The 56,820-nt window shown below is 51.2% G+C and carries 60 protein-coding genes and 1 pseudogene (2 of these 61 running past the window's edge); 32 read left to right on the forward strand and 29 right to left on the reverse strand.

Annotated features, from left to right (window positions below):
- From serA to ACJHWR_RS17240, 3 genes are all read right to left on the reverse strand, one after another.
- A protein-coding gene (serA, locus tag ACJHWR_RS17230; RefSeq protein ID WP_001151604.1) for a phosphoglycerate dehydrogenase crosses the window boundary here: on the reverse strand, positions 1–900 show its 5' portion. It extends 333 nt beyond the left edge of the window; the window shows 900 of its 1,233 coding nt (coding positions 1–900); it begins with the start codon at positions 898–900; its stop codon lies off the left edge, out of view.
- 255 nt (positions 901–1,155) lie between these two features.
- Complete coding sequence (rpiA, locus tag ACJHWR_RS17235; protein ID WP_000189743.1) at positions 1,156–1,815, reverse strand: ribose-5-phosphate isomerase RpiA; 660 nt, start codon at positions 1,813–1,815, stop codon at positions 1,156–1,158.
- 55 nt (positions 1,816–1,870) lie between these two features.
- Positions 1,871–2,767 carry a LysR family transcriptional regulator gene (locus ACJHWR_RS17240; RefSeq protein WP_000568123.1) on the reverse strand — a complete coding sequence of 299 codons (897 nt, stop codon included), beginning with the start codon at positions 2,765–2,767 and terminating at the stop codon, positions 1,871–1,873.
- 100 nt (positions 2,768–2,867) lie between these two features.
- Between ACJHWR_RS17240 and ACJHWR_RS17245 the strand changes: the two genes are divergently transcribed.
- From ACJHWR_RS17245 to scpC, 8 genes are all read left to right on the forward strand, one after another.
- The gene (locus ACJHWR_RS17245) at positions 2,868–3,497 is read left to right on the forward strand and encodes an FMN-dependent NADH-azoreductase (RefSeq protein ID WP_000697439.1); all 630 of its coding nucleotides are present in this window, start codon (positions 2,868–2,870) and stop codon (positions 3,495–3,497) included.
- A 16-nt stretch (positions 3,498–3,513) separates the two neighbouring features.
- The gene (locus ACJHWR_RS17250; RefSeq protein ID WP_000023744.1) at positions 3,514–3,774 is read left to right on the forward strand and encodes a DUF1471 domain-containing protein; all 261 of its coding nucleotides are present in this window, start codon (positions 3,514–3,516) and stop codon (positions 3,772–3,774) included.
- A gap of 61 nt (positions 3,775–3,835) precedes the next feature.
- A complete protein-coding gene (locus tag ACJHWR_RS17255) occupies positions 3,836–5,161 on the forward strand; it encodes a ferric reductase-like transmembrane domain-containing protein (RefSeq protein WP_001305829.1) in 1,326 nt (441 codons plus the stop codon).
- A gap of 70 nt (positions 5,162–5,231) precedes the next feature.
- Positions 5,232–6,125, forward strand: a complete 894-nt coding sequence (argP, locus tag ACJHWR_RS17260) for a DNA-binding transcriptional regulator ArgP (RefSeq protein WP_000828351.1) — start codon at positions 5,232–5,234, stop codon at positions 6,123–6,125.
- Between the two features lie 202 nt (positions 6,126–6,327).
- Positions 6,328–8,472 carry a methylmalonyl-CoA mutase gene (scpA, locus tag ACJHWR_RS17265; RefSeq protein ID WP_000073262.1) on the forward strand — a complete coding sequence of 715 codons (2,145 nt, stop codon included), beginning with the start codon at positions 6,328–6,330 and terminating at the stop codon, positions 8,470–8,472.
- Positions 8,465–9,460 (forward strand): methylmalonyl Co-A mutase-associated GTPase MeaB, encoded by a 996-nt coding sequence (meaB, locus tag ACJHWR_RS17270; RefSeq protein ID WP_000606503.1) that lies wholly within the window; start codon positions 8,465–8,467, stop codon positions 9,458–9,460. The genes scpA and meaB overlap by 8 nt, the downstream gene beginning before the upstream one ends.
- Before the next feature lie 10 nt (positions 9,461–9,470).
- On the forward strand, positions 9,471–10,256 hold the full coding sequence (scpB, locus tag ACJHWR_RS17275; RefSeq protein ID WP_000122080.1) for a methylmalonyl-CoA decarboxylase: 786 nt from the start codon (positions 9,471–9,473) through the stop codon (positions 10,254–10,256).
- A gap of 23 nt (positions 10,257–10,279) precedes the next feature.
- On the forward strand, positions 10,280–11,758 hold the full coding sequence (scpC, locus tag ACJHWR_RS17280) for a propionyl-CoA:succinate CoA transferase (protein ID WP_000449952.1): 1,479 nt from the start codon (positions 10,280–10,282) through the stop codon (positions 11,756–11,758).
- Here scpC and srsR read toward each other — a convergent pair.
- The 3 genes and pseudogenes from srsR to argO all read right to left on the reverse strand — a co-directional run bounded on the left by srsR (position 11,755) and on the right by argO (position 14,287).
- A pseudogene (gene srsR / locus ACJHWR_RS17285) lies at positions 11,755–12,651 on the reverse strand (LysR family transcriptional regulator SrsR). The gene scpC and the pseudogene srsR overlap by 4 nt on opposite strands.
- 167 nt (positions 12,652–12,818) lie before the next feature.
- Positions 12,819–13,559, reverse strand: coding sequence for an oxidative stress defense protein (locus ACJHWR_RS17290; RefSeq protein WP_000669834.1), 741 nt, complete (start codon positions 13,557–13,559; stop codon positions 12,819–12,821).
- 92 nt (positions 13,560–13,651) lie between these two features.
- Positions 13,652–14,287 (reverse strand): arginine exporter ArgO, encoded by a 636-nt coding sequence (gene argO, locus ACJHWR_RS17295; protein ID WP_000626874.1) that lies wholly within the window; start codon positions 14,285–14,287, stop codon positions 13,652–13,654.
- A 115-nt stretch (positions 14,288–14,402) separates the two neighbouring features.
- Between argO and ACJHWR_RS17300 the strand changes: the two genes are divergently transcribed.
- Positions 14,403–15,446, forward strand: coding sequence for a C4-dicarboxylate TRAP transporter substrate-binding protein (locus tag ACJHWR_RS17300; RefSeq protein ID WP_000559340.1), 1,044 nt, complete (start codon positions 14,403–14,405; stop codon positions 15,444–15,446).
- Positions 15,447–15,487: 41 nt separating this feature from the next.
- Here ACJHWR_RS17300 and mscS read toward each other — a convergent pair whose 3' ends face one another.
- From mscS to epd, 4 genes are all read right to left on the reverse strand, one after another.
- Positions 15,488–16,363, reverse strand: coding sequence for a small-conductance mechanosensitive channel MscS (mscS, locus tag ACJHWR_RS17305; RefSeq protein WP_000389820.1), 876 nt, complete (start codon positions 16,361–16,363; stop codon positions 15,488–15,490).
- 357 nt (positions 16,364–16,720) lie between these two features.
- Entirely contained in the window at positions 16,721–17,800 is a 1,080-nt protein-coding gene (gene fbaA / locus ACJHWR_RS17310; protein WP_000034372.1) for a class II fructose-bisphosphate aldolase, read from the reverse strand.
- Positions 17,801–18,013: 213 nt separating this feature from the next.
- Positions 18,014–19,177, reverse strand: a complete 1,164-nt coding sequence (gene pgk, locus ACJHWR_RS17315) for a phosphoglycerate kinase (protein ID WP_000111269.1) — start codon at positions 19,175–19,177, stop codon at positions 18,014–18,016.
- A 49-nt stretch (positions 19,178–19,226) separates the two neighbouring features.
- Positions 19,227–20,246: an erythrose-4-phosphate dehydrogenase gene (gene epd, locus ACJHWR_RS17320; RefSeq protein ID WP_000218480.1), complete on the reverse strand. Its 1,020-nt coding sequence runs from the start codon at positions 20,244–20,246 to the stop codon at positions 19,227–19,229.
- Between the two features lie 371 nt (positions 20,247–20,617).
- Between epd and ACJHWR_RS17325 the strand changes: the two genes are divergently transcribed.
- Genes ACJHWR_RS17325 through ACJHWR_RS17345 form a run of 5 tightly spaced genes read left to right on the forward strand, consistent with a single transcriptional unit; the run spans position 20,618 to position 23,694 of the window.
- A complete protein-coding gene (locus ACJHWR_RS17325) occupies positions 20,618–21,049 on the forward strand; it encodes a PPC domain-containing DNA-binding protein (protein ID WP_000988713.1) in 432 nt (143 codons plus the stop codon).
- A gap of 22 nt (positions 21,050–21,071) precedes the next feature.
- A complete protein-coding gene (locus tag ACJHWR_RS17330) occupies positions 21,072–21,650 on the forward strand; it encodes an ECF transporter S component (protein ID WP_000113903.1) in 579 nt (192 codons plus the stop codon).
- Positions 21,651–22,358 (forward strand): energy-coupling factor transporter transmembrane component T, encoded by a 708-nt coding sequence (locus tag ACJHWR_RS17335; protein ID WP_000553244.1) that lies wholly within the window; start codon positions 21,651–21,653, stop codon positions 22,356–22,358.
- Positions 22,346–23,023: an ABC transporter ATP-binding protein gene (locus tag ACJHWR_RS17340; protein ID WP_001305830.1), complete on the forward strand. Its 678-nt coding sequence runs from the start codon at positions 22,346–22,348 to the stop codon at positions 23,021–23,023. Before ACJHWR_RS17335 ends, ACJHWR_RS17340 begins: the two co-directional genes overlap by 13 nt.
- A complete protein-coding gene (locus ACJHWR_RS17345; protein ID WP_000956877.1) occupies positions 23,017–23,694 on the forward strand; it encodes an ABC transporter ATP-binding protein in 678 nt (225 codons plus the stop codon). Before ACJHWR_RS17340 ends, ACJHWR_RS17345 begins: the two co-directional genes overlap by 7 nt.
- Here the strand turns inward: ACJHWR_RS17345 and ACJHWR_RS17350 are convergent.
- Genes ACJHWR_RS17350 through cmtB form a run of 6 tightly spaced genes read right to left on the reverse strand, consistent with a single transcriptional unit; the run spans position 23,666 to position 29,020 of the window.
- Complete coding sequence (locus ACJHWR_RS17350) at positions 23,666–24,379, reverse strand: nucleoside/nucleotide kinase family protein (RefSeq protein ID WP_000687717.1); 714 nt, start codon at positions 24,377–24,379, stop codon at positions 23,666–23,668. The genes ACJHWR_RS17345 and ACJHWR_RS17350 overlap by 29 nt on opposite strands.
- Positions 24,376–24,885 (reverse strand): fumarase E, encoded by a 510-nt coding sequence (fumE, locus tag ACJHWR_RS17355; protein ID WP_000224162.1) that lies wholly within the window; start codon positions 24,883–24,885, stop codon positions 24,376–24,378. The genes ACJHWR_RS17350 and fumE overlap by 4 nt, the downstream gene beginning before the upstream one ends.
- 21 nt (positions 24,886–24,906) lie before the next feature.
- Positions 24,907–25,872: a class II fructose-bisphosphatase gene (gene glpX / locus ACJHWR_RS17360; protein WP_000987297.1), complete on the reverse strand. Its 966-nt coding sequence runs from the start codon at positions 25,870–25,872 to the stop codon at positions 24,907–24,909.
- Complete coding sequence (locus ACJHWR_RS17365; RefSeq protein WP_000853233.1) at positions 25,869–27,146, reverse strand: zinc-binding dehydrogenase; 1,278 nt, start codon at positions 27,144–27,146, stop codon at positions 25,869–25,871. The genes glpX and ACJHWR_RS17365 overlap by 4 nt, the downstream gene beginning before the upstream one ends.
- A 14-nt stretch (positions 27,147–27,160) precedes the next feature.
- Complete coding sequence (cmtA, locus tag ACJHWR_RS17370) at positions 27,161–28,549, reverse strand: PTS mannitol transporter subunit IICB (protein WP_000428807.1); 1,389 nt, start codon at positions 28,547–28,549, stop codon at positions 27,161–27,163.
- Positions 28,550–28,576: 27 nt separating this feature from the next.
- Positions 28,577–29,020 (reverse strand): PTS mannitol transporter subunit IIA, encoded by a 444-nt coding sequence (gene cmtB, locus ACJHWR_RS17375; protein WP_001237038.1) that lies wholly within the window; start codon positions 29,018–29,020, stop codon positions 28,577–28,579.
- Positions 29,021–29,396: 376 nt separating this feature from the next.
- Here cmtB and ACJHWR_RS17380 point away from each other — a divergent pair, with 376 nt between their 5' ends.
- A complete protein-coding gene (locus tag ACJHWR_RS17380) occupies positions 29,397–30,305 on the forward strand; it encodes a prohibitin family protein (RefSeq protein WP_000646927.1) in 909 nt (302 codons plus the stop codon).
- Between the two features lie 219 nt (positions 30,306–30,524).
- Here the strand turns inward: ACJHWR_RS17380 and tkt are convergent, their stop codons facing one another.
- The gene (tkt, locus tag ACJHWR_RS17385; protein ID WP_000098613.1) at positions 30,525–32,516 is read right to left on the reverse strand and encodes a transketolase; all 1,992 of its coding nucleotides are present in this window, start codon (positions 32,514–32,516) and stop codon (positions 30,525–30,527) included.
- Positions 32,517–32,793: 277 nt separating this feature from the next.
- On the opposite strand from tkt, the gene loiP reads away from it, so the two are divergent.
- Positions 32,794–33,552 carry a metalloprotease LoiP gene (gene loiP / locus ACJHWR_RS17390; protein WP_001297457.1) on the forward strand — a complete coding sequence of 253 codons (759 nt, stop codon included), beginning with the start codon at positions 32,794–32,796 and terminating at the stop codon, positions 33,550–33,552.
- Between the two features lie 47 nt (positions 33,553–33,599).
- On the opposite strand, the gene speB is transcribed toward loiP, so the two are convergent.
- The 6 genes from speB to yqgD form a co-directional block, all read right to left on the reverse strand.
- Complete coding sequence (speB, locus tag ACJHWR_RS17395) at positions 33,600–34,520, reverse strand: agmatinase (protein WP_000105566.1); 921 nt, start codon at positions 34,518–34,520, stop codon at positions 33,600–33,602.
- Between the two features lie 135 nt (positions 34,521–34,655).
- On the reverse strand, positions 34,656–35,387 hold the full coding sequence (locus ACJHWR_RS17400) for a hypothetical protein (RefSeq protein WP_000758893.1): 732 nt from the start codon (positions 35,385–35,387) through the stop codon (positions 34,656–34,658).
- A gap of 145 nt (positions 35,388–35,532) precedes the next feature.
- Complete coding sequence (speA, locus tag ACJHWR_RS17405; RefSeq protein ID WP_001295380.1) at positions 35,533–37,509, reverse strand: biosynthetic arginine decarboxylase; 1,977 nt, start codon at positions 37,507–37,509, stop codon at positions 35,533–35,535.
- Between the two features lie 8 nt (positions 37,510–37,517).
- Positions 37,518–37,649: an acid stress response protein YqgB gene (gene yqgB / locus ACJHWR_RS17410; RefSeq protein WP_001297406.1), complete on the reverse strand. Its 132-nt coding sequence runs from the start codon at positions 37,647–37,649 to the stop codon at positions 37,518–37,520.
- Positions 37,650–37,742: 93 nt separating this feature from the next.
- On the reverse strand, positions 37,743–37,886 hold the full coding sequence (gene yqgG / locus ACJHWR_RS17415; RefSeq protein ID WP_001297404.1) for a protein YqgG: 144 nt from the start codon (positions 37,884–37,886) through the stop codon (positions 37,743–37,745).
- 110 nt (positions 37,887–37,996) lie between these two features.
- On the reverse strand, positions 37,997–38,248 hold the full coding sequence (gene yqgD, locus ACJHWR_RS17420) for a protein YqgD (protein ID WP_001303651.1): 252 nt from the start codon (positions 38,246–38,248) through the stop codon (positions 37,997–37,999).
- 55 nt (positions 38,249–38,303) lie between these two features.
- On the opposite strand from yqgD, the gene metK reads away from it, so the two are divergent.
- The 8 genes from metK (at position 38,304) to ruvX (ending at position 45,526) form a co-directional block, all read left to right on the forward strand.
- Positions 38,304–39,458: a methionine adenosyltransferase gene (metK, locus tag ACJHWR_RS17425; protein ID WP_001062128.1), complete on the forward strand. Its 1,155-nt coding sequence runs from the start codon at positions 38,304–38,306 to the stop codon at positions 39,456–39,458.
- A gap of 435 nt (positions 39,459–39,893) precedes the next feature.
- The gene (gene galP, locus ACJHWR_RS17430) at positions 39,894–41,288 is read left to right on the forward strand and encodes a galactose/proton symporter (RefSeq protein ID WP_001112301.1); all 1,395 of its coding nucleotides are present in this window, start codon (positions 39,894–39,896) and stop codon (positions 41,286–41,288) included.
- A 76-nt stretch (positions 41,289–41,364) separates the two neighbouring features.
- Positions 41,365–41,862 carry a SprT family zinc-dependent metalloprotease gene (locus tag ACJHWR_RS17435; protein ID WP_001296359.1) on the forward strand — a complete coding sequence of 166 codons (498 nt, stop codon included), beginning with the start codon at positions 41,365–41,367 and terminating at the stop codon, positions 41,860–41,862.
- A gap of 94 nt (positions 41,863–41,956) precedes the next feature.
- A complete protein-coding gene (endA, locus tag ACJHWR_RS17440; protein ID WP_000286519.1) occupies positions 41,957–42,664 on the forward strand; it encodes a deoxyribonuclease I in 708 nt (235 codons plus the stop codon).
- Between the two features lie 79 nt (positions 42,665–42,743).
- Complete coding sequence (gene rsmE, locus ACJHWR_RS17445; protein WP_001376015.1) at positions 42,744–43,475, forward strand: 16S rRNA (uracil(1498)-N(3))-methyltransferase; 732 nt, start codon at positions 42,744–42,746, stop codon at positions 43,473–43,475.
- Between the two features lie 12 nt (positions 43,476–43,487).
- Entirely contained in the window at positions 43,488–44,438 is a 951-nt protein-coding gene (gshB, locus tag ACJHWR_RS17450; RefSeq protein ID WP_000593273.1) for a glutathione synthase, read from the forward strand.
- Positions 44,439–44,546: 108 nt separating this feature from the next.
- The gene (locus ACJHWR_RS17455) at positions 44,547–45,110 is read left to right on the forward strand and encodes a YqgE/AlgH family protein (protein WP_001355636.1); all 564 of its coding nucleotides are present in this window, start codon (positions 44,547–44,549) and stop codon (positions 45,108–45,110) included.
- Positions 45,110–45,526: a Holliday junction resolvase RuvX gene (gene ruvX, locus ACJHWR_RS17460; RefSeq protein ID WP_000017111.1), complete on the forward strand. Its 417-nt coding sequence runs from the start codon at positions 45,110–45,112 to the stop codon at positions 45,524–45,526. Before ACJHWR_RS17455 ends, ruvX begins: the two co-directional genes overlap by 1 nt.
- A 178-nt stretch (positions 45,527–45,704) precedes the next feature.
- Here ruvX and ACJHWR_RS17465 read toward each other — a convergent pair whose 3' ends face one another.
- Positions 45,705–46,685, reverse strand: a complete 981-nt coding sequence (locus ACJHWR_RS17465) for a PilT/PilU family type 4a pilus ATPase (RefSeq protein ID WP_001546096.1) — start codon at positions 46,683–46,685, stop codon at positions 45,705–45,707.
- Between the two features lie 17 nt (positions 46,686–46,702).
- Between ACJHWR_RS17465 and yggS the strand changes: the two genes are divergently transcribed.
- The 5 genes from yggS to hemW are packed head-to-tail and all read left to right on the forward strand — an operon-like array spanning position 46,703 to position 50,008.
- Positions 46,703–47,407 carry a pyridoxal phosphate homeostasis protein gene (yggS, locus tag ACJHWR_RS17470; RefSeq protein ID WP_000997795.1) on the forward strand — a complete coding sequence of 235 codons (705 nt, stop codon included), beginning with the start codon at positions 46,703–46,705 and terminating at the stop codon, positions 47,405–47,407.
- A gap of 17 nt (positions 47,408–47,424) precedes the next feature.
- Positions 47,425–47,991 carry an osmotic shock tolerance protein YggT gene (gene yggT / locus ACJHWR_RS17475; RefSeq protein ID WP_001094831.1) on the forward strand — a complete coding sequence of 189 codons (567 nt, stop codon included), beginning with the start codon at positions 47,425–47,427 and terminating at the stop codon, positions 47,989–47,991.
- On the forward strand, positions 47,988–48,278 hold the full coding sequence (gene yggU / locus ACJHWR_RS17480; protein WP_001277222.1) for a DUF167 family protein YggU: 291 nt from the start codon (positions 47,988–47,990) through the stop codon (positions 48,276–48,278). Before yggT ends, yggU begins: the two co-directional genes overlap by 4 nt.
- Positions 48,279–48,285: 7 nt before the next feature.
- Entirely contained in the window at positions 48,286–48,879 is a 594-nt protein-coding gene (locus tag ACJHWR_RS17485; protein ID WP_001174747.1) for an XTP/dITP diphosphatase, read from the forward strand.
- Complete coding sequence (gene hemW, locus ACJHWR_RS17490) at positions 48,872–50,008, forward strand: radical SAM family heme chaperone HemW (protein ID WP_000239978.1); 1,137 nt, start codon at positions 48,872–48,874, stop codon at positions 50,006–50,008. The genes ACJHWR_RS17485 and hemW overlap by 8 nt, the downstream gene beginning before the upstream one ends.
- Positions 50,009–50,076: 68 nt before the next feature.
- On the opposite strand, the gene ACJHWR_RS17495 is transcribed toward hemW, so the two are convergent.
- From ACJHWR_RS17495 to trmB, 5 genes are all read right to left on the reverse strand, one after another.
- Positions 50,077–51,084 carry a DUF1202 family protein gene (locus ACJHWR_RS17495; RefSeq protein ID WP_000745201.1) on the reverse strand — a complete coding sequence of 336 codons (1,008 nt, stop codon included), beginning with the start codon at positions 51,082–51,084 and terminating at the stop codon, positions 50,077–50,079.
- 116 nt (positions 51,085–51,200) lie between these two features.
- Positions 51,201–52,247 (reverse strand): L-asparaginase 2, encoded by a 1,047-nt coding sequence (gene ansB, locus ACJHWR_RS17500; protein WP_000394125.1) that lies wholly within the window; start codon positions 52,245–52,247, stop codon positions 51,201–51,203.
- A gap of 175 nt (positions 52,248–52,422) precedes the next feature.
- Positions 52,423–53,142: a DUF2884 domain-containing protein gene (locus ACJHWR_RS17505; RefSeq protein WP_000984796.1), complete on the reverse strand. Its 720-nt coding sequence runs from the start codon at positions 53,140–53,142 to the stop codon at positions 52,423–52,425.
- A 183-nt stretch (positions 53,143–53,325) separates the two neighbouring features.
- Entirely contained in the window at positions 53,326–53,652 is a 327-nt protein-coding gene (locus ACJHWR_RS17510) for a YggL family protein (RefSeq protein ID WP_001107564.1), read from the reverse strand.
- Entirely contained in the window at positions 53,652–54,371 is a 720-nt protein-coding gene (gene trmB, locus ACJHWR_RS17515) for a tRNA (guanosine(46)-N7)-methyltransferase TrmB (RefSeq protein WP_000786911.1), read from the reverse strand. The genes ACJHWR_RS17510 and trmB overlap by 1 nt, the downstream gene beginning before the upstream one ends.
- A 160-nt stretch (positions 54,372–54,531) precedes the next feature.
- Between trmB and mutY the strand changes: the two genes are divergently transcribed.
- The 3 genes from mutY to mltC form a co-directional block, all read left to right on the forward strand.
- Positions 54,532–55,584, forward strand: coding sequence for an A/G-specific adenine glycosylase (gene mutY, locus ACJHWR_RS17520; RefSeq protein ID WP_001376017.1), 1,053 nt, complete (start codon positions 54,532–54,534; stop codon positions 55,582–55,584).
- A 27-nt stretch (positions 55,585–55,611) separates the two neighbouring features.
- Positions 55,612–55,887, forward strand: coding sequence for an oxidative damage protection protein (locus ACJHWR_RS17525; RefSeq protein WP_000091700.1), 276 nt, complete (start codon positions 55,612–55,614; stop codon positions 55,885–55,887).
- Between the two features lie 63 nt (positions 55,888–55,950).
- Positions 55,951–56,820 carry the 5' portion of a membrane-bound lytic murein transglycosylase MltC gene (mltC, locus tag ACJHWR_RS17530; RefSeq protein WP_001618095.1) on the forward strand. It continues 210 nt past the right edge of the window, so 870 of the gene's 1,080 nt are visible here — the first part of the coding sequence; it begins with the start codon at positions 55,951–55,953; the stop codon falls past the right edge of the window.

A 56,820-nucleotide genomic window follows, 5' to 3' on the forward strand; every position in this document is an offset into this window, starting at 1 on the left:
CGCTTCCTGAGTCGAACCGCCAATGTGTGGCGTCAGAAGGACGTTGTCGAATTCACACAGCGGAGAGGTAAATGGATCGCTATTGGTTGCCGGTTCCGTCGGAAATACGTCGATTGCCGCCCCCGCCAGATGTTTGCTCGCCAGCGCGTCACACAGCGCCGGAATATCCACCACAGTACCGCGCGAAGCATTAATCAGCAGCGAGCCGGGCTTCATTAGTGAAATCTCTTTCGCACCCATCATATTTTTGGTGGACGGATTCTCTGGTACATGCAGACTCACCACATCGCTCATATTCAGCAGGTCAGAAAGATGCTGTACCTGAGTGGCGTTGCCCAGCGGCAGTTTGTTTTCAATATCATAAAAGTAAACATACATTCCCAGCGATTCAGCCAGAATGCCCAATTGCGTACCAATATGACCGTAGCCGATGATACCCAGCTTTTTGCCGCGCGCTTCAAAAGAACCCGCCGCCAGTTTGTTCCACACGCCACGGTGCGCTTTAGCATTGGCTTCCGGCACGCCGCGCAATAGCAGCAGCAGTTCGCCAATCACCAGCTCCGCAACAGAGCGCGTATTTGAGAACGGTGCGTTAAATACCGGGATCCCGCGTTTTGCCGCCGCATCCAGATCAACCTGGTTTGTTCCGATACAGAAACAGCCAATAGCGACCAGTTTTTCTGCGGCGTTGATCACGTCTTCAGTCAGATGGGTACGGGATCGCAGGCCGATGAAGTGGGCATCGCGGATGGATTCTTTTAATTGTTCATCATCCAGCGCGCCTTTGTGAAATTCGATGTTGGTGTAACCCGCTGCACGAAGGCTTTCAAGCGCCTTTTGGTGCACGCCTTCTACCAGCAGAAACTTAATCTTGTCTTTCTCCAGCGATACCTTTGCCATTTACCCAATCCTGTCTTTTGAAATGTTGTGTGCGGATTTGCATCCGCCTTTCAACATATCAAAAAATAATATTGCGGCAATATGAACGTTTGCGTCGCAATGTTGAGGAAATATCACGCAAAGGTATTTCTTGGATGAATATGCTGGTTTAGAGGGTTTATTTAGAGCAATCGACAATAGCCAGGTAAAAACGTGACACATGTCACCAAATTTAATGAAGAGAATTTTTTTAACGGGGGAGGTTCCCCCGTCAGATCATTTCACAATGGTTTTGACACCGTCAGGTGTGCCAATCAGCGCAACGTCCGCGCCACGGTTAGCAAACAAGCCAACAGTCACCACGCCAGGAATCGCATTTATGGCGTTTTCCATCGCTATCGGGTCAAGGATTTCCATGCCGTGGACGTCGAGGATCACGTTGCCGTTATCGGTCACCACGCCCTGGCGGTATTCCGGACGACCGCCCAGTTTCACCAGCTGGCGCGCCACTGCACTACGTGCCATCGGGATAACTTCTACTGGCAGCGGGAATTTGCCCAGAATATCAACCTGCTTGGAGGCGTCGGCAATACAGATAAATTTTTCCGCAACCGAAGCAATGATTTTTTCACGGGTCAGCGCCGCACCGCCGCCTTTGATCATTTGCATGTGGCCGTTGATTTCATCTGCGCCATCAACGTAGATGCCAAGGCTGTCGACTTCGTTGAGATCAAAAACGTGAATGCCGAGGCTTTTCAGTTTTTCAGTGGAAGCATCTGAACTGGAAACGGCCCCTTCAATCTGGCCTTTCATCGTGCCGAGCGCGTCAATAAAGTGTGCGGCGGTGGAACCTGTACCTACACCAACAATGGTGCCGGGCTGAACATACTGAAGTGCCGCCCATCCTACTGCTTTTTTCAATTCATCCTGCGTCATGATCGTTTCGCCTGTGGTATGAAATTTCACACGCATTATATACAAAAAAAGCGATTCAGACCCCGTTGGCAAGCCGCGTGGTTAACTCATCCATAAAATATCGCGCAATGGCGGGCATCCCCTTTCGCCCGGCAAATAAAGCATACAACGGTCTGGGTATGCCGCTCCACGGTGCGAACAGGCGCACCAGTTCACCGTTGGCAAGCCCCTGTTTACAGGCAAATTGAGGCAATAACGCCACGCCATTCCCGCCAAGCACTGCCTGCAACATGACGCGAATGTTATTTGTCTGCAAACGCGCCTCGGGATGCAGCGTAATCTCCTGGTCGCCATTCATTAACTGCCACTGGCTCCCGCCATTGTTCGTCAGGCGGAGGATCCCGTCGACGCGGTTAAGATCGTCAATGGCCTTCACCTGCGGATGGCGGGCCAGCCACTGCGAACTGGCAACTAAAATATCAGCCTGGGTATGTAATTTTTTATAATGCAGCGTCGAGTCCGCAAGCGCGCCGGAAGCCGTAACCAGCGCAATATCAATGCCTTCAGCGACCATATCCACCGGGCGATTAATTGCCAGCAGTTGCACCTTCGCCAAGGGCCAGCGGGCGATAAATTCACTGACGAACTCACCAAACCATGTTTCAGCCATAAATACCGGCGCGCTGACGCGCAGCATTCCCTGTGGGCTTTCCTGGGCGGCCATCACCACCGCTCTGGCCCGTTCCCCCTGAGCCACCAGCGCCCGACACTCGACAGCAAACTGTTCCCCTGCCGCCGTCAGGGCCAGACGCCGCGTAGTTCGCTGAATAAGCCTCACGCCGAGGCGCTCTTCCAGCGCTGCCATTCGACGGCTTAATACCGATTTCGACACACCCGCACGCAGCGCCGCCTGGCTGTAGCTGCCTTCATCGGCAATCAGGGCAAAGTAGTAGTAATCATTCCAGTCGATCATGATTGTTCTATTTTCACAACAATGAAGTTCAATTATGTCTATTTAATCACCATATCAACAACAATTAAACTTCTCTCATCGCAGAAATGAGAGCAACCCCATGAAAATTCTCCATATCGATAGCAGTCCAATGCTTAAGCATTCAAGTTCGCGGAAATTAAGCCAGGCGCTGGTAGAAGCGCTTTGCCAACGTTTCGCGCAAGCCACAATTATTCATCGCGACGTTGGCCTGACGCCCCCACCCCATTTGCGTGAAGAAACCTTTCTGGCGCTTTGCGGTAAAGCGGAGTGCGAGAACGCACAAATTCAGCAGGAGGTGAATGATATCCACGCTGCTATTGATGAACTGGCATCGTGCGATGTGCTCATTATTGGCGCGCCGATGATTAATCACAGCGTTTCATCTGGCCTCAAAACCTGGATAGATCAGGTCTGTCAGGCTGGTTTAACGTTTCGTTTTACTTCCGCTGGTGCCGTTGGGTTACTGACGGATAAACCGACGTTTATTGTCTCGACGCGCGGCGGTATCTATTGCGATGAAGCACATCTGGCGCTGGATCATCAGGAAAGTTATCTGCAAGCCACGCTGAAATTAATGGGCATTACCAATACACATATTTTACGTGCGGAAGGTGTCGACAAAACCCAACCGGGACGCGAACTCGCCGAGCAAAATGCATTAGCGCAAATCCCTGATCTCATAACACACGTATTTAATCATTATCTTTAATATAAAAGGAGTTATTATGTCTATTAAGCAAAATTTATTTGCCGCATTATTTCTTTGCACTCTCACAGGACACGCATTTGCAGCAACCGAGATACACAAACCGGACAATAATCTTGAACAGTTATCAAAAGTGAGCATGTCCACACACAATAGCAATCCAGCGGGCGTTGAAAGCCAAATCAAAGAGAAAGCGGAAGAGTTACAAGCCAGCAATTACTACATCAGTTCTTTCTCCGGTAAAAATTATATCCACGCCACTGTGATTTTCTATAAATAATCACTCTGTTTAACGGGAGCATGGAATTATTCCATGCTCCGCTGCCAAAATGAAATAAAAAATGAAAAAAGCTAATCTTACAGGTACGTTGGTTTGCTTTGTCGCATGCCTTATTTTTTTGTCGTCCGGTGATATTTTTCGTGAAAAGCCAATCGCGCTAATATGGTTCCTTCGACAAAACATACTCTTTTTTACGGGAACCCTTGCGTGGTGTCTGATGACGCTGACGATGTGTTTATCGTTGCGTTCATCATGGCTTAACAAAGTGCTGGGCGGTCTGGATAAAGCATGGCGATTACATAAGTGGGCAGGAATATGCGCCATAGCGTTTGCTTTCGCCCACTGGCTGGATGAAAAATTACCCCAGTTATTCGTCGCCTTTGGCTGGCTTACTCACCCTGGTAAAATCGTTGATATTAACCTGACGCCAGTACAAGAAAATTGGCTTCATGCGGGACTGTTGGTGGGTGAATGTGCAATGTTTATTATGATAGCGATGATTTTCGTGTCTCTTAGTAAAAAAGTTCCCTATCATTTATTTCATCTTGTTCACCGTTTGTTCCCCGTCTTTTATCTGGCAATTGCCTTTCATGTGTTTACTGCTTTGTTTAAATCATACTGGTGGGAAACTCCTGCTGCGTATTTATTAATTTTAATTACTATTCCGGGCGTCTTTGCGGCTTTCATTTCGCTGCTGAAATTAAACGGTAGTAAAAACAAGCATCAGGCTACCATTAAAAACATTGTTAACCATCCGGGACAAATTACCGAAGTCACCCTTGAGCTGGAACATGCCATCGACTATTCTCCGGGACAGTTTGCATTCTTAACGTTCGCACACAGTAAAGAATCTCACCCTTTTACTATCGCTTCATATACCAAAGAGAAGAACACGTTGCGCTTTGCGATCAAACATTTAGGGGATTATACCTCGACTCTGGCATCCTCGATAAAAATCGGCCAGTCCGCCTTCGTTGAAGGGCCATGGGGAAAGTTTGATTTTACTCTCCCTTGCTCCCACCAGGTCTGGATAGCAGGAGGCATCGGCATTACCCCCTTTATCGCCCAGCTTGAGTATCGTAAACATCATGGCGCGTCCTTTGTTCCTGTGGATCTCTGGTATTGCGTCAGCCGAAGCGAGGATGCCTGGTATATTGATAAACTGACCTCACTTTGTGCCCAGGCCAGGGTCACACTGCATCTGCTTGATGCGCATAAAGGTGAGCGCCTACAGGTGCACTATCTTACTGATAAAATAGCAAATAAAGGTGACACCCATTTCTGGTTTTGCGGCCCACAGAGTTTTGCCAAAGCGCTCAGCAAAGGGTTATATGAAAATGGGATTGCCAGCCAAAACTTCCATTTCGACCGTTTTTGTATGCGTTAAATGCTCTGTACCCAACGCAAAATTGTGTCATAGTGCAGGAAAAAGCATTTACCAGGAGCAGACAACAGCAATGAAACGCCCGGACTACAGAACATTACAGGCACTGGATGCGGTGATACGTGAACGAGGATTTGAGCGCGCGGCACAAAAGCTGTGCATTACACAATCAGCCGTCTCACAGCGCATTAAGCAACTGGAAAATATGTTCGGGCAGCCGCTGTTGGTGCGTACCGTACCGCCGCGCCCGACAGAACAAGGGCAAAAACTGCTGGCACTGCTACGCCAGGTGGAGTTGCTGGAAGAAGAGTGGCTGGGCGATGAACAAACCGGTTCGACTCCGCTGCTACTTTCACTGGCGGTCAACGCCGACAGTCTGGCGACGTGGTTGCTTCCGGCGCTGGCTCCTGTGTTGGCTGATTCGCCTATCCGCCTCAACTTGCAGGTAGAAGATGAAACCCGCACTCAGGAACGTCTGCGCCGCGGCGAAGTGGTCGGCGCGGTGAGTATTCAACATCAGGCGCTGCCGAGCTGTCTTGTCGATAAGCTCGGTGCGCTCGACTATCTGTTCGTCAGCTCAAAACCGTTTGCCGAAAAATATTTCCCTAACGGCGTAACGCGTTCGGCATTATTGAAAGCACCTGTGGTCGCCTTTGACCATCTTGACGATATGCACCAGGCCTTTTTGCAGCAAAACTTCGATCTGCCTCCTGGCAGCGTACCCTGCCATATCGTTAATTCTTCAGAAGCGTTCGTGCAACTTGCTCGCCAGGGCACCACCTGCTGTATGATCCCGCACCTGCAAATCGAGAAAGAGCTGGCCAGCGGTGAACTGATTGACTTAACGCCTGGGCTATTTCAACGACGGATGCTCTACTGGCACCGCTTTGCTCCTGAAAGCCGCATGATGCGTAAAGTCACTGATGCGTTACTCGATTATGGTCACAAAGTCCTTCGTCAGGATTAATCCATCAAATAATGCCTGATAGCACATATCAGGCATTATCCGCACGTCTTTTTGTATTCCTTGAATCACATCACAAAATAGACAAATCTCAGGCGGCAAAAAACGACGTCTGAATGCATTTTTTTGCTGGCGACAAACCCACGTAAAAAGCTCACCGTAAGCGCAAATACCCTCATTTTGATTGCGTTTTACGGAGCAAATAATGTCTAACGTGCAGGAGTGGCAACAGCTTGCCAACAAGGAATTGAGCCGTCGGGAGAAAACTGTCGACTCGCTGGTTCAGCAAACCGCGGAAGGGATCGCCATCAAGCCGCTGTATACCGAAGCCGATCTCGATAATCTGGAGGTGACAGGTACCCTTCCTGGTTTGCCCCCCTACGTTCGTGGCCCGCGTGCCACTATGTATACCGCCCAACCGTGGACCATCCGTCAGTATGCTGGTTTTTCAACAGCAAAAGAGTCCAACGCTTTTTATCGCCGTAACCTGGCCGCCGGGCAAAAAGGTCTTTCCGTTGCGTTTGACCTTGCCACCCACCGAGGCTACGACTCCGATAACCCGCGCGTGGCGGGCGACGTCGGCAAAGCGGGCGTTGCTATCGACACCGTGGAAGATATGAAAGTCCTGTTCGACCAGATCCCGCTGGATAAAATGTCGGTTTCGATGACCATGAATGGCGCAGTACTACCAGTACTGGCGTTTTATATTGTCGCCGCAGAAGAGCAAGGTGTTACACCCGATAAACTGACCGGCACTATTCAAAACGATATCCTCAAAGAGTATCTTTGCCGCAACACCTATATTTACCCGCCAAAACCGTCAATGCGTATTATCGCAGACATCATCGCCTGGTGTTCCGGCAACATGCCGCGATTTAATACCATCAGTATCAGCGGTTACCATATGGGTGAAGCGGGTGCCAACTGCGTGCAGCAGGTAGCATTTACGCTCGCTGATGGGATTGAGTACATCAAAGCAGCAATCTCCGCCGGGCTGAAAATTGATGACTTCGCTCCTCGCCTGTCGTTCTTCTTCGGCATTGGCATGGATCTGTTTATGAACGTCGCCATGTTGCGTGCGGCACGTTATTTATGGAGCGAAGCGGTCAGTGGATTTGGCGCACAGGATCCGAAATCACTGGCGCTGCGTACCCACTGCCAGACCTCAGGCTGGAGCCTGACTGAACAGGATCCGTATAACAACGTTATCCGCACCACCATTGAAGCCCTGGCTGCAACGCTGGGCGGTACTCAGTCACTGCATACCAACGCCTTTGATGAAGCGCTTGGTTTGCCTACCGATTTCTCAGCACGCATTGCCCGCAATACCCAGATCATCATTCAGGAAGAATCAGAACTCTGCCGCACCGTCGATCCACTGGCCGGATCCTATTACGTTGAATCGCTGACCGATCAAATCGTCAAACAAGCCAGAGCCATTATCCAACAGATCGACGAAGCCGGTGGCATGGCGAAAGCGATCGAAGCAGGCCTGCCAAAACGAATGATCGAAGAGGCCTCAGCGCGCGAGCAGTCGCTGATCGACCAGGGCAAGCGTGTCATCGTTGGTGTCAACAAGTACAAACTGGATCACGAAGACGAAACCGACGTCCTTGAGATCGACAACGTGATGGTGCGTAACGAGCAGATTGCTTCACTGGAACGCATTCGCGCCACCCGTGATGATGCTGCCGTAACCGCCACGTTGAACGCCCTGACTCACGCCGCACAGCATAACGAAAACCTGCTGGCTGCCGCTGTTAATGCCGCTCGCGTTCGCGCAACGCTTGGTGAAATTTCCGATGCGCTGGAAGCGGCATTTGACCGTTATCTGGTGCCAAGCCAGTGTGTTACCGGCGTGATTGCGCAAAGCTATCATCAGTCTGAGAAATCGGCCACCGAGTTCGATGCCATTGTTGCGCAAACGGAGCAGTTCCTTGCCGACAATGGTCGTCGTCCGCGCATTCTGATCGCCAAAATGGGCCAGGATGGGCACGATCGCGGCGCGAAAGTGATCGCCAGCGCCTATTCCGATCTCGGTTTCGACGTAGATTTAAGCCCGATGTTCTCTACACCTGAAGAGATCGCCCGCCTGGCAGTAGAAAACGACGTTCACGTAGTGGGCGCATCTTCACTGGCTGCCGGTCATAAGACGCTGATCCCGGAACTGGTCGAAGCGCTGAAAAAATGGGGACGCGAAGATATCTGCGTGGTCGCGGGTGGCGTCATTCCACCGCAGGATTACGCCTTCCTGCAAGAGCGCGGCGTGGCGGCGATTTATGGTCCAGGTACGCCTATGCTCGACAGCGTGCGCGACGTACTGAATCTAATAAGCCAGCATCATGATTAATGAAGCCACGCTGGCAGAAAGTATTCGCCGCTTACGTCAGGGTGAGCGTGCCACGCTCGCCCAGGCCATGACCCTGGTGGAAAGCCGTCACCCGCGTCATCAGGCGCTAAGTACGCAGCTGCTTGATGCCATTATGCCGTTCTGTGGTAACGCCCTGCGACTGGGCGTTACCGGCACACCCGGCGCGGGGAAAAGTACCTTTCTTGAAGCCTTTGGCATGTTGTTGATTCGTGAGGGACTAAAGGTTGCGGTTATTGCGGTCGATCCCAGCAGCCCGGTCACTGGCGGTAGCATTCTCGGGGATAAAACCCGCATGAATGACCTGGCGCGTGCCGAGGCGGCGTTTATTCGCCCGGTACCATCCTCCGGTCATCTGGGCGGTGCCAGTCAGCGAGCGCGGGAATTAATGCTGTTATGCGAAGCGGCGGGTTATGATGTAGTGATTGTCGAAACGGTTGGCGTCGGGCAGTCGGAAACGGAAGTCGCCCGCATGGTGGACTGTTTTATCTCGTTGCAAATTGCCGGTGGTGGCGATGATCTGCAGGGCATTAAAAAGGGGCTGATGGAAGTGGCAGATCTGATCGTTATCAACAAAGACGATGGCGATAACCATACCAATGTCGCCATTGCCCGGCATATGTACGAGAGTGCCCTGCATATTCTGCGACATAAATACGACGAATGGCAGCCACGAGTTCTGACTTGTAGCGCACTGGAAAAACGTGGAATCAATGAGATCTGGCACGCCATCATCGACTTCAAAACCGCGCTAACTGCCAGTGGTCGTTTGCAACAAGTGCGGCAACAACAATCGGTGGAATGGCTGCGTAAACAAACCGAAGAAGAAGTACTGAATCACCTGTTCGCGAATGAAGATTTCGATCGCTATTACCGCCAGACGCTTTTAGCGGTCAAAAACAATACGCTCTCACCGCGCACCGGCCTGCGGCAGCTCAGTGAATTTATCCAGATGCAATATTTTGATTAAAGGAATTTTTATGTCTTATCAGTATGTGAACGTTGTCACTATCAACAAAGTGGCGGTCATTGAGTTTAACTATGGCCGCAAACTTAATGCCTTAAGTAAAGTCTTTATTGATGATCTTATGCAGGCATTAAGCGATCTCAACCGGCCGGAAATTCGCTGTATCATTTTGCGCGCGCCGAGTGGATCCAAAGTCTTCTCCGCAGGTCACGATATTCACGAACTGCCGTCTGGCGGTCGCGATCCGCTCTCCTATGATGATCCGTTGCGTCAAATCACCCGCATGATCCAAAAATTCCCGAAACCGATCATTTCGATGGTGGAAGGTAGTGTCTGGGGTGGCGCATTTGAAATGATCATGAGTTCCGATCTGATCATCGCCGCCAGTACCTCAACCTTCTCAATGACGCCTGTAAACCTCGGCGTCCCGTATAACCTGGTCGGCATTCACAACCTGACCCGCGACGCGGGCTTCCACATTGTTAAAGAACTGATTTTTACCGCTTCGCCAATCACCGCCCAGCGCGCGTTGGCTGTCGGCATCCTCAACCATGTTGTGGAAGTGGAAGAACTGGAAGATTTCACCTTACAAATGGCGCACCACATCTCTGAGAAAGCGCCGTTAGCCATTGCCGTTATCAAAGAAGAGCTGCGTGTACTGGGCGAAGCGCACACCATGAACTCCGATGAATTTGAACGTATTCAGGGGATGCGCCGCGCGGTTTATGACAGCGAAGATTACCAGGAAGGGATGAACGCTTTCCTCGAAAAACGTAAACCTAATTTCGTTGGTCATTAATCCCTGCGAACGAAGGAGTAAAAATGGAAACTCAGTGGACAAGGATGACCGCCGATGAAGCGGCAGAAATTATCCAGCATAACGACATGGTGGCATTTAGCGGCTTTACCCCAGCGGGTTCGCCGAAAGCCTTACCCACCGCGATTGCCCGCAGAGCTAACGAACAGCATGAGGCCAAAAAGCCGTATCAAATCCGCCTGCTGACGGGGGCGTCAATCAGCGCCGCCGCTGACGATGTACTTTCTGACGCCGATGCTGTTTCCTGGCGTGCGCCATATCAAACATCGTCCGGTTTACGTAAAAAGATCAATCAGGGCGCGGTGAGTTTCGTTGACCTGCATTTGAGCGAAGTGGCGCAAATGGTCAATTACGGTTTCTTCGGCGAAATTGATGTTGCCGTCATTGAAGCATCGGCACTTGCACCGGATGGTCGAGTCTGGTTAACCAGCGGGATCGGTAATGCGCCGACCTGGCTGCTGCGAGCGAAGAAAGTGATCATTGAACTCAATCGCTATCACGATCCGCGCGTTGCAGAACTGGCGGATATTGTGATTCCTGGCGCGCCTCCGCGGCGCAATAGCGTGTCGATCTTCCATGCAATGGATCGCGTCGGTACCCGCTATGTGCAAATCGATCCGAAAAAGATTGTCGCCGTCGTGGAAACCAACTTGCCCGACGCCGGTAATATGCTGGATAAGCAAAATCCCATGTGCCAGCAGATTGCCGATAACGTGGTCACGTTCTTGTTGCAGGAAATGGCGCATGGGCGTATTCCGCCGGAATTTCTGCCGCTGCAAAGTGGCGTGGGCAATATCAATAATGCAGTCATGGCGCGACTAGGGGAAAACCCGGAAATTCCTCCGTTTATGATGTATTCGGAAGTGCTACAGGAATCGGTGGTGCATTTACTGGAAACCGGCAAAATCAGCGGGGCCAGCGCCTCCAGCCTGACAATCTCGGCCGATTCCCTGCGCAAGATTTACGACAATATGGATTACTTTGCCAGCCGCATTGTGTTGCGTCCGCAGGAGATTTCCAATAACCCGGAAATCATCCGTCGTCTGGGCGTCATCGCTCTGAACGTCGGCCTGGAGTTTGATATTTACGGGCATGCCAACTCAACGCACGTAGCCGGGGTCGATCTGATGAACGGCATCGGTGGCAGCGGTGATTTTGAACGCAACGCGTATCTGTCGATCTTTATGGCCCCGTCGATTGCTAAAGAAGGCAAGATCTCAACCGTCGTGCCAATGTGCAGCCATGTTGATCACAGCGAACACAGCGTCAAAGTGATCATCACCGAACAAGGCATCGCCGATCTGCGTGGTCTTTCCCCGCTTCAACGCGCCCGCACTATCATTGATAATTGTGCACATCCTATGTATCGGGATTATCTGCATCGCTATCTGGAAAATGCGCCCGGCGGACATATTCACCACGATCTTAGCCACGTCTTCGATTTACACCGTAATTTAATTGCAACCGGCTCGATGCTGGGTTAATGACTCGTCCCGTCACGATCTTCAGCAATATGCTGAAGCATCGTGGCGGTATAACGATGATTTCTGATTGAATAAAGATATTCCTACATATACATCGGCCTGTGCGGCGCATCAAAATATTTCAGCGTTGCCGGATTCACCAGTCGCCAGGCAAAATGCGGGATCACCGTCAGAAAATGTCCGCGCTCCACGGCGCTGATTTTGGCCATAAAACTGTAGGGACGATAAATAATGGTTGGATTGATCCCACAAGGTCGCATATTCGCATCAATCATTGCTTCGAAGTTGGCCCGGTTCTGAAAGCGCATTTGCAGCCAGGGCAGCTCCTGAAGCAGCTCTTGCTCTTGTCGCTCTTCATAACGGCGAGAAACGAGAAAGCCCAATCGCAGCGGTGGTAGTTCACTGATAGTCAGGTTTTCCAGTTCCTGAACTCGTGCAGATACATGCTGTGGGGAGATAATAAAATCTAACTGACGGTCAAAAAGATTATCGATAACGCCGTTTTCGCTGAACTCAACTGGCTGGGCGGTCACGCCTTCATACTTATCTCCGAGACTAATCAACTGATCGAAAATAATTGTCGGATAAGTATTATCTATGCCAATCACAATTTCTCGTGAACGACGCCCTGAGTTATGGATTTCATTATCAATCGCAGAAAGTCGTTGATAAACCGGGAACAGTTTTTGATACAGTTCCTGTCCGGCTTTATTGAGGCTGATATTATTATCTTTGCGGGTAAATAGCGTATAGCCAATTTGTTCTTCCAGCGCGGCAATGCTTTTACCAAATGGCGAAGCCGTCATATGGATTTTTTCTGCCGCCCGGGCAATATTATTGGTTTGCGCTAATAAAATGAAATTGCGCATCTTTTTCGAAATAAAAATGTCCATACCCCCTCCCCCGCATCCTTGTCCGCTTAACCGTTTCAGTCAGCCTATCCTTGATGAAACCGCGAGCAAAGATAGGTGATTACGTCATGGTTTTACAGAAAATTACAGAAAAAGGAGGCAATATCGGGTAAAGGCATTAGCCCGACGAATACGTCGGGCTACAAATATTATTGTGCTGCAGGTGTTTTAGCGGGTTGTTGATCCACAGGTTCTAACTGGAAGACCACATCGACCTGATCATCAAACTGAATAGCGGCCTGCTCGTAAGTTTCCTGGGCGGACACCGGCGCGGCATCGGCTTTCATCATCCGCACCATTGGGCTGGGCTGATAGTTGGAAACATGGTAGCGCACGCTATATACCGGCCCCAGTTTACGATGAAAGCCGTTCGCCAGTTCCTGCGCCTGATGAATCGCGTTATCAATCGCTGCCTTACGCGCTTTGTCTTTATAGGCATCCGGCTGCGCCACGCCCAGCGACACAGAACGAATTTCGTTAAGACCCGCCTTCAGCGCGCCATCCAGCAAGGAATTCAGTTTGTCTAACTGACGGAGCGTGACTTCCACCGTTCTCACAGCACGGTAGCCTTTCAGGATACTTTTACCATCCTGATAATCATAATCTGGCTGGGTGCGTAAGTTCGCTGAGCTGATATCTTTTTTCGCGATCTGATTGAGTTCAAGGAAGGAAATGTATTGTGCGACGCGCTCATCCGCCTGTTTCTTGGCAGTAGCGGCATCCTTCGCGGCCACGTTGACTTCAATCGCAAGAGTGGCAATGTCTGGCACCGCATCCACGCTTGCCGTACCGGAGGTGACAATATGCGGTCCATCCGGCAATTCGTTAGCCTGCGCTGCCATCCCGCTAATACCCATTAATGCCGCCAGGGCGATAACTTTGAACTTCACGTTAGTCTCTCCGTGTTAATTGACTTGCCTAAAATTCAGGACCTCTGGAGGCAAGCTTAGCGCCTCTGTTTTATTTTTCCATCAGATAGCGCCTAACTGAACAAGGCTTGTGCATGAGCAATACCGTCTCTCGCCAGCTGCAAGGCAATAAACCACATAACACATCCCACAACCAGATTGATAATGCGTTGTGATTTTGCCGTGCGCAGGCGCGGTGCCAGCCAGGCTGCGAGAATAGCCAGACCAAAGAACCACAGGAAAGAGGCGCTAATTGTCCCGAGCGCAAACCAACGTTTTGGTTCCACATCAAGTTGCCCGCCAAGGCTGCCCAGTACAACAAAAGTATCCAGGTAAACATGCGGATTCAGCCAGGTCACTGCCAGCATGGTGGCGATAATTTTCCATCTGCCTTGCTTCAGGACTTCGGCACTGGCTAACTCAATATTACTGCTCATCGCTGTTTTAAAAGCGCCAAAACCATACCACAGCAAGAAGGCTACGCCGCCCCAGGTGACCAGCGCCAGCAACCACGGCGACTGCATCAATAACGCGCTGCCACCAAAAATCCCCGCGCAAATCAGGACCAAATCGCTGATAGCGCAAAGTAAGGCAATCATAATGTGGTACTGACGACGAATGCCCTGATTCATCACAAAAGCATTTTGTGGGCCGAGCGGCAGAATCATAGCTGCCCCAAGAGCAAGACCTTGAAAGTAATAAGATATCACGTAATTAATTCCGGGCTAATTATCTGATGCGCAGACTATAGCGCAGGAATAACATTAGGGATAATTGATAAAATTAATATAGTATAAGTTGAATTAATAAACTGAAGGAACAGATATGCACTACCGACAATTACTCCCCTTTCTTTTATCAGGATTTCTTCTGTTATCTCCCTCGATTTTTGCTGCTGAAAAAATTCTTCGTTATACAGACCATGAACCCTACGGGGGAATGCGTACACAAATAATTAAAGAAATATTTTTTGCAGAAATTGAAAAAGAGTCGCAGGGGCGTTTGAAAATCGAACCACACTGGAACGGTGAAACCGCCATCAGCTATGACGCTCTGACGACAATAAGCGATGGCAGCAAAGCTGATATGGGTATAGTGGTGCCGGAATACACCGCGAAACAATTGCCGCTTCATCAAATCTTCAAGAGCTTTGCTATTGGCCCGGATCATGGAGCCAGTCAGGTAGAATTCTTTCGTCGCGTATATGCGGAAATTCCCGAATTTAACGCTGAACTTGAGCGTAACAATATCGTGAATTTACAGTTTTTCCTTGGCTACCCGGTAGGCTTTTTCTCTACCAGGCCCATTGATAAATTGACTGCGCTTCAGGGAACCACCTGGCGAACAGCCAGTTTCTGGCATCGGGCTTATTTAACTCATACGGGGGCAAAAACCGTAACTTTACCGTGGAATGATCAAATAACTAAAGCACTCATGGATGGAAAACTGGATGGTTTAATGGTCAATCTCGATAGCGGATATGACATCCATGCTGAACGTGCTGCGCCGAATGTGTTGCTCTCACCTTCTCTCTGGCTTGGTCATGTTTATCTGTTGGTAATGAATAAACAATCGTGGGAAAACCTTGATAACAGAGATCGTGAGGCTATTCAACGAGCTGCCATTACAACCGAGAAAGCACTGGGCAAGGCATTAGATAACAACCTGATCAGCATGGTAAAAACGCTTGAGCAGGAAGGTGCACAGGTTCGCTATCTGAAAAAATCAGGGCTGGACGCCTGGCAGAAAGCGATCGGTTATCAGCAAGAACAAGCACAGTGGGTAGAAAAGCAAAATAAGGAAGGCGTGGAGAAAGCCGGGGAAGTCATGCAAAAAGTTGCCAATATACTCGATGAAACAATGCGTTAAATTGGTAGTGCGCCCATGAACTTCATGGGCGCTTTACATGATTAACGAGTTACCGCTTCGTTTTCTTTATTTTCTTTCACCCGCTTAAAGTTCACATCCATTTGCGGGTACGGGAAGCTGATACCGGCGGCATCAAATTCACGTTTAATACGCTCCAGCACATCCCAGTACACGTTTTGCAGATCGCCGCTGTTGCTCCAGACGCGGACCACGAAATTAATCGACGATGCGCCAAGTTCATTCAGGCGCACAGTCATTTCGCGATCTTTCAAAATGCGATCTTCAGACTGGATAATATTGGTCAGGATCTGCTTAACCTGATCGATATCGGAATCATACGCCACGCCAATAATAAATTCGTTACGGCGAACTGGCTCGCGGGAGAAGTTAATAATATTTCCGGCAATAATTTTACCGTTCGGAATAACGATAATTTTACCGTCTGCAGTACGCATGGTGGTGGAGAAAATCTGCACACTCAGCACAGTACCGGCTACGCCGCCGAGGTCAACATATTCTCCGGCACGGAACGGGCGGAACATGACAAGTAACACGCCAGCGGCCAGGTTAGACAGTGACCCCTGCAAAGCCAGACCAACCGCTAAGCCTGCGGCACCGAGTACAGCAATGACTGACGCTGTTTGTACACCCACGCGGCCCAGTGCAGCGATTAGCGTAAAGGCGATAATTCCGTAACGGACTAACGCAGAAAGAAAATCAGCAACAGTGGCATCGATTTTACGGGAGATCATCAGGCGATTCACCGCGTTGGAAATCATCCGCGCGATAATCAAACCAACGATGATGATCGCGAGTGCCGCCACGATGTTTACTGCATAACTTAGCAGCAGCGCCTGGTTAGCCACCAGCCAGCTTCCCGCGCCGTTTATGCTATCGACAACATTCAAATCTTCCATTCAATATTCCTTTTCAACTGACTCAAAATGGAGAAATACACTCCGCCGCCTTATGACGGGCAGTCTGACAAGGGTAAACAATAAAGCATAATTTTGCCAAATAGATCACAGATTTCTCATCTGCATCACCTTGCTTTTGGCGAAAAAATCCCCGCAGAGCGGGGCTCAGACAGATATCAATGTGCGCTTTGTCATGCCGGATGCGGCGTGAACGCCTTATCCGGCCTACAAAAACCTGCGAATTCAATATATTGCAGGATACGTGTAGGCCTGATAAGCGTAGCGCATCAGGCAATTTTTCTTTTAGCAAAAAAAAGACCCGCAGAGCGGGCCTTGAGATAAGCAGAAAGGAATATCTTACAGAACGTCGATCGCGTTCAGTTCCTGGAATGCTTTTTCCAGACGAGCGATCATCGAAGTCTGACCGGCACGCAGCCATACGCGCGGATCGTAGTATTTCTTGTTCGGCTGATCTTCGCCTTTCGGGTTACCCAGCTGACCCTGCAGATAAGCTTCGTTTGCTTTGTAGTAGTTCAGAACGCCTTCCCAGGTTGCCCATTGGGTATCGGTATCGATGTTCATTTTCACTACGCCGTAGCTTACGGAGTCTTTGATTTCCTGAGCAGTAGAACCGGAACCACCGTGGAATACGAAGTTCAGGCTGTTGTGCGGCAGGTTGTGTTTCTTAGAAACATATTCCTGAGAGTCGCGCAGGATGGTCGGAGTCAGAACAACGTTACCCGGCTTGTAAACACCGTGTACGTTACCGAAGGAGGCAGCGATGGTGAAACGCGGGCTGATTTTGCTCAGCTCGGTATACGCATAATCAACGTCTTCCGGCTGGGTGTACAGTGCAGAAGCGTCCATGTGGCTGTTGTCCACGCCGTCTTCTTCACCACCGGTGCAACCCAGTTCGATTTCCAGAGTCATGCCGATTTTGGACATGCGCTCCAGGTATTTAGAGCAGATTTCGATGTTCTCTTGCAGAGATTCTTCAGACAGGTCGATCATGTGAGAAGAGAACAGCGGCTTACCGGTAGCTGCGAAGTGTTTTTCACCCGCGTCCAGCAGACCGTCGATCCACGGCAGCAGTTTCTTCGCGCAGTGGTCAGTGTGCAGGATTACCGGAACACCATAATGTTCAGCCATCTGGTGAACGTGATGCGCACCAGAGATCGCGCCCAGGATAGCAGCCCCCTGCGGAACGTCAGATTTCACGCCTTTACCAGCGATAAAGGAAGCACCACCGTTGGAGAACTGAACGATAACCGGTGCTTTAACTTTAGCAGCGGTTTCCAGTACGGCGTTGATGGAGTCAGTACCGACGCAGTTTACTGCTGGCAGTGCGAAGTTGTTTTCTTTTGCTACCTGGAAAACTTTCTGTACGTCATCACCAGTGATTACGCCAGGTTTTACGAAATCAAAAATCTTAGACATGTCTCTTGTCCTGTATCGTCGGGCCTTATACTCGTCATACTTCAAGTTGATGTGCTGCGTCTGCGTTCGCTCACCCCAGTCACTTACTTATGTAAGCTCCTGGGGATTCACTCTCTTGTCGCCTTCCTGCAACTCGAATTATTTAGAGTATGAAAAAATGCGTGCTCTAAAAGCGCGCTGAAACAAGGGCAGGTTTCCCTGCCCTGTGATTTTTTACTTCTTAGCGCGCTCTTCGAGCATCGCTACTGCAGGCAGTACTTTACCTTCCACGAATTCGAGGAATGCGCCGCCGCCAGTGGAGATGTAGGAGATTTTGTCAGCAATGCCGAACAGGTCGATTGCTGCCAGAGTGTCGCCGCCGCCAGCGATGGAGAACGCTTCGCTGTCTGCGATAGCGTTAGCCACAATTTCGGTACCTTTGCGGAAGTTCGGGAATTCGAACACGCCAACCGGACCGTTCCACAGAATGGTTTTCGCATTCTTCAGGATTTCAGCCAGTTCCTGAGCGGAAGCATCACCGATATCCAGGATCTGCTCGTCAGCTTTCACGTCGTTAACAGATTTCAGAGTAGCCGGAGCGGTTTCAGAGAACTCAGTCGCTACGCGAACGTCAGACGGAACCGGGATGTTGCAGGTGGTCAGCAGACGTTTAGCTTCGTCAACCAGGTCAGCTTCGTACAGGGATTTACCCACATCGTGGCCTTGTGCCGCGATAAAGGTGTTAGCAATACCACCACCAACAATCAGCTGGTCAGCGATTTTAGACAGGGAGTCCAGAACGGTCAGTTTGGTAGATACTTTAGAACCACCAACGATAGCCACCATCGGGCGAGCTGGTTCTTTCAGTGCTTTACCCAGCGCGTCCAGTTCAGCTGCCAGCAGCGGGCCTGCGCACGCAACATCAGCGAATTTACCGATACCGTGAGTAGAAGCCTGCGCGCGGTGAGCAGTACCGAATGCGTCCATTACGAACACGTCACACAGTGCAGCGTATTTTTTGGACAGGGTTTCGTCGTCTTTCTTCTCGCCTTTGTTGAAGCGAACGTTTTCCAGAACAACCAGTTCACCTTCAGCAACGTCAACGCCGTCGAGGTAATCTTTAACCAGACGAACCGGGTTAGACAGTTTGTCTTTCAGGTAGTTAACAACCGGCAGCAGAGAGAATTCTTCGTTGTACTCGCCTTCGGTAGGACGACCCAGGTGGGAAGTTACCATCACTTTTGCGCCTTGTTTCAGGGCCAGTTCGATGGTCGGCAGAGAAGCACGGATACGCGCATCGCTGGTTACTTTCCCGTCTTTTACTGGTACGTTCAGATCCGCACGGATAAATACACGTTTCCCAGCAAGATCCAGATCGGTCATCTTAATTACAGACATGGTGAATCCTCTCGTTGATTCTAAAAGTTTTGCAGACGCTGCTTGCGTCTTACCTGAAAGCAACAGTAGCCATAGCTAACGTCGTGTCGAGCATTCGGTTAGCAAAGCCCCATTCGTTATCGCACCAGACCAACGTTTTGATCAGGTGTGCGCCACTGACCCGGGTTTGGGTGCCATCGACAATGGCACTGTGCGGATCGTGGTTAAAATCTACAGAGACCAACGGCAATTCCGTATAGTCAACTATACCATGAAATGCACCTTGTGCTGCTTTTTGCAGCAACAGGTTGACTTCATTGGCTTTTACAGGTTTCTTCACCGTCACGCTTAAATCGATTGCCGTCACATTTATGGTTGGCACACGTACCGCAATCGCTTCAAAGCGATCGTTAAATTGCGGAAAAAATCGTGTGATACCGGCGGCCAGTTTAGTATCGACCGGAATGATCGACTGGCTGGCTGCCCGGGTGCGACGCAGGTCAGGATGGTATGCATCAATAACCTGTTGATCGTGCATGGCGGAGTGAATTGTGGTCACAGTGCCGGACTCAATACCGTACGCATCATCTAACAATTTGATGACGGGAATTATGCAATTCGTGGTACAGGAAGCGTTAGAAACGATGCGGTGTTCCGCACGAAGTTGATCCTGATTGACGCCGTAAACAACGGTCGCATCGAGATCGTTACTGCCAGGATGTGAAAAGAGCACTTTTTTAGCCCCGGCGGCAATATGTGCTTCGCCATGCTCGCGGGAGCCATATACGCCGGTGCAGTCGAGGACTACATCAACGCCAAGTTCACGCCAGGGGAGCGATTGCAGTGAACGTTCATGCAATACGCGGATGGCGTCATCACCAACAAAAAGTTGATCGCGTTCCTGTCGTACTTCCCATGCAAAACGGCCATGGCTGGTGTCATATTTCAACAAATGCGCCATGCCCGCAGCATCCGCCAGTTCGTTGATTGCCACCACGGTAATTTCCGCCCGGCGTCCGGATTCATACAAAGCACGAACCACATTACGCCCGATGCGACCGAAGCCATTTATCGCTACGCGTACGGTCATAGATCTCCTGCAAGGTTTTCCCTGAGCAAATTTGCCAGACAGAGTAATCCAGCAAATCGTCCGGGGAAACCTTACCTGTCGCAAACTGCGACTGATTGGTTAATTGTCGAACATTTAATCGACTGAAACGCTTCAGCTAGGATAAGCGAAACGTGGAATAAAAGGAATGATTGTCCAGTCAAAGAAGACAATTATCTGACTTACGTCACGTTTTCAGCCCCGCCACTGTGGAATTTATTCCACTTTGCAGAATCACGAATAAGCGTAGCAAAATCTTTTCGTTGTGCCGTCACAAACCCTGACTTATATCAGAATATGACTGATGCAGCGTCGATATTATCCGCAATACGTCCGAGTTTCGGAGTACTCCAATGATGACATTGCCCTACCCATATTCTTCCTCCGCACGCTTTTACGCGCTGCGCCTGCTCCCCGGGCAGGAAGTTCTCTCCCAATTACGCGCCTTCGCGCAGCAACAACAACTCCACGCTGCGTGGATTGCAGGTTGTACCGGCAGTCTGACTGACGTCGCCTTACGCTATGGCGGGCAAGAAAACACGGCCCTACTAAGCGGTAAGTTCGAAGTCATCGCATTGAACGGCACACTGGAACAGAGTGGTGAACATCTTCATCTCTGCGTTTCCGATCCACACGGCACGATGCTTGGCGGTCATATGATGCCCGGCTGTACCGTGCGGACCACGCTTGAACTGGTGATCGGTAGCCTTGAGGAACTGGCGTTTAGCCGCCAACCTTGCGCGCTTTCTGGTTACGACGAATTGCATATTTCCCCCGTTAAATAACTACTTTCAGAGAGGTTTTCTTATGGCGCGTCGCCACTTTTCCAGTCAGGCGTTGGTGTTGATCGTTATCTCTATCGCCATCAATATGATCGGCGGGCAACTGGCCAGCATGGTCAAATTACCTATATTTCTCGACTCCATCGGCACACTTATTAGCGCGGTACTGCTTGGTCCGGTGATCGGGATGCTGACCGGCTTACTGACCAATTTACTCTGGGGTTTGCTGACCGACCCGATCGCCGCCGCATTTGCGCCCGTCGCGATGGTCATCGGTCTGGTCGCCGGTTGGCTGGCGCGAGCGGGTTGGTTTCGCACCCTGCCAAAAGTCGTTGTCAGCGGCGTGATTATTACGCTAGCAGTAACGGTCGTCGCTGTACCGCTGCGTACTGCGCTGTTCGGCGGCGTCACCGGTAGCGGAGCCGATTTGTTCGTTGCCTGGATGCACTCTATGGGGCAAAACCTGGTGGAGTCGGTGGCGATTACGGTGATAGGCGCAAACCTGGTCGATAAAATTCTTACAGCGGTGATTGTCTGGCTTTTACTGCGCCAGCTGCCGATTCGCACCACGCGCCATTTTCCGGCAATGGCTGCCGTGCGCTAAATGCATCCGTTTACATCCTTAACGCTGTGGGCGCTGGCGGCCTGCACCACGCTTATCCTGCCCACACAGACAATACTGCCAGTCTATAGCGCGGCAACCTTTTTCTGCCTTATTGCGCTAAAGGCCACGCGGCGGCGGGCAAAATATGTTGTCTGGCTGATGTTCTCGCTGGGGGCTGGACTGTGGCTGGTACACGGTGGCTGGCTGACAGAATGGCTAAGCGGCACGCCACGCTCGCCAGAACGGTGGACGCATGCTATTACGCTCTGGTTGCGGATTCTGGCGATTGTTTCAACCTCGCAGTTGTGGATGCAATTCGTCCCAGTGCAACGTTTTATCCGCGCTTTGTTTGCTTCTCGCCTGCCGCCGGGCGTCGCTTATCTGTTCGCCGGGCCTTTGTTGGTCGTTGAGCAGTTAAAACGGCAATTAGCGATTATTCATGAAGCGCAGCGCGCCCGCGGCGTGCCGCTGGATGAGGGCTGGTATCAGCGTTTACGTGCTATGCCCGCGCTAATTATTCCGCTAACACACAATGCGCTAAACGATCTGGCTATCCGTGGTGCGGCGCTGGACATGCGGGCATTTCGGATCCACAACCGGCGCACTACGTTATGGGCACCAGCCGATAGCCCCCTACAACGCGTAGCGCGTTACACCATGATCTTGCTGATGCTGACAGAATTCGGAGCGTGGATATGGTTACGTTAGAACAGTTTAGCTATTGCCCGACACACTCAACGCATCCTCCGTTCTGTTATGACTTTCACTATGTCAAATCGGGGATGGTCGCCATCTTTGGTGACAACGGCAGTGGCAAAAGTACGCTGGCACAGCTGATGGCGGGCTGGTATCCGGACTTTCTGCCAGGAGAGATAACCGGCACGGGGACGCTTCTCGGTACGCCCATTGGGCATCTCCCGCTTAATGAACAATCCGCCACCATCCAGCTCGTTCAGCAATCGCCCTATTTGCAGCTCTCCGGCTGTACCTTTAGCGTGGAAGAAGAAGTTGCCTTTGGGCCAGAAAATCTGTGTCTTGCTGAAGAAGAGATTATGGCGCGGATTGATGCCGCCCTGACTCTGACCGAGTGCCAGCCGTTGCGGCATCGTCACCCGGCAACACTCTCCGGTGGAGAGACACAGCGCGTGGTCATCGCCTGCGCCATCGCGATGCAGCCAAAACTATTAATTCTTGATGAAGCCTTTAGTCGCCTGACGCCGCAGGCCAGCGAAATGCTGTTGCAGCGCTTACAACACTGGGCGTTTGAACGTGGTTCGCTGATTATTCTTTTTGAACGTCATCGCACACCTTTCCTGAACTACTGCCAGCAAGCGTGGCAACTGCAAAACGGAGCGCTCCAGCCACTATGCTAACGTTAAATCAGATATCTTATCGCTGGCCTGGCGCGGCAACGGATTGTCTTTGCGACATTTCTCTGCAACTCAAACAAGGCGAATGGCTGGCGCTGACCGGCGACAATGGCGCGGGAAAATCGACGCTGTTACGAGTAATGGCAGGTCTTCTTCCGCCCACAGCCGGTACGGTTATGCTGCAACAACAGGCGATGAAAAACCTGAAAAACCGCCAACGTGCAGCAAAGATTGGCGTACTGTTTCAGGAAGCGGAAAACCAGCTTTTTCACAGCACCGTCGCCGACGAGATCGCATTTGGTTTGAAACTGCAAAAATGCCCGGCGGATGAAATCACTCAACGTACCCATGCTGCCCTGCAATGCTGTCAGTTAGCAGACACTGCCAGCGCGCATCCGTTAGATCTGCATAGTGCGCAGCGACGGATGGTCGCCGTCGCCTGCCTGGAAGCACTCTCTCCGCCGCTATTGCTGCTGGACGAGCCGAGTCGGGATTTTGACGAAAATTGGATGAGCGTGTTTGAAAGCTGGCTGGAAAAGTGCCGTCAGCGAGGCACGAGCGTCATAGCAATCAGTCATGACGCCGCATTTACCCGGCGTCATTTCTCTCGGGTGGTGCGACTGGAAGATGGTGTAATCAGGAACGTTAATCCACCAGATGATATTCACCCGTAGCGGTCATCATTAAGGTCAAATTTGCAGGCAGACTCTCTTCCAGCACCCGGCGAACATTCGGCCCATCGGTACGGTCATAAAAGGCATCTGCGTCTGCCAGCGATAACCCTCCCGCCAGCTTGCGCCCCACCAGTCGTTCCCGCAACGCAGTAGCTGGCGCGTTGATAAAGATCGAGAAATCACAAAATTGCGCAAGCTGGCACCACTTCTCGTCGTCCAGCAACAACCAGTTTCCTTCGACGATGACGAGTGGTGCGGTAACGTGCAACGCATCTTCAACAGGATCATGCTTTTGTCGATCGTACTGTGGCCACGTACAATCCCCTTCCACGACCTGGCGCAGGTTTTCCGCCAGTTTCGCTACATTGAATGTCTCTGGTGCGCCTTTGAAGGGGCGCAATTGATGCGCATCCAGCCAGCTATTGTAATGGTGAAAACCATCCATCGGCAGCGTCTGTATAGCGGGTAGTTCCGGGTCTTGTTGCGCGAGATATTCCCAGAAGGTGGTTAGGGTAGATTTACCCGTCCCCGGCGGAGCGCAAAGAAAAACCACCGTACGCCGCTGCGGATTTACCGTCTGTAAGGCCGCCAACATGCGCAGCAACGGTTTATGTACATTTTCTATCTCATCAACATGGTACTGTGCTTGTACCTTCAGACCATTCACCGTTAATTCAATTTTCACGGCGTTAATTCCTTTAAGGTGGTCGTTACTGCCAGCGTCAGCGCCGTTTTGACCATCCCGCTAAAACGCGCCTCTGACCAGACGGCGAAATCGGCGAACTTCATCGCTTTCAACGCGTCATAGAGCGTCGCATTGCGGGTTATGCTATTGACGTTGCTGATAAAATCCCAGGTCATATCATCGGCAAATCCGGGCATTTCATTCTGTTCGTTCAGGTAATGCCAGAACTGGGAAAAGTGCGTGATATCGGCGTACAGCCATTTATCCATTTTCCCCAGCGCATAAATCAAACGCAGTGCAACATCAATATCGTCAAGCGGGCCGCTTTGGGCGAGTAACGGCTTCACTGCATATTCGACGATCTCTTCATCGTTATCGACAAACAGCGACGGTAGAAACTGGCGTATCCCCTGGAGCAAAATAGAATGCGCCGTTTTCATAAATGAAAATAAATTGTCCTGTGCCTCCAGTTGCTCAAGCACATCATCTTCTGTCAGCGTCGCCATTGGTCTTCCGATAGATCACCATCAATGCAGGGAGTCTATTATATTACACGTTTGGTCCGCGCCGCCGATCAGTAATGTCTGCGTCCGCACCCCATTCGCCGTCTGTTGGATACCGTTCACCAACTCGCCGCCCGTCACGCCCGTAGCGCTAAAGAGGATATCGTTCCCCCTCACCAGTTCATCGAGCGAGTACACACGGTTAACGTCAACGCCCATTTCCTTGCAACGCTTGCGCTCCTGCTCTGCAATCTGCCGATTTTCCGTGTAATCCCCTTTAGCCTGACAAAAGTCAATCAGCTCGGCCTGCATATCCCCGCCTAATGCTTTAACGGCACAGGCAGAAATCACGCCCTCCGGCGCACCGCCGATGGTGTACATCACATCGTAAGGATTATCCTGCCAGCAGGTCAGCACGCTGGCGGCGACATCGCCATCCGGCAGGGCAAAAACCTTCACGCCCAGCTGTGTTGCTTCCTCAATTGCGGTACTCAGGCGCGGTTTATCCAGCGTAACCATGCGCAGTTTGTCCAGCGGTTTGCCTAACGCTTTCGCCACGTTTCGCAAGTTGTCCGCCAGAGGCAAAGACAGATCAATCGCCCCGGCAGCCTGTCGATTAACAACCAGCTTTTTCATATACATATCGGGCGCATGTAACAGGCTATCCCGAGGTGCGAAAGCCATGACCGCCAGCGCATTGCTCTGCCCCATCGCCACCATCCGCGTACCTTCAATGGGATCAACCGCGATATCGACTTCTGGCCCATCGCCTTTGCCCACCTCTTCGCCAATCCACAGCATCGGCGCATGGTCAATCTCTCCCTCGCCGATAACCACTCGCCCACGAAAAGCGACGTCGTTTAATGCCTGGCGCATCGCGGTGACCGCCAGGCCATCAATTTTATTTTTGTCGCCACATCCGGTTTGCGGCCAGGCAGCCAACGCTGCCTGTTCCGTAACGCGAAATAATGGCCACGCCAGGGACATCATTGCGCGGCCTCCCCAATATCAACGCCAAATTGCGCCAGCAGATATTTCTCGGCCTGTTCATTCCAGATACCGTGCGTTTCCTCAACCAGCCGCGCCAGTTCTTTAAACAGCGGATCGGTTTTGCCTTTTTCGGCAAAATCGGCAATGGCAGTCAGCGGCATGGTCACGCCGTTATAAATGAGTTTTTTACCTCCGGGGATATCCGGCAGATTGAGCACGGTTTCTGGCACTGCATCCAGGCCACCGATATGGGTCACCATAAACGACGGCTGTAACTGCCCCGTGGCGCTAAGCGCAATCGCCTCTTTCATGTCGTCCGTTGAACCGCCGGACGTACCGACGACATGCGTGCTGTTGTAATGGACGTTGTAGAAATTAAACGGCACTTTGAAGTTTTTATCCGTCGGCCCGGCAAAGAAGTTCAGGCAGCCATCTTCCGCCAGTAATTCATCAGCCATCTCGACGACTGAAGGCACCGCTGCATAGACAAATACGTCATCAAATCCGGCATCATCCGTCAGCGCCCGCAGCGTCTGGACCGGATCGCTCATCCCTTTGGTATTCACATACACCAGCTCAATGCCTTTACTGGCCGCCAGTTCCACCGGCAGCAGCTTTTGTACCTGCGCCAGGCGTTTGTCGTCGATATCGACCACCACCACCCGCGACGGTTGTATGCCGCCGTTAATAGCATAATCGATAGCGCCAATGCCCATCGGACCTGCACACGCCAGCAGCGCAATATTGCCGCCAGGTTTAACGCCCATGCGATGCTCATAAACATATTGCGTGGTGTGATAATTGGCATGATAAGCGCCAATAATGCAGCACATAGGCTCTGCCAGCGACGCCGCAGCAAAATAAGAGCCGTGGTACGGTAATACGCAGCCCAGGTTAATGGCGATCTCGGGAATAATCATATAGGTGGCGTTACCGCCAAAATATTCGTAGCTGTAGCCCGCTGAATATCCGCTTGGTAACCCCATCGCCGGTTGCAATACAAAACGCTGGCCTTTTTTATATTTGCCGGTGAGATTTTTACCCACTTCAACAATAACCCCGGCACATTCATGCCCGGTAATGACCGGATGATTTTCTAAATCGTCGGGTACGCGTTTATGTTCACTACCGAGTAACGCCGCTTTCCAGGTCGATAAACAGACGCTGTCAGAAATTACACTCACTAACAGTTCATTATCGGTAATTTCTGGCAGTTCAAATTCGCGCAGACGGACATCCCGCTTGCCATAAATAGCAGCAACTTTGGTTTTCATTTTTACCTCGGCAATCAGTTTTTATGTTCGGCGGTTAATTGATTAAATAAAGTGTCGAGTTTTGGATCGCCAATATAGTTATTAATCAGTATCAGCGGTTTATCCGTCACACGTTTCACGCGCCCTTCCAGACTGGCATGAGTAACAACGATATCCGCATCCGCAGGCACGTTTTCTATCGCGTAATGTTTTACTTCAATTGCCAGCCCCGCTTTTTCCAGACGTTTACGGAAGGTGGTTGCGCCCATCGCGCTGGAGCCCATCCCCGCATCGCAAACAAAGGCGATACGCTTAACCCTGCTTAACGAGAATGCACCCTCTTGTTTCATCGCCTTAACCGCATTGGCTGACTGAGCAAACTCATCTTCGCTCTCCGTTTCCACCGTTTTTTCCATCTTCAGTATCAGCGAAGTGATAGCAAAGGACACCAGGGTACCTACCGTAACACCGGCAATTGTCGCCAGGAACGAGCCTTTCGGCGTCAGTGCCAGGTAAGCAAAAATAGAGCCAGGGCTTGGGCCAGCCACCAAACCGCCATCAAGTAAGTTAAACATCCAGGTGCCAGACATACCGCCCGCAATCATGGCAATAATGGTCAGTGGCTTCATCAGCACATATGGGAAATACAGTTCGTGGATCCCACCGAGGAAGTGAATAATCATCGCGCCAGGCGCAGAACGCTTACTCATCCCTTTACCAAACAAGGTAAACGCCAGCAGCAGCCCCAGGCCAGGACCTGGATTAGAGGCCACCATAAAGAAGATGGATTTGCCGTTAACTGATGCCTGTTGCATTCCCAGCGGATAATAGACGCCCTGATCGATCGCATTATTAAGGAAAAGCACTTTCGCCGGTTCATTGATGACTGACAGCAAAGGCAGATAACCCGCATGTACCAGCGCCTCAATACACTCTTTGACGAAAGTATTGGCAATTAACACCGCCGGGCCGATCACTTCAAAACCCAGCAGACAAAGGAGCATCCCCGCGATACCTAATGAGAAGTTATTGATAACCATCTCAAAACCGGCAGGTATGCGTTTTTCCAGTGCCTTATCAACATATTTTATGACCAGACCACCGAGCGGCCCCATAATCATTGAGCCAAGGAACATCGGGATCTCTGCGCCGACGATCACACCAATAGTACCAATTCCGCCCATGACCGCGCCGCGTTTACCGCCGACCAGATGACCACCGGTAGAACCAATCATCACGGGCAATAAATAGGTAATCATCGGGCCGACAATTTTGGCGAAATGTTCGTTAGGCAGCCAACCGGTGGGAATAAATAACGCAGTAATAAAACCCCAGGCAATAAAAGCACCAATATTGGGGATGACCATTGCCGTCAAAAAGCCCCCAAAAGCCTGGACCTTTGCACGAGCAGACTTGTTTTCCATAATATTATCCTGTAGAGGAGAGAGTAATTATCCGCGGCTGATAATGTCCGCTAATTGTTTTTCTGATGATGCTGTTAAGAGTTGTTCGAGTATTTCTTCTTCGCACAGTAATTCACTTAACGCCTGAATAGCGCCAATGTGCGAATCGGCATCGGCAGCAGAGAGTCCGATGAGTAATTTAATTGGTTCGTCATTCCCCGGAAAATAAACGCCTTGTTTAAGTAACGTTAAAGACATCCCGGTTTTAAGCGCCCCACATTCTGGTCGCGCATGAGGCATTGCCACGCCTGGTGCGAGAATATAGTAAGGGCCATTACTCATGGTGGAATCTTTAATAGCCTGAATGTAATTCTCGCTGATATAGTTTTTATCCAGCAATGATGCCATCGAGAAATCGATAGCTTCCTGCCAGTCTTTTGCTGAATGTATAACTGAAATTGATGATTCTGGAAAATAATTAATAAGCCGCATAAATTATCCTTATTTTATTTTTAGGGTACCGTTCGGCGGTAAAAATAAAATACTCGTGCGGTTTAATGAAAGCAATTGGGCACGCGAGAAGAAAAAACCCATGAGCCAAAATAATAAAACTTTAAATAACAACAACATGAAATCAATAATTACAAAGTCAACTTTGTATTTGTTATGTTTATCACAAAATCAACACTTTGTTTGTTGTTGTATTTGTGATGCATATCGCCATTTATTTATTGAATGTTCGAAAACATACTTTTTTAATGCAATGTTTTTTCGCTATACCCCTTTATAGATTCTGAATTCTCACCTGTCGGCTATTTTATCCTCACCTCATGTGACATATTCCCCACTTTACTCAAGGAAGATTCATATGAAAGCACCTGTTTCAATAACCTCATTTCGCCCACAAAAATCTATTGCTATCGTCATTGGCGTGCTTGCCGTGGTTGTGCTGCCATTTCTCTCGTATTACACCGTTAATGAAGGTGAACGCGGCATTTTGCTGCGCTACGGAAAAATCGTAAAAGTTGCCGAGCCGGGTCTGGGTTTTAAGATCCCTTTTATGGAAAGCGTGGAGAAAATTTCCACGCGTAATCAGGCTGTGGTTTATCAGGGATTACAGGCCTACAGCCGCGACCAGCAACCGGCACAAATGACAGTATCAGTCAGCTTCCACATTAAACCTTCAGAAGCAGGCGCGGTTTATACCACCTACAACACCATTGAAGCATTAAAAGATCGTCTGATTGTCCGTCAGTTGCCAACTCAACTGGAGAACGTTTTCGGCCAATATACCGCCATCAGTGCGGTACAGGATCGTACAAAATTGGTTCAGGATCTGCAAAATGCTATGCGTAAAGCCGTTGTTGGTCCGGTGGTGATTGATGGTGTCCAGATTGAAAATATTGATTTTTCTGACGCTTATGAAAAATCGATTGAAGATCGAATGAAAGCAGAAGTCGCCATTGCCACACGTAAGCAAAATCTGGAAACAGAGAAAATCCAGGCGCAAATAGCGGTAACTCAGGCCCAGGCAGAAGCAGACAGTAAACTGGCGGCAGCCAAAGCAGAAGCTGAGACCATTCGCGTAAGAGGCGCGGCAGAGGCTGAAACTATTCGTTTAAAAAGTGCGGCTGAAGCAGAAGCAATCCGCCTGCGCGGTGAAGCTCTGCGGGATAATCCCGGACTTGTAGCCCTTACCACTGCAGAGCGTTGGGACGGTAAACTGCCCGATACCATGATCCCCGGCAGTACAGTTCCGTTTATCTCTACTAAGTAAAAAAAGGGCCGCTTTCGCGGCCCTTGAAACTGATGGCAAAGGCAAAACTGCCTGATGCGCTACGCTTATCAGGCCTACATACTTCCTGCAATATATTGAATTTTCACGATCTTGTAGGTCGGATAAGGCGTTCACGCCGCATCCGACATGAACAACGCGCACTTTGCCAATAATCTGAAGGGCCGCTTTCGCGGCCCTTCTCACAAAGCATCTTACCGATTACAGCAGCGCTTTGGCTTTCGCAACAACGTTGTCAACGGTGAAGCCGAACTCTTCAAACAGCAGTTCTGCCGGAGCAGATTCACCGAAGGTGGTCATGCCGACGATAGCGCCGTTCAGGCCAACATACTTGTACCAGTAGTCAGCAATACCCGCTTCTACCGCAACGCGTGCAGTAACCGCTTTCGGCAGTACGGATTCACGGTAAGCCGCATCCTGCTTGTCGAACGCGTCGGTAGACGGCATGGAAACCACGCGCGCCTTCACGCCTTCGGCTGTCAGTTTTTCGTAGGCGGCAACAGCCAGTTCAACTTCCGAACCGGTCGCGATGAAGATCAGTTCCGGCTGACCGGCACAGTCTTTCAGCACATAACCACCGCGCGCGATGTTTGCCAGCTGCTCTTCAGTACGTTCCTGCTGCGCCAGGTTCTGACGGGAGAGGATCAGCGCGGTCGGGCCGTCCTGACGCTCAACGCCGTATTTCCATGCCACTGCAGATTCAACCTGGTCACATGGACGCCATGTAGACATGTTCGGGGTCACGCGCAGTGAAGCGACCTGCTCAACCGGCTGGTGAGTCGGGCCATCTTCGCCCAGACCGATGGAGTCGTGGGTGTAAACCATCACCTGACGCTGTTTCATCAGCGCAGCCATACGTACGGCGTTACGTGCGTATTCCACGAACATCAGGAAGGTGGAGGTGTACGGCAGGAAACCACCGTGCAGGGAGATACCGTTAGCAATCGCGGTCATACCGAACTCGCGAACACCGTAGTGGATGTAGTTACCCGCAGCATCTTCGTTGATTGCTTTAGAACCAGACCACAGGGTCAGGTTAGACGGTGCCAGGTCAGCAGAGCCGCCGAGGAATTCCGGCAACAGCGGACCGAACGCTTCAATCGCATTCTGAGACGCTTTACGACTGGCGATTTTCGCCGGATTAGCCTGCAGTTTAGCGATGAATTCTTTCGCTTTGGCGTCGAAGTCAGACGGCATTTCGCCTTTCATACGGCGGGTAAATTCAGCGGCTTCCTGCGGATAAGCTTTCGCGTAAGCAGCGAATTTCTCGTTCCATGCGGATTCTTTCGCCTGGCCTGCTTCTTTCGCATCCCACTGAGCATAGATTTCAGACGGGATTTCGAACGGTGCATATTTCCAGCCCAGCTGTTCGCGGGTCAGGGCGATTTCAGCATCGCCCAGCGGCGCACCGTGGGAGTCATGCGTACCGGCTTTGTTCGGGGAACCGAAACCGATGATGGTTTTGCACATCAGCAGGGACGGTTTGTCAGTCACTGCGCGCGCTTCTTCTACTGCGCGTTTGATGGATGCCGCGTCATGACCGTCGATGTCGCGAATAACGTGCCAGCCGTAAGCTTCGAAACGCATTGCGGTGTCGTCGGTGAACCAGCCTTCAACGTGACCATCGATAGAGATACCGTTGTCATCGTAGAACGCAATCAGTTTACCCAGCTTCAGCGTACCCGCCAGAGAACAAACTTCGTGGGAGATGCCTTCCATCATGCAGCCGTCGCCCATGAAGGCGTAGGTGTAGTGGTCGACGATGTCGTGGCCCGGACGGTTAAACTGCGCCGCCAGCGTTTTTTCTGCAATCGCCATACCGACTGCGTTGGCAATACCCTGACCCAGCGGACCTGTAGTGGTTTCCACACCAGCGGTGTAACCCACTTCCGGGTGGCCCGGAGTTTTAGAGTGCAGCTGACGGAAGTTTTTCAGTTCTTCCATCGGCAGATCGTAACCGGTGAGGTGCAGCAGGCTGTAGATCAGCATGGAGCCGTGGCCGTTGGACAGCACGAAGCGGTCACGGTCAGCCCAGGACGGATTCTGCGGGTTGTGTTTCAGGAAATCACGCCACAGGACTTCGGCAATGTCAGCCATACCCATAGGGGCACCCGGGTGACCGGATTTGGCTTTCTGTACTGCGTCCATGCTCAGCGCACGAATAGCATTGGCAAGCTCTTTACGTGAGGACATTTTGACTCCAGATCGGATGATGAAGGGCACGCCCTTAACGACTTGACGACAGCGCGTTTTGGGCTACGCCGGAAAATTTGCCAACAATTTACCGCAAGCCGCGCGTCATGTACATGGAACATCCTTTTGCTGCTTCAGAAATCTCTGGATCATGCTCGCATGTTGCGCAATCTGCTCGCCCGTCCGCTGCGCTTTTCCTTATACTGAGACTGAGCGTCGATTCACCTGCAAACGGCGCATTTTTAGAATAATCCTGACCTTGTGCGGAAGAGAAAACATGAAAATTCGCGCCTTATTGGTAGCAATGAGCGTGGCAACGGTACTGACCGGTTGCCAGAATATGGACTCCAACGGACTGCTCTCATCAGGAGCGGAAGCTTTTCAGGCTTACAGTTTGAGTGATGCGCAGGTGAAAACCCTGAGCGATCAGGCATGTCAGGAGATGGACAGCAAGGCGACGATTGCGCCAGCCAATAGCGAATACGCTAAACGTCTGACAACTATTGCCAATGCGCTAGGCAACAATATCAACGGTCAGCCGGTTAATTACAAAGTGTATATGGCGAAGGATGTGAACGCCTTTGCAATGGCTAACGGTTGTATCCGCGTCTATAGCGGGCTGATGGATATGATGACGGATAACGAAGTCGAAGCGGTGATCGGTCACGAGATGGGGCACGTGGCGTTAGGCCATGTGAAGAAAGGGATGCAGGTGGCACTTGGTACAAATGCCGTGCGAGTAGCTGCGGCCTCTGCGGGCGGGATTGTCGGCAGTTTATCTCAATCACAACTCGGTGATCTGGGCGAGAAATTAGTTAATTCGCAATTCTCCCAGCGCCAGGAAGCAGAAGCCGATGATTATTCTTACGATCTTCTGCGCCAACGCGGCATCAGCCCGGCAGGTCTTGCCACCAGCTTTGAAAAACTGGCGAAGCTGGAAGAAGGCCGTCAAAGCTCAATGTTTGACGACCATCCAGCATCCGCCGAACGCGCCCAGCATATTCGCGATCGTATGAGCGCGGATGGAGTTAAGTAAGCATTTTATTACACCGGATTTGACGCATAACGCATCTTATCCGGCGCTTACTCGCCCTTTTTCGCCGCCTGAATATACAGCATTTCCAGCGCCAGCGTCGCCGCAGCCAGAGCGGTGATTTCCGACTGATCGTATGCCGGAGCCACTTCCACTACGTCCATCCCAACGATGTTGAGATCTTTCAGGCCGCGTACCAGTTTAATAGCGCGATCGGAGGTCAGGCCGCCAATCACTGGCGTACCGGTGCCTGGTGCAAAAGCAGGATCCAGGCAGTCGATATCAAAGGTCAGGTAAACCGGCATATCACCCACAATCTGTTTCACCTGGGCGATAACGTCATCCACGCTGCGATCGTTCACCTGGCAGGCGTCCAGCACGGTAAAGCCGTTGTCTTTATCAAACTCGGTACGAATACCAATCTGCACGGAATGATTCGGGTCGATCAGACCTTCTTTCGGCGCGGTATAGAACATGGTGCCGTGGTCAAATTCACAACCGTTCGCATAGGTATCGGTGTGGGCGTCAAAGTGTACCAGCGCCATTTTACCGAAATGCTTCGCATGAGCACGCAGCAGCGGCAGCGTAACAAAGTGGTCACCACCGAAGGAGAGCATACGCTTACCGGCAGCCAGCAGCTTCTCGGCGTGCGCCTGCAGCTTCTCGCTCATCTCACGGGCATCTCCGAAGGCATATACCAGATCGCCGCAGTCCACGACGTTCAGGCGCTCACGCATGTCGAAATTCCACGGGAAGCGATTGTGTTCCCAGGCCAGATTCGTCGAAACCTGACGGATAGCTGCCGGACCGTGGCGTCCACCCGCACGACCAGAAGTGGCCATATCGAACGGCACGCCAGTAATCACCCAGTCAGCATCGCTGTCATATGGCTGGAAGTTCATCGGCAGGCGTAAAAAACCAAAGGCGTTGGAAACCAGTGAGTTATCGTATTGATGACCTAAGGTGCTCATGGATGGACTCCTATTACAAAGTCGATATAAAAAAACCCTTCCGCGTCGTTAGGCCCGACGAGGAAGGGTTGGATTTGCGAAACACAAGTTTGTGCTAATTATCGCCTTAAATGGGCGAGGCATCAAGCGAGGTTGCTATTTCCGACACGGTGGCGGCGCATAGCCATTGTTATCTGCCGGAAAGGCTTGTCCAGAGCACGGCGGCATCGCGTTTTGCGCCGGGCCTTGTAATTCAAAGGCGGCAAAGCCGATTACCCCGGTATTACGCACATCGCCTTGCGCCGAATTGGCTGCGTAGGAATCAGCAACGTTGGCGAACTGAAAAGCCGCTTCGGTATGTTTATCTTTGCGGAATCCTTTAATCGCTAACGAATCTCCGGCATTCACAATATAGCCGTTGTTATTCAGCGAACCTTGCTTGCCGTTCAGCACATCCAGGCCATCAACCGTAGCAACGATCTCGTAGTTGGTGTTACGACTGTAATTGCGGACATATAATTGATAATTCATTCCTACTCTGGCATGGACAATATAGCGTGGTTCATTATTGGATGAATCATAAACCCGCGTAATAGGTAGAGAATTAAAATTACCATCACGAATAGCATATTCAAGTTCGTTAATACGAATGCTATAAACGCGGTCGTAGCCCGAAGGAACAGTAGTCGAATAACTAATAACGATCATCTCTGCCGGATCGCGCCAGACTCGTTCAGCAGATACGCCCTGAACCGTTGAGTGCACATCCCCACCCCAGGCGGTGCCGACATTGCCTGATGCACTGCTATTATACTGCGCATTACTGGAACAACCGGCCAGCAGCACGGCTAATGCTATCAACGCGCTACGTACTTTCCATTTTTTCATAACCGTTCCCTCTGCATTTAATTAATGCAGCGATTGTAGGGAGATTATTTAATAAGAAAAGCAGCTAAAATATTTTTAAGAATATATAAAAAGAAAGCGGGCCGATTTACGTAAATAAATCGACCCGCCAGCGGAATAATCTTAATTATTCATCTTCAAGATAGGTATAACCGTACAAACCTGCCTCGAACTCTTCAAGGAACTGTTGTTGCAGTTCAGCATCAAGATCGGTTTTCTTCACTTGATCACGGAACTGGGTTAACAACGTTTTCGGATCGAGCTGTACATATTGCAGCATGTCCGCCACGGTATCGCCTTCGTCAGACAGTTCTACTTCTACGCTGCCGTCAGGGAAGACGAACACGTCAACCGCTTCGGTATCACCGAACAGGTTGTGCATGTTGCCGAGGATCTCCTGATATGCGCCGACCATGAAGAAACCGAGCATCGGCGGATTCTCTGGATCGTACTCCGGCATGGGCATTGTCGTGGCAATACCATCACCATCGATGTAGTGATCAATAGCACCGTCAGAGTCACAGGTAATATCCAGCAGCACAGCGCGGCGCTCCGGCACTTGATCCAACCCTTCCAGCGGCAGAACCGGGAACAACTGGTCGATCCCCCATGCGTCCGGCATCGACTGGAACAGCGAGAAGTTGACGTACATTTTGTCCGCCATACGTTCCTGCAGTTCGTCGATAATCGGACGATGCGCACGGTTTTGCGGATCCAGTTGCTTCTGCACTTCATGGCACATGCTCAGATAGAGTTGTTCTGCCCATGCACGTTCTTGCAGGCTAAAGGTGCCGGAAGAGTAGCCGATATGAATATCGTGCAGATCCATCTGGCTGTCGTGTAACCATTCACGCAGAGAACGGCGAGTTCCCGGTTCGTGCATCTCCTGCCAGGTTTCCCACATGCTTTGCAGGGCGCGCGGTGCGTCTTCTGCAGGCGCGGTCGGCACCGTGTATTCGTTACGTTCCACGCCGATGATATTCGACACCAGCACGGTGTGATGCGCAGTCACCGCACGACCCGACTCGGTGATTACCGTCGGATGTGGCAGACCATTTTCTTCACACGCATCACCAATCGCCCAGATGATGTTGTTGGCGTATTCATTGAGGCCGTAGTTCACCGAACAGTCAGACTGCGAACGGGTGCCTTCATAGTCCACGCCCAGACCGCCGCCGACGTCGAAGCACTGAATATTGACGCCCAGCTTGTGCAGTTCAACATAGAAACGCGCGGATTCACGAACGCCTGTCGCGATATCGCGAATATTCGCCATCTGCGAACCGAGGTGGAAGTGCAGCAGTTGCAGACTGTCGAGACGCCCGGCTTCACGCAGCGTTTCAACCAGTTGCAGTACCTGAGTCGCAGCCAGGCCGAACTTCGATTTTTCCCCGCCGGAGGACTGCCATTTCCCCGAGCCCTGCGAGGCCAGACGTGCACGCACGCCCAGACGAGGAACGACATTCAGACGTTCTGCTTCATCCAGCACAATGGCGATTTCTGACATCTTCTCAATGACCAGATAGACCTTGTGGCCCATCTTCTCGCCAATTAATGCCAGGCGGATATATTCGCGATCCTTATAACCGTTGCAGACGATGACGCTACGAGTCATGCCAGCATGTGCCAGCACTGCCATCAACTCGGCTTTGGAACCGGCTTCCAGACCCAGCGGTTCGCCCGAATGAATCAGGGACTCGATCACGCGGCGGTGCTGGTTAACTTTGATCGGATAAACGAGGAAGTAATCGCCGTTATAGCCGTAGGATTCCCGCGCACGTTTGAACGCGGCGTTAATAGAACGCAAACGGTGCTGCAGGATCTGTGGGAAACAGAACAGTGCAGGCAGACGCTGGCCCTGTGCTTCACGAGTTTTCACTAACTGCGCGAGATCGACGCGAGCTTCCGGGACGTCCGGGTCCGGGCACACGCTAATGTGGCCCAGCTCGTTAACGTCATAGTAGTTATTGCCCCACCAGGCAATATTGTAAGTACGCAGCATCTTGCTGGCTTCCTGGGAGCTCATTGCAACCTCCTGCATGGAGCGTAGTACACCGTGTTCGCCCGCTGACGAAGGCAAACCCATAGACATGTCGTCAGACATAGCGAACCTCAAATTATTTTATTAAGTGTAAAACAGTTAACGACTATCGCAGCCTGGAACTGCGATAACAACCCATAAGCACATGGATTTTCCAGCAGTGAATGCTGACGCTCCAACTGCGCAACCGGTTTCTTTTTCATAACATTATTAAGCACATAACCGAACGTAAGTGTGACAGTTCGGCGAAACCACGAGAAAACTCTTGTTTTTACAAGAGCGCCCTTGTTCAGTCCTCAGTAACTGTAACCAGCTCTTGAATCCTGAGAAGCGCCGAGATGGGTATAACATCGGCAGGTATGCAAAGCAGAGATGCAGAGTGCGGGGAACGAATCTTCACCAGAACGGTGAGACAGGTTAAGCAGCAGACAACGGTTCATTATTTCGTATCACCTCCACGGCCGCCTGTTAAGACGAACCCACAAGCCAAAACTCTGATTTCAACCCGGCTGGAAGTGGCAACACGAAAGAAACGTCGTGTGCTTTTTATTTAAGCCGCGCGCCGCGTTTTATACCCCACAATGGCAGAAAATTGCAAAAGATAAATACGCAGAATGCCAGCATTGTCAGGAAAAATTTCCAGCCACGTTTTTAACAGAATGAGACACGATTCAAAAAAAAGTGGAAATCGGGTGAAGAATTGACCTAAAATAGCCATCCAGATGTTAATCCATCCATACCGATTAACACTCAGACTGCCAGTGTTTTTAACCTGCAGAGTCGTGGTAGGATCCGCTACCACAGAAAATCCACACAACAGTTTGAGCTAACCAAATTCTCTTTAGGTGATATTAAATATGGCAAAACACCTTTTTACGTCCGAGTCCGTCTCTGAAGGGCATCCTGACAAAATTGCTGACCAAATCTCTGATGCCGTTTTAGACGCGATCCTCGAACAGGATCCGAAAGCACGCGTTGCTTGCGAAACCTACGTAAAAACCGGCATGGTTTTAGTTGGCGGCGAAATTACCACCAGCGCCTGGGTAGACATCGAAGAGATCACCCGTAACACCGTTCGCGAAATTGGCTATGTGCATTCCGACATGGGCTTTGACGCTAACTCCTGTGCGGTTCTGAGCGCTATCGGCAAACAGTCTCCTGACATCAACCAGGGCGTTGACCGTGCCGATCCGCTGGAACAGGGCGCGGGTGACCAGGGTCTGATGTTTGGCTACGCAACCAATGAAACCGACGTGCTGATGCCAGCGCCTATCACCTATGCACACCGTCTGGTACAGCGTCAGGCTGAAGTGCGTAAAAACGGCACTCTGCCGTGGCTGCGCCCGGACGCGAAAAGCCAGGTGACTTTCCAGTATGACGACGGCAAAATCGTTGGTATCGATGCTGTCGTGCTTTCCACTCAGCACTCTGAAGAAATCGACCAGAAATCGCTGCAAGAAGCGGTAATGGAAGAGATCATCAAGCCGATTCTGCCAGCTGAATGGCTGACTTCTGCCACCAAATTCTTCATCAACCCGACCGGTCGTTTTGTTATCGGTGGCCCGATGGGTGACTGCGGTCTGACTGGTCGTAAAATTATCGTTGATACCTACGGCGGCATGGCACGTCACGGTGGTGGTGCATTCTCTGGTAAAGATCCATCAAAAGTGGACCGTTCCGCAGCGTACGCAGCACGTTATGTCGCGAAAAACATCGTTGCTGCTGGCCTGGCCGATCGTTGTGAAATTCAGGTTTCCTACGCAATCGGCGTGGCTGAACCGACTTCCATCATGGTGGAAACTTTCGGTACCGAGAAAGTGCCTTCTGAACAACTGACTCTGCTGGTACGTGAGTTCTTTGACCTGCGTCCATACGGTCTGATTCAGATGCTGGATCTGCTGCACCCGATCTACAAAGAAACCGCAGCATACGGTCACTTTGGTCGTGAACATTTCCCGTGGGAAAAAACCGACAAAGCGCAGCTGCTGCGCGATGCTGCCGGTCTGAAGTAATCTTTCTTCACCTGCTTTCAAAGGCCAGCCTCGCGCTGGCCTTTTTCTTTTACCTCACTGCGGTGGATAGACATTCACGCCGCATCCGGCAAAAAACCGCCCGCACAATAACATCATTCTTCCTCAACACGTTTTACCGCAAATTATCATCACGACTGAAACCGATTACACCAACCACACCAGCCAAATATTTGTAATATTTTCATATTATTATTCAGTTTTCACAGTTGTTACATTTCTTTTCAGTAAAGTCTTAATTGCAGATAACTGCGTTTAATCTATGATGATATAACTCAATTATTTTCATGCACTTAAATCATAACTAAGATAAATGTTAGTGTAAGCGATTACACTGATGTGATTTGCTTCACATCTTTTTACGTCGTACTCACCTATCTTAATTCACAATAAAAAATAACCATATTGGAGGGCATCATGCCTGACGCTAAAAAACAGGGGCGGTCAAACAAGGCAATGACGTTTTTCGTCTGCTTCCTTGCCGCTCTGGCGGGATTACTCTTTGGCCTGGATATCGGTGTAATTGCTGGCGCACTGCCGTTTATTGCAGATGAATTCCAGATTACTTCGCACACGCAAGAATGGGTCGTAAGCTCCATGATGTTCGGTGCGGCAGTCGGTGCGGTGGGCAGCGGCTGGCTCTCCTTTAAACTCGGGCGCAAAAAGAGCCTGATGATCGGCGCAATCCTGTTTGTTGCCGGTTCACTGTTCTCTGCGGCTGCGCCAAACGTTGAAGTACTGATTCTTTCCCGCGTTCTGCTGGGGCTGGCGGTGGGTGTGGCCTCTTATACCGCACCGCTTTACCTCTCTGAAATTGCGCCGGAAAAAATTCGCGGCAGTATGATCTCGATGTATCAGTTGATGATCACTATCGGGATCCTCGGTGCTTATCTTTCTGATACCGCCTTCAGCTACACCGGTGCATGGCGCTGGATGCTGGGTGTGATTATCATCCCGGCAATTTTGCTGCTGATTGGTGTCTTCTTCCTGCCAGACAGCCCTCGTTGGTTTGCCGCCAAACGCCGTTTTGTTGATGCCGAACGCGTGCTGCTACGCCTGCGTGACACCAGCGCGGAAGCGAAACGCGAACTGGATGAAATCCGTGAAAGTTTGCAGGTTAAACAGAGTGGCTGGGCGCTGTTTAAAGAGAACAGCAACTTCCGCCGCGCGGTGTTCCTTGGCGTACTGTTGCAGGTAATGCAGCAATTCACCGGGATGAACGTCATCATGTATTACGCGCCGAAAATCTTCGAACTGGCGGGTTATACCAACACCACCGAGCAAATGTGGGGGACAGTGATTGTCGGCCTGACCAACGTACTTGCCACCTTTATCGCAATCGGCCTTGTTGACCGCTGGGGACGCAAACCAACGCTAACGCTGGGCTTCCTGGTGATGGCTGCTGGCATGGGCGTACTCGGTACAATGATGCATATCGGTATCCACTCTCCGTCGGCGCAGTATTTCGCTATCGCCATGCTGCTGATGTTTATTGTCGGTTTTGCCATGAGTGCCGGTCCGCTGATTTGGGTACTGTGTTCCGAAATTCAGCCGCTGAAAGGCCGCGATTTTGGCATCACCTGCTCCACCGCCACCAACTGGATTGCCAACATGATCGTTGGCGCAACGTTCCTGACCATGCTCAACACGCTGGGTAACGCCAACACCTTCTGGGTGTATGCGGCTCTGAACGTACTGTTTATCCTGCTGACATTGTGGCTGGTACCGGAAACCAAACACGTTTCGCTGGAACATATTGAACGTAATCTGATGAAAGGTCGTAAACTGCGCGAAATCGGCGCTCACGATTAATCTCCTCAGGCTTCCTCCCGTCGCGGAGGAAGCCACCTCTTGCAGTCATCTTTTCTTCGCTCTATCCTCTGCCGCTATGAAAACATCCCGTCTCCCTATCGCCATCCAACAGGCCGTTATGCGTCGCCTGCGGGAAAAGCTCGCCCAGGCCAACCTGAAGCTAGGGCGTAACTACCCGGAGCCAAAACTCTCTTACACCCAGCGCGGCACCTCCGCCGGAACAGCCTGGCTGGAAAGCTATGAAATCCGCCTCAATCCCGTTTTGCTGTTGGAAAACAGTGAAGCCTTTATTGAAGAAGTGGTGCCCCACGAACTGGCACATTTGCTGGTATGGAAACATTTCGGGCGCGTAGCGCCACATGGCAAAGAGTGGAAGTGGATGATGGAAAGCGTGCTGGGCGTTCCCGCCCGTCGTACGCATCAGTTCGAACTGCAATCCGTGCGCCGCAACACCTTCCCCTACCGCTGCAAGTGTCAGGAGCATCAGCTTACCGTACGCCGCCATAATCGCGTAGTTCGTGGCGAGGCCGTCTATCGCTGTGTTCACTGCGGTGAACAGCTGATTGCAAAGTAACCACCTGAACTATCAGGAACTTTCCTGATCTGGCTGATTGCATACCAAAACAACTTTCGCTACGTTGCTGGCTCGTTTTAACACGGAGTAAGTGATGTACCGTTATTTGTCTATTGCTGCGGTGGTACTGAGCGCAGCATTTTCCAGCCCGGCGTTGGCCGAAGGTATCAATAGTTTTTCTCAGGCGAAAGCCGCGGCGGTAAAAGTCCACGCTGACGCGCCCGGTACGTTTTATTGCGGATGTAAAATTAACTGGCAGGGCAAAAAAGGCGTTGTTGATCTGCAATCGTGCGGCTATCAGGTGCGCAAAAATGAAAACCGCGCCAGCCGCGTAGAGTGGGAACACGTCGTTCCTGCCTGGCAATTCGGTCACCAGCGCCAGTGCTGGCAGGACGGTGGACGTAAAAACTGTGCTAAAGATCCGGTCTATCGCAAGATGGAAAGCGATATGCATAACCTGCAACCGTCAGTCGGTGAAGTGAATGGCGATCGCGGCAACTTTATGTACAGCCAGTGGAATGGCGGCGAAGGCCAGTACGGTCAATGCGCCATGAAGGTCGATTTCAAAGAAAAAGCAGCCGAACCACCAGCGCGTGCACGCGGTGCCATTGCGCGCACCTACTTCTATATGCGTGACCAATACAACCTGACACTCTCTCGCCAGCAAACGCAGCTGTTCAACGCATGGGACAAGATGTATCCGGTTACCGACTGGGAGTGCGAGCGCGATGAACGCATCGCGAAGGTGCAGGGCAATCATAACCCGTATGTGCAACGCGCTTGCCAGGCGCGAAAGAGCTAACCTACACTAGCGGGATTCTTTTTGTTAACCCCTACCCCACGCGTACAACCGCGTGGGGAGACGACGCGGATTTTTAACTATGCGTATCCCCCGCATTTATCATCCTGAACCACTGACCAGCCATTCTCACATCGCGCTTTGCGAAGATGCCGCCAACCATATCGGGCGCGTACTGCGCATGGGGCCGGGGCAGGCGTTGCAATTGTTTGACGGCAGCAACCGGGTCTTTGACGCCGAAATTACCAGCGCCAGCAAAAAAAGCGTGGAAGTGAAAGTGCTGGAAGGCCAGCTCGACGATCGCGAATCTCCGCTGCATATTCACCTCGGTCAGGTGATGTCGCGTGGTGAAAAAATGGAATTTACGATCCAGAAATCGATCGAACTCGGTGTAAGCCTCATTACGCCACTTTTTTCTGAGCGCTGCGGCGTTAAACTGGATAGTGAACGTCTGAACAAGAAGCTCCAGCAGTGGCAGAAGATTGCAATTGCTGCCTGTGAGCAGTGTGGTCGTAACCGGGTGCCGGAAATCCGTCCAGCGATGGATCTGGAAGCCTGGTGTGCAGAGCAGGATGAAGGACTGAAACTGAATCTTCACCCTCGCGCCAGTAACAGCATCAATACGTTGCCGTTACCGGTCGAACGTGTCCGCCTGCTGATTGGCCCGGAAGGCGGTTTATCGGCAGATGAAATTGCCATGACTGCCCGCTATCAATTTACTGATATCCTGTTGGGACCTCGCGTTTTGCGTACAGAGACAACTGCGCTCACCGCCATTACCGCGCTACAAGTACGATTTGGCGATTTGGGCTAACGGAGAAGAATAATGATCAAGCTCGGCATCGTGATGGACCCCATCGCAAACATCAACATCAAGAAAGATTCCAGTTTCGCTATGTTGCTGGAAGCACAGCGTCGTGGTTACGAACTTCACTATATGGAGATGGGCGATCTGTATCTGATCAATGGCGAAGCCCGCGCCCATACCCGCACGCTGAACGTGAAGCAGAACTACGAAGAGTGGTTTTCGTTCGTCGGTGAACAGGATCTGCCGCTGGCCGATCTCGATGTGATCCTGATGCGTAAAGACCCGCCGTTTGATACCGAGTTTATCTACGCGACCTATATTCTGGAACGTGCCGAAGAGAAAGGGACGCTGATCGTTAACAAGCCGCAGAGCCTGCGCGACTGTAACGAGAAACTGTTTACCGCCTGGTTCTCTGACTTAACGCCAGAAACGCTGGTTACGCGCAATAAAGCACAGCTGAAAGCGTTCTGGGAGAAACACAGCGACATCATTCTTAAGCCGCTGGACGGTATGGGCGGCGCGTCGATTTTCCGCGTGAAAGAAGGCGATCCAAACCTCGGCGTGATTGCCGAAACCCTGACTGAGCATGGCACTCGCTACTGCATGGCGCAAAATTACCTGCCAGCCATTAAAGATGGCGACAAACGCGTGCTGGTGGTGGATGGCGAGCCGGTTCCGTACTGCCTGGCGCGTATTCCGCAGGGGGGCGAAACCCGTGGCAATCTGGCTGCCGGTGGTCGCGGTGAACCTCGTCCGCTGACGGAAAGTGACTGGAAAATCGCCCGTCAGATCGGGCCGACGCTGAAAGAAAAAGGGCTGATTTTTGTTGGTCTGGATATCATTGGCGACCGTCTGACTGAAATTAACGTCACCAGCCCAACCTGTATTCGTGAGATTGAAGCAGAGTTTCCGGTGTCGATCACCGGAATGTTAATGGATGCCATCGAAGCACGTTTACAGCAGCAGTAACCCACCTTAGCGAGAAGGATCTCGTTGAGACTCTGAGTGACAGCGCCCTTCTTTCCACGCATACTGGGCGCTGTTGCTTTTTTGAACCAGGAAACAGAACCTCTGACAATGAATTTACAGCATCACTTTCTTATTGCCATGCCTGCTCTCCAGGATCCGATTTTCCGTCGTTCCGTGGTCTACATTTGCGAACATAATACCAATGGTGCAATGGGGATCATCGTCAACAAGCCGCTGGAAAATCTCAAAATTGAAGGGATTCTGGAAAAGCTGAAGATCACGCCGGAGCCGCGTGATGAATCAATCCGTCTGGATAAACCGGTTATGCTCGGCGGCCCACTGGCTGAAGATCGCGGGTTTATTTTGCATACTCCGCCCTCCAATTTTGCTTCCAGCATTCGCATTTCAGACAACACGGTGATGACCACTTCCCGCGATGTGCTGGAAACGCTCGGCACCGATAAACAACCGTCTGACATATTGGTGGCTCTGGGCTATGCCTCCTGGGAGAAAGGCCAACTTGAACAAGAGATTCTCGACAACGCATGGCTAACCGCTCCGGCAGACCTGAATATTCTGTTCAAAACGCCGATTGCCGACCGCTGGCGCGAGGCGGCAAAACTGATTGGTGTGGATATTCTCACCATGCCTGGTGTGGCGGGGCATGCCTGATGAGTGGAACCTTACTCGCCTTCGACTTCGGCACCAAAAGCATTGGCGTAGCGGTCGGCCAACGCATTACCGGCACCGCTCGCCCTTTGCCTGCAATTAAAGCGCAGGACGGTACGCCGGACTGGAATCTCATCGAACGTTTACTGAAAGAGTGGCAGCCGGACGAAATCATCGTCGGTTTGCCGCTGAATATGGACGGCACAGAACAGCCGTTGACTGCCAGAGCGCGTAAATTTGCCAACCGTATTCATGGTCGTTTCGGTGTTGAAGTAAAGCTCCATGACGAGCGTCTTAGCACCGTAGAAGCGCGCTCCGGTCTGTTTGAACAGGGCGGCTATCGGGCGCTCAACAAAGGTAAAGTCGACTCTGCCTCTGCGGTTATTATTCTCGAAAGCTATTTCGAGCAGGGATATTAAGGCGATTTAAAAGCCTGGCGGATAGTCGTACCATCCCGCCATCTTGCCGGATGCGGCGTGAACGCCTATCCGGCCTACATGTGGCAGCGATTGTAGGTCTGATAAGACGTGTTAGCGTCGCATCAGACATTTATTGCCTTTGTATGCCCGATAAGCTTGCGCATCGGGCATGGCAACGTCACAAACGTCCTTCCCCCACCCGCTGCTGATAACTCTGCTGAAACGTTAACATCCCCACCTGCTGCCCGGTTTGAATAACATGCAGTAACTGGTGGGTTTTCCCTTCGCGAATCAAATTCCCCACCGCGGGTGTGTTAACCAGCAATTCAAACAGCGCCACGCGTCCTTCCTGTTTATCCACTTCCAGCTTTTGTGACAACACCGCCCGTAAACTACCTGCCAGTTGATTACGCACGGGATCTTTTTCCTGCGCCGGAAATGAATCCACCAGCCGCTCAACTGCCTGCGCCGCACCACGCGTATGTAAAGTTGCCAGCACCAGGTGTCCGGTTTCTGCTGCCGTCAGCGCCAGACGGATTGTCTCGCTGTCACGCAGCTCTCCGAGCAAAATCACATCGGGATCTTCCCGCAATGCGGCCCGCAATCCCGATGCGAACGTCATACAGTGCAAACCAATTTCCCGCTGCTGGATCAAACATCGCTGGCTGGCATAGAGATATTCAACAGGATCTTCCAGCGTCAGAATATGCGCATCGGCATGTTGATTGAGATAGCCAACCATCGCCGCCAGCGTGGTAGATTTGCCGCTCCCCGTCGCCCCCGTCACCAGAATCAGGCCATTCTCGCTCTTGAGTAATTCCGGCAATACCGGTGGCGCACCAAGCTGTTCGAGCTGTGGACAGTGCGAAGGTAACAACCGTAATGCCAGAGAAATACCTTGCCGTTGCGCGAACGCACTGCCACGCAACCGCTGGTTTTCCGCCAGCGACACAGCAAAATCCAGCTGACCATTCTCCAGCAATATTGCCCGCTGATCGTCATCCAGCCACTCCCGCAGTAGCTCTTCGACGTCCGGCGCGTCAAACGGCGCAGCTTCCATTCTGCCGCGAATGCGCCATCGTGCGGGCCAGGCGCTGCACAGGTGTAGATCCGAGACGTTATGCTTTACACTAAGGGCCACAATTTCTTCCATATTCATACTAAGATCCTCGGAAAATGAACGATATTGCGCATAACCTGGCACAGGTCCGGGACAAAATCTCAGCGGCTGCAACGCGTTGCGGCCGTTCTCCAGAAGAAATTACGCTGCTTGCAGTCAGTAAAACAAAACCTGCGAGCGCCATCGCAGAAGCCATTGATGCCGGGCAGCGTCAATTTGGTGAAAACTACGTTCAGGAAGGGGTAGATAAAATTCGCCACTTTCAGGAACTGGGCGTAACAGGATTAGAATGGCATTTTATTGGCCCGTTGCAGTCTAATAAAAGCCGCCTGGTGGCAGAGCATTTCGACTGGTGTCATACCATCGACCGTTTGCGCATCGCTACCCGCCTCAATGACCAGCGCCCGGCAGAACTTCCCCCTCTTAACGTTCTGATTCAAATTAACATTAGTGATGAAAACAGTAAGTCCGGGATTCAACTGGCTGAACTGGACGAGCTGGCAGCGGCGGTCGCTGAACTACCGCGTTTACGTCTGCGCGGGCTGATGGCAATCCCTGCGCCTGAGTCAGAATATGTAAGGCAGTTTGAAGTTGCACGCCAAATGGCTGTAGCATTTGCCGGACTGAAAACGCGCTACCCGCATATCGACACGCTCTCTCTTGGAATGTCGGACGATATGGAAGCCGCCATTGCGGCAGGTAGCACGATGGTTCGTATCGGCACTGCAATTTTTGGTGCGCGTGATTACTCTAAAAAATAAGGAATTAAAGGAACGCCATGAATACGTTGACTTTCCTGCTTTCAACGGTCATTGAGCTGTATACCATGGTGCTGTTATTACGCATCTGGATGCAGTGGGCTCATTGTGATTTTTACAACCCCTTCTCACAGTTTGTAGTGAAGGTAACGCAGCCAATTATCGGGCCACTGCGCCGCGTTATTCCGGCAATGGGGCCAATTGACAGCGCCTCACTGCTGGTTGCGTACATTCTCAGTTTTATCAAAGCCATCGTGCTGTTTAAAGTGGTGACCTTCCTGCCAATCATCTGGATTGCCGGTTTATTGATTCTGCTGAAAACCATCGGCCTGCTGATTTTCTGGGTCCTGCTGGTGATGGCGATTATGAGCTGGGTAAGCCAGGGGCGTAGCCCGATTGAATACGTGCTGATTCAGCTGGCCGATCCGCTGCTGCGCCCGATTCGCCGCCTGCTACCGGCAATGGGTGGGATTGATTTCTCGCCGATGATCCTCGTTCTGCTGCTGTATGTCATCAATATGGGTGTCGCAGAAGTATTACAGGCAACCGGAAACATGCTGCTGCCGGGGCTGTGGATGGCGTTATGAGTGCCGTAACAGTTAATGATGACGGTCTGGTTTTACGGCTCTATATTCAGCCGAAAGCCAGCCGTGATTCTATTGTCGGTTTACATGGCGACGAAGTTAAAGTCGCCATTACCGCGCCGCCGGTTGACGGTCAGGCCAACAGTCATCTGGTGAAGTTTCTCGGTAAGCAATTCCGGGTTGCCAAAAGCCAGGTGGTGATTGAAAAAGGCGAACTTGGCCGCCACAAACAAATTAAAATCATTAATCCGCAACAAATCCCGCCAGAAATCGCGGCGTTAATTAATTAGGTATCCTATGCAAAAAGTTGTCCTCGCAACCGGCAATGCCGGTAAAGTGCGTGAGCTGGCGTCGCTGCTTAGCGACTTCGGTCTTGATATCGTGGCCCAAACAGACCTCGGCGTAGATTCCGCTGAAGAAACCGGCCTGACCTTTATCGAAAATGCGATTCTGAAAGCGCGCCATGCGGCAAAAGTGACCGGTTTACCGGCAATTGCCGACGACTCTGGTCTGGCGGTAGATGTGCTTGGCGGAGCGCCGGGCATTTACTCCGCGCGTTATTCCGGTGAAGACGCGACCGATCAAAAGAATCTGCAAAAATTGCTGGAAACACTGAAAGACGTACCGGACGACCAACGTCAGGCGCGTTTCCACTGCGTGCTGGTATATCTGCGTCACGCGGAAGATCCCACTCCGCTGGTGTGCCACGGTAGCTGGCCGGGCGTGATTACTCGTGAACCAGCGGGCACTGGTGGCTTTGGTTATGATCCAATCTTCTTCGTACCTTCCGAAGGGAAAACCGCTGCCGAACTGACCCGCGAAGAAAAGAGCGCCATTTCCCACCGTGGTCAGGCATTGAAACTGCTGCTGGACGCTTTACGTAATGGTTAAATTACCGCCGCTGAGTCTCTACATTCACATCCCGTGGTGCGTGCAGAAATGCCCGTACTGCGATTTCAACTCTCACGCGTTGAAAGGAGAAGTGCCGCACGACGATTATGTTCAGCATCTGCTTAACGATCTGGACAACGATGTGGCTTACGCTCAGAGCCGTGAAGTAAAGACAATTTTTATTGGCGGTGGTACGCCGAGCCTGCTTTCCGGCCCGGCGATGCAAACGCTGCTGGACGGCGTGCGTGCGCGTTTGCCGCTGGCAGCGGATGCAGAAATTACTATGGAAGCGAACCCTGGTACGGTAGAAGCCGATCGCTTTGTCGATTATCAGCGTGCTGGTGTGAACCGCATCTCTATTGGTGTGCAGAGTTTTAGCGAAGAAAAGCTGAAACGACTTGGGCGCATTCATGGCCCGCAAGAAGCGAAACGAGCTGCGAAGCTGGCGAGCGGTTTAGGGTTACGTAGCTTTAACCTCGATTTGATGCATGGGCTGCCGGATCAATCACTGGAAGAGGCGCTAGGCGATCTGCGCCAGGCTATTGAACTGAATCCTCCGCATCTTTCCTGGTATCAACTGACCATCGAACCTAATACGCTGTTTGGCTCTCGCCCACCGGTGCTGCCGGACGACGATGCGTTGTGGGATATATTCGAACAGGGGCATCAGTTATTAACCGCAGCGGGCTATCAGCAGTATGAAACATCCGCTTACGCCAAACCAGGTTATCAGTGCCAGCACAATCTCAACTACTGGCGATTTGGCGACTACATCGGTATTGGCTGCGGCGCGCACGGCAAAGTCACCTTCCTGGATGGTCGCATTCTGCGTACCACCAAAACGCGTCATCCGCGTGGTTTTATGCAGGGAAGATATCTGGAAAGCCAGCGTGATGTCGATGCTGCAGATAAACCGTTTGAGTTCTTTATGAATCGCTTCCGTCTGCTGGAAGCCGCGCCGCGCGTGGAGTTTAGCCAGTATACTGGCCTTTCTGAAGAAGTTATTCGCCCACAGTTAGAAGAGGCTATCGCTCAGGGTTATCTCACAGAATGTGCAGATTACTGGCAGATAACGGAACATGGGAAGTTGTTTTTAAATTCGTTGCTGGAGCTTTTTCTGGCGGAGTAAATTTGTATTGCCGGATGCGGCGTGCGTGTACGCAGCATCCGGCAACAACTCATGCGTCATCGCAAAAATTACTTAATCACCCCATTGCGCCGCAATTGTTCGGTATCTTTTTTCCAGCGTTCATTAGCCTGGTTGATATCGTCAATTTTCATCAAAATCACGACTTTTTTACTGTTTATTTCTGAAACTTTCATCGTTAACGGATATTGCCCTTTTTCGAGCGTTATCCAGTCATCCTGCAATTTACGGCTAAGTTTTTGTGATTGCAGAAAAGTCTGTCGCCGTTGTTCGTTTATATCGAAATCTCGCTTCTGCTGAATCGGCACTTCATAACACTCTTCACTCTGTTTATGACATGCCGCAATCGCCGGTTGATAAACCTCTTTGTCATATTTAACCGCGAACGCCTCGCTATCGTTCTGTTTATTAAACTCATCACGCTGTTGGTGAATTTTTTTAAAGGCGTCTTCGCGGGTCATTTGCTTACCGTTTGCATCTTTTCCCCAATATGCATCCGCTGCTTTCTGCGCCGCCACCATTTGCTTATCAAGCGCTTTCACTTCCTTTTCCAGCGCAGGAATCGAGTTCTTCTGGTTATTCAACGCTGATTCAAGCTGACTAAAGCGATAATTGAAATCTTCGCTATTCACGATCAGATATTTATTATTCGTTTTGATATCGTCGACCACCCGCCCACGATCGCTGGCTGCCGCCTGAAAAGAGTAAAAGTTCACCGACCAGCCAGACGCTGGCGTTCCTTTACTGGTTAACATCGCCGAAAATTTTACCGGTTTATCTTTCGTCCAGGTCTGTTCGAGCAGTTCGTAATCTGCCAGTTGACCGACCCAGGTATAGAGATCGTCACTGGAAGAGACATCGCCTTCCGCTGACCAGGTGGCCTGATTACCCTTAGCATCAAGATTTTTTAAGGTGATAGCATCAAGCTTGAGAATGCCGTGATACTGCTTTTTGAATTGATCTTTTAAGATATTTTCAGTTGGCGGTTCGCCATCTGCCCAGACATTATCAGTCATCAACATAAGCAGCGCCGTGCCAACAATCCATTGCTTTTTCACCCGAAAACCCTCGCGCGGAATAATTTATTCTGGTGATTATCATTAGGGTGATGAAAATTGGCAATGGACGTAAGTCTGAAGTGAAAAAGCCCCGGCACGATACCGGGGCGAGGTGATTAGTACTGATTGAAGATCTGCTGGATCTGCTGCGGATCTTTGGTTTGCGTCAGAGCCAGCTGCAGCAGGACGCGCGCTTTTTGCGGGTTCAGCGTGCCAGAGGCGACGAAGCCGTATTTCGCATCATCCACTTCGGCATCCTGAGTGGTAGCGCCCGTCGGTACGCGGGAAGAACGCACGACTGCAGTGCCGTTTTTCGCGGCGGTCGCCAGCGTGTCGAACACAGATTTATACAGGTTACCATTACCCACACCAGCGCTAACGATGCCATCATAGCCCGCATCTACCAGTGCTTTAGCCGGAAGATCGGATGCGTTAGCGTAGTTATAAACGATGCCGACTTTCGGCAGCTCATTCAGCTTAGAGACATCGAATGGCGTATCGCTGGTGTGCTTACGTGCCGGGGTACGTTGGTAGTCAATCTTACCGTTGTGAATGTATCCCAGAGGACCGTAGTTAACAGACTTGAAGGTCGCTACGTCGGTGGTGTTGGTTTTGGTGACATCGCGACCGTCCAGTACGGTGTCGTTCATCACAACCAGCACGCCACGATTAGCGGAGGCTTTATCAGCTGCGGTCACTACCGCGTTATACAGGTTGAATGGACCGTCTGCGCTCATGGACGTGGACGGGCGCATTGCGCCGACCATCACCACCGGTTTGTCGCATTTCACCGTCAGGTCGAGGAAGTAAGCGGTTTCTTCCATCGTGTCGGTACCGTGGGTAATGACGAAGCCGTCGGTTTTATCGCAGTCGGTGTTAATTTTTTTCGCCAGTGTCAGCCAGACATTATCGTTCATGTCCTGGGAGCCGATATTCACTACCTGCTCGCCTTTAACGTTCGCAATGTCCTTCAGTTGCGGCACCGCATTAACCAGATTTTCTACGCCAACTTTACCCGCTGTGTAGTTAGATTTGGTTGCGGAGTCACCACCACCGGCAATGGTCCCGCCGGTTGCTAAAATGGTGATATTGGGTAATGCCAATGCTGCACCACTAAAACCCATAACCAGTGCGGCAAGTGCCGTCTTTTTGAAAAACTCCATTTCATTCCTCCAGTTACGTGAACGCTACGCATTATCCCTTAGCTTTGTATGGGAAATTTGACGTTAAACAATTTACAACGTGAATATATTTTGGAGATCTACAAAGTTAGAGGCAGGTAACAAAACGAAGAATTAAACGGCATAAAAAAGTATTATGCCGTCTTAAAATAGAGGATTATTTTAAATTCCCGACCAGGGCTTTGCGACTATCTTCCAGAGTCACAACGCGGCTACAAACATCTTTGCCAAACTGTTGGAAATCTTTTTCCTGCTTTTTCCATTCGGTTTGGATTGAGGATTGCAGACCGCCCAGGCTTCCCAGCACATTCTGTAATGGGTTACCGCCGCTTTTCAGCACCGCTTTCGCGCCCATTTCATTAATGCTGTCCTGTAAAATTCCGCCCATTGCCTGATTAACTAATTGCTGGCCTTCGGCGCGAACCTGATCAATGGCTTTATAGTGGAACGTCAGGCCATCGCTGCGCGTTTCGATAATGCGGTTCATCTGCTCTTTCAGCTGCGCATCAAGTTTGGTCAGACGGCTGCGCATTTTGCTGCTTTCGCCCATCTCCTGAACGATAATTTTATCCAGCGCAATACGGGCTTTCTCGACGCGGCTTTTCGCGCCTTCATCAATCCACGGCAGCGTGCTACGCAGTTCAGCCTGATAATCCTTCGCCTGCTCGCGCTGGGCGGCGTTCAGGGAATATTGCTTACCGTTATACATCACGTTGCCGTCTGGCGTGATCACCAGATTGCCGTTTTCGCCCTTCACCTGCACGGTTTGCGGGCTGACAATCACATCGTCACGCGGCGTGACGCTGCACTGGTAGTCGGCGTGAGCGGTCATCGCCGTCACTGAAAGTGCTGCCGCCAGCAGCATTTTGCGCATCATAGTCTTCCCTCAAGAACAAATCAGGCCAGCATTTGCTGGCCCCAGATTGATAACAAAGTACATGTCATCCATGCCGGATGCGGCGTAAACGCCTTATCAGGCCTACTCGATTGTGCATCTTTCCAGGCCTGATAAGCGTAGCGCATCAGACAGTTTTGCATTTGTCATCGCCCGTATGCTTTCTTAGTCCCACCAAACGTCGAAAAGTTCGCTGGTGCGTACCTCATCCAGTTTGCGCTCTTCCAGCCACTTACGCACAATCGCCTGATGTTCTTCGGTGCATTTGCCGATTTCCTGCATGCAGATCAGACCTTCCCAGGCCAGATAACCGCTGCCGTCAAAGGCCAGTTTGTTCGGTTCGATAACCTCGTTAATAAAATCATCAACGGTTTTATCAATCTGTTCTTCCGATGTACCTTCCGGGAATCGCCATGCCACCGAAAATCCTAATTCCTGGAATTCGTCGATGTGCATTTTTTTACGCAGACGACGGCTACGGTTCTTTGCCATTATTTCACCCTCTCGAACATTAAGTCCCATACTCCGTGACCAAGACGATGACCACGTTGTTCAAATTTCGTCACCGGACGTGATGCCGGACGCGGCACGTAATCATTGCTCTCTGACAGGTTTTTATAACCGTCAATCGAAGACATCACTTCAAGCATATGTTCCGCATAAGGTTCCCAGTCGGTCGCCATATGGAATACGCCCCCCAGCTGCAGTTTGCTTTTTACCAGTTCGGCAAACGGCACCTGAACGATACGGCGTTTATTATGGCGCGCTTTGTGCCACGGGTCAGGAAAAAAGAGCTGCACCATGCGCAATGAATTGTCAGGAATCATTTTATGCAGCACTTCAACCGCATCGTGGCACATCACGCGCAGGTTGCTTAAGCCCTCTTCATGCGCAGAAGCCAGGCACGCACCAACGCCCGGTGAATGCACTTCAATGCCGAGGAAGTCCTGCTCAGGGCGATCTTTAGCCATTGCCACCAGCGACGCCCCCATGCCAAAACCAATCTCAAGCGTCACCGGCGCTTCTCGGCCAAAAAGCGCGGGGAAATCCAGCATATCTTCGCTGAACTCAACGCCCATCACCGGCCAGTAGTTTTCCAGCGCATGTTCCTGGCCTTTTGTCAGTCGCCCCTGGCGGCGCACAAAACTACGGATACGGCGCAGTGGGCGGCCGTTTTCATCAAATTCCGGTGAGATGACGTCGTTTTTCATAAAGATTTAGTCGCTTGTGAAAGTGTTCTGAAAACGGGCATTATCCAAAGTTAGTTGCCGGATGCAAGCATGATAAGGCCGTGGCTGCGGAAAGTTCCGGTTTACACCCTGCCGTCGCTGTGCTGCAATCTTGCCCCCAACAACAGTGAATTCGGTGACCATGCAAGCGTCGCAATTTTCAGCCCAGGTTCTGGACTGGTACGATAAATACGGGCGGAAAACGCTGCCCTGGCAAATTGACAAGACGCCCTACAAAGTATGGCTCTCAGAAGTGATGTTGCAACAAACTCAGGTTGCGACTGTTATCCCCTATTTTGAACGCTTTATGGCGCGCTTCCCGACGGTGACCGATCTCGCCAATGCACCGCTGGATGAAGTTCTCCACTTGTGGACCGGGCTTGGCTATTACGCCCGCGCGCGCAATCTGCATAAAGCGGCACAACAAGTGGCCACCTTACACAGCGGTAAATTCCCGGAAACCTTTGAAGAAGTCGCGGCGTTACCAGGCGTCGGGCGTTCTACCGCAGGCGCGATTCTCTCGCTTTCTCTGGGTAAGCACTTTCCGATTCTCGACGGTAACGTCAAACGGGTGCTGGCGCGCTGCTATGCTGTAAGCGGCTGGCCTGGGAAAAAAGAGGTCGAGAATAAACTGTGGAGTTTAAGCGAGCAGGTGACGCCCGCGGTTGGCGTGGAACGGTTTAATCAGGCGATGATGGATTTGGGCGCGATGATTTGCACGCGCTCGAAGCCGAAATGTTCGTTCTGTCCGCTACAAAACGGATGTATTGCCACCGCTAACAATAGCTGGTCGCTTTATCCGGGCAAAAAACCGAAACAGACGCTGCCGGAGCGTACTGGCTACTTTCTGCTGTTACAGCACGAAGATGAAGTATTGCTGGCGCAGCGTCCGCCGAGCGGATTGTGGGGCGGTTTATACTGTTTCCCGCAGTTTGCCGACGAAGAAAGTTTGCGGCAATGGCTGGCGCAACGGCAGATTGTTGCTGATAACCTGACGCAGCTGACCGCGTTTCGCCATACCTTCAGCCATTTCCACTTAGATATTGTGCCTATGTGGCTTCCCGTGTCGTCATTCACCGGCTGCATGGATGAAGGCAATGCGCTCTGGTATAACTTAGCGCAACCGCCGTCAGTTGGCCTGGCGGCTCCCGTGGAGCGTTTGTTACAGCAGTTACGCACTGGCGCGCCGGTTTAGCGCGTGAGTCGATAAAGAGGATGATTTATGAGCAGAACGATTTTTTGTACTTTCCTGCAACGTGAAGCAGAAGGTCAGGATTTTCAGCTGTACCCCGGCGAGCTGGGAAAACGCATCTATAACGAGATCTCCAAAGAAGCCTGGGCGCAGTGGCAGCACAAACAAACCATGCTGATTAATGAAAAGAAACTCAACATGATGAATGCCGAGCACCGCAAGCTGCTGGAGCAGGAGATGGTCAACTTCCTGTTCGAGGGTAAAGAGGTGCATATCGAGGGCTATACGCCGGAAGATAAAAAATAAAAACAGTGCCGGAGCACGCCTCCGGCAACTTGCATAAAACAAACACAACACGCACCCGGAATGATGAAAAAATATCTCGCGCTGGCTTTGATTGCGCCGTTGCTCATCTCCTGTTCGACGACCAAAAAAGGCGATACCTATAACGAAGCCTGGGTCAAAGACACCAACGGTTTTGATATTCTGATGGGGCAATTTGCCCACAATATTGAGAACATCTGGGGATTCAAAGAGGTGGTGATCGCCGGTCCTAAGGACTACGTGAAATACACCGATCAATATCAGACCCGCAGCCACATCAACTTCGATGACGGTACGATTACTATCGAAACCATCGCCGGGACAGAACCTGCCGCGCATCTGCGCCGGGCAATTATCAAAACGTTGCTGATGGGTGACGATCCGAGTTCGGTCGATCTCTATTCCGACGTTGATGACATTACGATTTCGAAAGAACCTTTCCTTTACGGTCAGGTGGTGGACAACACCGGGCAGCCGATTCGCTGGGAAGGTCGCGCGAGCAACTTCGCGGATTATCTGCTGAAAAACCGTCTGAAAAGCCGTAGCAACGGGCTACGAATCATCTATAGCGTCACCATTAACATGGTGCCAAACCACCTTGATAAACGTGCGCACAAATATCTCGGCATGGTCCGCCAGGCGTCACGGAAATATGGCGTTGATGAGTCGCTGATTCTGGCGATTATGCAGACCGAGTCATCCTTTAACCCGTATGCGGTCAGCCGTTCCGATGCGCTGGGATTAATGCAGGTGGTACAACATACTGCCGGGAAAGATGTGTTCCGCTCGCAGGGGAAATCCGGCACGCCGAGCCGCAGTTTCTTGTTTGATCCTGCCAGCAATATTGATATCGGCACCGCGTATCTGGCGATGCTGAACAATGTTTATCTCGGCGGAATTGATAACCCAACGTCG

Source organism: Escherichia sp. WS568 (assembly GCF_046486085.1).
GTDB lineage: Bacteria > Pseudomonadota > Gammaproteobacteria > Enterobacterales > Enterobacteriaceae > Escherichia > Escherichia coli.

Coding starts and splice junctions, on each gene's coding strand:
- scpB (WP_000122080.1), top strand. CDS start 9,471: ATGTCTTATCAGTATGTGAACGTTGTCACTATCAACAAAGTGGCGGTC.
- ACJHWR_RS17300 (WP_000559340.1), top strand. CDS start 14,403: ATGCACTACCGACAATTACTCCCCTTTCTTTTATCAGGATTTCTTCTG.
- ACJHWR_RS17340 (WP_001305830.1), top strand. CDS start 22,346: ATGGTTACGTTAGAACAGTTTAGCTATTGCCCGACACACTCAACGCAT.
- ACJHWR_RS17465 (WP_001546096.1), bottom strand. CDS start 46,685: ATGAATATGGAAGAAATTGTGGCCCTTAGTGTAAAGCATAACGTCTCG.
- scpC (WP_000449952.1), top strand. CDS start 10,280: ATGGAAACTCAGTGGACAAGGATGACCGCCGATGAAGCGGCAGAAATT.
- ACJHWR_RS17335 (WP_000553244.1), top strand. CDS start 21,651: ATGCATCCGTTTACATCCTTAACGCTGTGGGCGCTGGCGGCCTGCACC.
- speA (WP_001295380.1), bottom strand. CDS start 37,509: ATGTCTGACGACATGTCTATGGGTTTGCCTTCGTCAGCGGGCGAACAC.
- cmtB (WP_001237038.1), bottom strand. CDS start 29,020: ATGCGGCTTATTAATTATTTTCCAGAATCATCAATTTCAGTTATACAT.
- rpiA (WP_000189743.1), bottom strand. CDS start 1,815: ATGACGCAGGATGAATTGAAAAAAGCAGTAGGATGGGCGGCACTTCAG.
- loiP (WP_001297457.1), top strand. CDS start 32,794: ATGAAAATTCGCGCCTTATTGGTAGCAATGAGCGTGGCAACGGTACTG.
- gshB (WP_000593273.1), top strand. CDS start 43,488: ATGATCAAGCTCGGCATCGTGATGGACCCCATCGCAAACATCAACATC.
- meaB (WP_000606503.1), top strand. CDS start 8,465: ATGATTAATGAAGCCACGCTGGCAGAAAGTATTCGCCGCTTACGTCAG.
- ACJHWR_RS17455 (WP_001355636.1), top strand. CDS start 44,547: ATGAATTTACAGCATCACTTTCTTATTGCCATGCCTGCTCTCCAGGAT.
- scpA (WP_000073262.1), top strand. CDS start 6,328: ATGTCTAACGTGCAGGAGTGGCAACAGCTTGCCAACAAGGAATTGAGC.
- metK (WP_001062128.1), top strand. CDS start 38,304: ATGGCAAAACACCTTTTTACGTCCGAGTCCGTCTCTGAAGGGCATCCT.
- ACJHWR_RS17365 (WP_000853233.1), bottom strand. CDS start 27,146: ATGAAAACCAAAGTTGCTGCTATTTATGGCAAGCGGGATGTCCGTCTG.
- ruvX (WP_000017111.1), top strand. CDS start 45,110: ATGAGTGGAACCTTACTCGCCTTCGACTTCGGCACCAAAAGCATTGGC.
- fumE (WP_000224162.1), bottom strand. CDS start 24,885: ATGGCGACGCTGACAGAAGATGATGTGCTTGAGCAACTGGAGGCACAG.
- endA (WP_000286519.1), top strand. CDS start 41,957: ATGTACCGTTATTTGTCTATTGCTGCGGTGGTACTGAGCGCAGCATTT.
- yqgB (WP_001297406.1), bottom strand. CDS start 37,649: ATGAAAAAGAAACCGGTTGCGCAGTTGGAGCGTCAGCATTCACTGCTG.
- ACJHWR_RS17245 (WP_000697439.1), top strand. CDS start 2,868: ATGAAAATTCTCCATATCGATAGCAGTCCAATGCTTAAGCATTCAAGT.
- ACJHWR_RS17240 (WP_000568123.1), bottom strand. CDS start 2,767: ATGATCGACTGGAATGATTACTACTACTTTGCCCTGATTGCCGATGAA.
- pgk (WP_000111269.1), bottom strand. CDS start 19,177: ATGTCTGTAATTAAGATGACCGATCTGGATCTTGCTGGGAAACGTGTA.
- yggT (WP_001094831.1), top strand. CDS start 47,425: ATGAATACGTTGACTTTCCTGCTTTCAACGGTCATTGAGCTGTATACC.
- ACJHWR_RS17255 (WP_001305829.1), top strand. CDS start 3,836: ATGAAAAAAGCTAATCTTACAGGTACGTTGGTTTGCTTTGTCGCATGC.
- glpX (WP_000987297.1), bottom strand. CDS start 25,872: ATGATGTCCCTGGCGTGGCCATTATTTCGCGTTACGGAACAGGCAGCG.
- rsmE (WP_001376015.1), top strand. CDS start 42,744: ATGCGTATCCCCCGCATTTATCATCCTGAACCACTGACCAGCCATTCT.
- ACJHWR_RS17400 (WP_000758893.1), bottom strand. CDS start 35,387: ATGAAAAAATGGAAAGTACGTAGCGCGTTGATAGCATTAGCCGTGCTG.
- hemW (WP_000239978.1), top strand. CDS start 48,872: ATGGTTAAATTACCGCCGCTGAGTCTCTACATTCACATCCCGTGGTGC.
- ACJHWR_RS17345 (WP_000956877.1), top strand. CDS start 23,017: ATGCTAACGTTAAATCAGATATCTTATCGCTGGCCTGGCGCGGCAACG.
- galP (WP_001112301.1), top strand. CDS start 39,894: ATGCCTGACGCTAAAAAACAGGGGCGGTCAAACAAGGCAATGACGTTT.
- yqgG (WP_001297404.1), bottom strand. CDS start 37,886: ATGAACCGTTGTCTGCTGCTTAACCTGTCTCACCGTTCTGGTGAAGAT.
- ACJHWR_RS17435 (WP_001296359.1), top strand. CDS start 41,365: ATGAAAACATCCCGTCTCCCTATCGCCATCCAACAGGCCGTTATGCGT.
- speB (WP_000105566.1), bottom strand. CDS start 34,520: ATGAGCACCTTAGGTCATCAATACGATAACTCACTGGTTTCCAACGCC.
- mutY (WP_001376017.1), top strand. CDS start 54,532: ATGCAAGCGTCGCAATTTTCAGCCCAGGTTCTGGACTGGTACGATAAA.
- trmB (WP_000786911.1), bottom strand. CDS start 54,371: ATGAAAAACGACGTCATCTCACCGGAATTTGATGAAAACGGCCGCCCA.
- tkt (WP_000098613.1), bottom strand. CDS start 32,516: ATGTCCTCACGTAAAGAGCTTGCCAATGCTATTCGTGCGCTGAGCATG.
- ansB (WP_000394125.1), bottom strand. CDS start 52,247: ATGGAGTTTTTCAAAAAGACGGCACTTGCCGCACTGGTTATGGGTTTT.
- argP (WP_000828351.1), top strand. CDS start 5,232: ATGAAACGCCCGGACTACAGAACATTACAGGCACTGGATGCGGTGATA.
- ACJHWR_RS17510 (WP_001107564.1), bottom strand. CDS start 53,652: ATGGCAAAGAACCGTAGCCGTCGTCTGCGTAAAAAAATGCACATCGAC.
- ACJHWR_RS17505 (WP_000984796.1), bottom strand. CDS start 53,142: ATGATGCGCAAAATGCTGCTGGCGGCAGCACTTTCAGTGACGGCGATG.
- epd (WP_000218480.1), bottom strand. CDS start 20,246: ATGACCGTACGCGTAGCGATAAATGGCTTCGGTCGCATCGGGCGTAAT.
- ACJHWR_RS17525 (WP_000091700.1), top strand. CDS start 55,612: ATGAGCAGAACGATTTTTTGTACTTTCCTGCAACGTGAAGCAGAAGGT.
- ACJHWR_RS17485 (WP_001174747.1), top strand. CDS start 48,286: ATGCAAAAAGTTGTCCTCGCAACCGGCAATGCCGGTAAAGTGCGTGAG.
- yggS (WP_000997795.1), top strand. CDS start 46,703: ATGAACGATATTGCGCATAACCTGGCACAGGTCCGGGACAAAATCTCA.
- fbaA (WP_000034372.1), bottom strand. CDS start 17,800: ATGTCTAAGATTTTTGATTTCGTAAAACCTGGCGTAATCACTGGTGAT.
- ACJHWR_RS17325 (WP_000988713.1), top strand. CDS start 20,618: ATGATGACATTGCCCTACCCATATTCTTCCTCCGCACGCTTTTACGCG.
- cmtA (WP_000428807.1), bottom strand. CDS start 28,549: ATGGAAAACAAGTCTGCTCGTGCAAAGGTCCAGGCTTTTGGGGGCTTT.
- ACJHWR_RS17330 (WP_000113903.1), top strand. CDS start 21,072: ATGGCGCGTCGCCACTTTTCCAGTCAGGCGTTGGTGTTGATCGTTATC.
- ACJHWR_RS17380 (WP_000646927.1), top strand. CDS start 29,397: ATGAAAGCACCTGTTTCAATAACCTCATTTCGCCCACAAAAATCTATT.
- yggU (WP_001277222.1), top strand. CDS start 47,988: ATGAGTGCCGTAACAGTTAATGATGACGGTCTGGTTTTACGGCTCTAT.
- mscS (WP_000389820.1), bottom strand. CDS start 16,363: ATGGAAGATTTGAATGTTGTCGATAGCATAAACGGCGCGGGAAGCTGG.
- ACJHWR_RS17250 (WP_000023744.1), top strand. CDS start 3,514: ATGTCTATTAAGCAAAATTTATTTGCCGCATTATTTCTTTGCACTCTC.